Here is a 57,671-nt window from a genome sequence, read left to right on the forward strand (position 1 = left end):
TAGCTCACGGCTTCGGCGTGCGGGGTCCGGGCGGCCTGCGCCTCGAAGAGGTCCACCAGGGTCCGGTCCGGCCGGCCCCGCGCGGCGCCGTTCCAGTCGACCAGCATCCGCCGCCGCTCCTCGGCGGTGGTCCAGGCCAGGGCGCGCAGCGGGCGGTCCAGGCCGCCGGCCAGCTCGGTGAGCAGCAGGCAGAGGCGGTCGGCCAGGGTGCGCGCCGTCCCGGCGTCGAACAGCTCCGGGTCGTAGGCGAGGTCGAAACCGAACCGCTCGCCCTGGTAGGCCCGCAGCACCAGCGGGAAGTTGGTGGCGTCCCGGGAGGAGACGTCGGCCAGTCGCACGCCGGAGCCCGCCGAGCGCGCCTCGTCGAAGGGATAGTTCTCGAAGGCGACCATGCTGTCGAAGAGCGGGCTGCCGGAGGGCACCTCACTCATGCCGGTCAGCTCCGCCAGCGAGACCGCGGCGAAGCGCCGGGCCTCGGCCTGCGCCTCCTGGAGGTCCCGGAGCCACGCCGCGGCGGTGCGCCCGCCGTCCACCCGGACCCGGGTGGGCAGGGTGTTGATGAACATCCCGATCATCGACTCGACACCGGGCAGGTCGTCGGGGCGTCCGGAGACGGTGGTCCCGAACAGCACGTCCCGCTCGGCGCTGTAGCGCGACAGCAGCAGCGCCCAGGCACCCTGGACCACGGTGCCCATCGTCAGCCCGGCCTGCCGGGCGGTCCGGGCCAGCCGCTGCGACACCTCCTCGGACAGCCCGGCCGGGTGCACGCCCGCCGACCGGGCCTGGTGGAGCCCGCGCCGGACCCGGTCGACGGGCAGCGGGGTCGGGGTGGCGAACCCCTCCAGGACGCCCCGCCAGTGGGCCCTGGCGGCCTCGGCGTCCTGCCCGGCCAGCCAGCGCACGTAGTCGCCGAAGGGCTGGCGTGCGGCCGGTCGCGGCTCGGCGCCGGTGCTGAGCGCCGCGTACTCCTCGAACACGTCGGTGAGCACCTGGGCCAGGCTCCAGCCGTCCAGGATCAGGTGGTGGGAGGTCCAGAGCAGGTGCAGGCGCGCGTCGGGCAGCCGGATCAGGGTGAGCCGCATCAGCGGCGCCGCGGCGATGTCCACGCCGCGCGCGAGGTCCTCCGCGCGCACGGCGGCCACCCGCTCGGCCCGCTCCTGCGGGCCCGCCGCGCGCAGGTCCAGCTGGGTGACCGGTATCCGGGCGCGGCGGTGCACGACCTGGAGCGGGACGGGGACGCCCTCCCACACCACCGAGGTGCGCAGGGCGGGCGTGCGGTCGGCCACCCGCTGCCAGGCGGCGGCGAAGGTGTCGGGGTCGCTCACGCCGTCCAGGAGCAGCGCGGCCTGGTCGACGTACACGTCGTCGGGCCCGCCGACCAGGCGGTGGAAGAGCATGCCCTCCTGGAGCGGGGTGAGGGGCAGCAGGTCCTCCACCGCCCGGCCGTCGCCGACCAGCCGGTCCACGCCGGCCTGGTCCAGCCGGGCGAACGGGAAGTCGGACGGGGTGCGGCCGCCGGCGCCGGGGCGGGCGCAGTGCGCGGCGACGGCGGTCAGCGCGGCGGTCAGCGCCGCCGCCAGGTGCTGGACGGTGGCCGCCTCGTGCACCTGGTCGCTGTAGTGCCAGGTGATCTCCAGCTCGCCGTCGGCCACCACGGCGGAGATGTCGAGGAGGTGGTCCAGCGGCGCGTCGGGGGCGATGTCCCGGCCGGGAGCCTCGCCGGCCGGGGCGAAGTCGCCGCCCTCGGCGGCCGCCCACTGGCCGTGGTAGTTGAAGGACACCTGGGGCAGCGGCACCGCCCGCAGGGCGGCCGCGGCCGGGTCGGGCGAGCCGAGGCGGGCCAGCGCCTCGTAGCTCAGGCCCCGCCGGGGGACGGCCCGCAGCCGCTCCTTGACCGCCTTCAGCGTGGCGGCCCAGTCCGGGGCGCCGGCCGTTCCGACCGGGGTGAGGGTGACGGGGTACTGGGTGGTGAACCAGCCGACCGTGCGGGAGAGGTCGGGCTCGTGGCCGGCCGGCCCGCCGAGTTCCTCGCGGCCGTGCCCCTCCAGGGCGACGGCCACCCGCCCGGCGCCCGTCCAGTCGGCGAGCACCCGGCCCAGCGCGCTGAGCAGCACGTCGTTGACCTGGGTGCGGTAGACCGCGGGGACCTGGCGCAGCAGCGCCTCGGTGGTGGCCCGGTCCACCCTGGTCCGAACACTGCGGACCGAGCCGGCCAGCGGGCTGCCGGGAAGGTCGACGGGCAGCGGGGCCGGCGCGGCCGAGACCTCGTCCAGCCAGTACGGCAGGTCACCGTCGAGGTCCCCGGCCCGAACGCGCTCGGCGACGTGGTGCGCCCAGTCGGTGAACGGGGTCTGCTCGGGGTCCAGCCGAACCGGCTCGCCGGCGGCCGCCTGCCGGTAGGCCAGAGCGAGGTCGGCCAGCAGCACCCGCCAGGAGACGCTGTCCACGGCCAGGTGGTGGGCCGTCACGAACAGCTGGGGCCGGGCGCCGTCGGCGGCCCGCAGCAGGGCCGCGCGCAGCAGCGCGCCGCTGGCCGGGTCGAGGGCCGCGCGGGCCGCGTCGGCCGCGCGGCGCCGGGCGGCGTCCTCGGCCTCGGCGTCGGCGGCGACGGCGGCCGGGTCGTGGCAGGTCAGCAACCCGCCGACCGGACCGGCTCCGGGGCTCTGGTGCCAGCCGTCGCCGGTGCGGGTGAACCGGGTGCGCAGCGCCGGGTGCGCGGCCGCCACCGCTTCGAGCGCCAGCTCCAGTGCCCGTTCGTCCAGGTCGCGCGGCAGGTCGAGCAGCATCGACATGCTGAAGTGGCGCAGCGGGCCGTGGGTGGCGAAGAACCACTCCTGCACCGGGGTCAGCGGCGCGGGTCCGTCGTCCCGCGCTCGCCGCGCCGTCGCCGCCGGGGCGAGCCGGCGGCGGGCCGCCGCGGCGGCGAGGTCGGCGACGCTCTGGTGGCGGAAGACGTCGCTCGAACCGAGCCGCAGGCCCGCGGCTCGGGCCCGGGAGACGGCCTGGATGCTGAGGATCGAATCGCCGCCCAGCTCGAAGAAGTTGTCCGTGACGCCCACCCTGGCGACGCCGAGCACCTCGGCCCAGATGCCGGCCAGCACCTCCTCGTCCGGGGTCCGCGGGGCGACGAACTCCTTCTGCTGCCGGTCCACTTCGAGGTCGGGGGCGGGCAGGGCCCCGCGGTCGAGCTTGCCGCTGGTGGTGAGCGGCAGCGCGTCGAGCGCGGTGAAGGAGGACGGCACCAGGTGGTCGGGCAGCACCTGCCGCAGCGCCGCCCGCAGGTCAGCGGCGGGCGGCACGGCGTATCCGGTGGCGGGCACCAGATAGGCCGCCAGCCGGGCGCGGCCGTGTGCGTCGGGCGCGGCCACTACCGCGGCCGCGCCGACGGCGGCCAGCTCCAGCAGCGCCGCCTCGACCTCGCCCGGTTCGACGCGGTGGCCGCGCACCTTGACCTGGTCGTCGGCCCGCCCGAGGTAGTCCAGGCACCCGTCGGCGGTCCAGCGGGCCAGGTCTCCGGTGCGGTACATCCGGGCACCGGGCGGCCCGAACGGGTCGGCCGTGAACCGCGCCGCGGTCAGCCCGGGGCGGTCGGCGTAGCCTCGGGCGAGCTGCTCGCCCGCCAGGTACAGCTCGCCGCCGACGCCGGGCGGCACCGGCCGGCGCCGGTCGTCCAGCACGTACGCCCGCACGTTCGGCAGCGGGCGGCCCACCAGCGCCCGGTCGCCGTCCGCGATCCGGCAGGCCAGTGCGTCGACCGTGCACTCCGTCGGGCCGTAGAAGTTGTAGGCGGCCACCCCGGGGTGCGCGGCCAGCTCGCGCCAGAGGGCGGCGCCGACCGCCTCGCCGCCGAGCATCAGCACCCGAGGGCGGTGCCGCGGATCGGTGAGCAGCCCGGCGGGCAGCAGCTGACCGAGGTAGGAGGGGGTCACGTCGAGGAAGTCGACGCGGTGCCGGACCACGTACTCGACCAGCGCCGCCGGATCCATCCGGGTCACCTCGTCGACCACGTGCAGCGGGTGGCCGTCGGCCATCAGCAGCACGCCCTCCAAGGAGGTGTCGAAGGAGAACGAGGCGGTGAGCGCCACCCGCAGCGGGCCGCCGCCCGCGTCGGCGACGAAGCCCGCCCGGTGGGCGGCCAGCAGGTGCGTCACCGCGCGGTGCGCCACCACGACGCCCTTGGGGCGGCCGGTGGAGCCCGAGGTGTAGATGACGTAGGCGGTGTTCGCCGGGCGCAGCGGGGCGAGCCGGTCGGCGTCGACGGGGTCGGTGTCCCGGCCGGTGGCCGGGGCGGCCCGCAACGCGTCCTCGTCCAGGACCAATGCCGGCCGGGCGTCCTCCAGCAGGTAGCGCACGCGCTCGGCGGGCAGGGCGGGGTCGATCGGCAGGTAGCCGGCGCCGGCCTTCCAGACGGCGAGGATCGCCACGATCATGTCGGCGGTGCGCGGCAGCGTCAGCGCGACCAGCCGTTCGGGGCCCGCTCCGAGGGATATCAGGTGGTGCGCGAGCCGGTTGGCCCGGCGGTTGAGCGTCGCGTAGTCCAGCCGCTCGCCCCCGGCGACCAGGGCGAGGGCCGCCGGGGTCAGGGCGGCCCGGCGCTCCAGGAGTTCGGGGTAGCAGGCGTCGTCGACGGGCAGCCGGGCGCCGTTCCACTCCCGGGTCACCCGGCGGACCTCCTCGGCGGAGAGCAGCGGCAGGGTGCCCAGCGGCCGGTCCGGTTCGGCGGCGACGCCCTCCAGGAGCCGCAGCAGCTGGTCGGCCATCCGCCGCGCGGTGGACTCGTCGAACAGGTCGCTGCGGTACTCCAGCAGGCCGGTCAGCCCCTCCCCGTCCGGGACGAACTCCACGCTGAGGTCGAAGGTGGCCGCCTGCCGGGGCACGTCGACCAGGGAGACGTCCAGCCCGTGCGCGGCGGCGGGCGCGGGCGGGGCGGGGTGCAGCAGGACCATCACGTCGAAGAGCGGGTTGCGGCCCGCCTCGCGGGGGGCGCCGACCGTCTCCACCAGGCGCTCGAAGGGCGTGTCACCGTGCACGAAGGAGTCGTTGACGGTGGTGGTGGCGGCCGACAGCAGGTCGCGGAAGGACCAGGACCGCTCCACCGGGGTGCGCAGCACCACCGTGTTGACGAAGCAGCCGACGGCCCGCTCCAGGTCGGTGCGGGAGCGCCCGGAGGTCAGGGAGCCCACGGTGATGTCGTCCTGCCCGGACCAGCGGGCCAGCAGCGCCTGGGTGGCGGCGACCAGGGCGGTGTAGAGCGTGCTGTGCTGCTCGGTCACCAGGTCGCGCAGCCGGGCCGTCAGCCGCGCGGAGACGGGGAAGGTGTGGATCGCGCCCGCGCCGGCCTCCTCGCCGCGCCGGGGCCGGTCCAGCGGCAGCTCGGGGGCCACCGCGCCGGCCAGCTGCCCCTTCCAGTAGGCGAGGTGCTTCTCGAGTCGGGTGCCGGAGAGCTGCTCGCGCTGCCACACCGCGAAGTCGGGGTACTGCGTGGCCACCGGGGGCAGCTGGGGGGCCGCGCCCCGGACCAGGGCGGCGTAGGCGGTGCACAGCTCGTCCAGGACCACGCCCATGGACCAGCCGTCGGTGACGATGTGGTGCGCGGTCAGCAGCAGGACGTGCGCGGCATCCGACTCGCGCACCAGCAGGGCCCGCAGCGGTGGGCCCTGGCGCAGGTCGAACGGGCGGGAGTACTCCGCCAGCAGGATCGCGTCGAGGGTCTCCGTCGGGGTCGGCTCGCGAACCGGCAGCGGCACCGGCTCGGCCGGCCGCACGGTCTGCGCCAGGTGGCCGTCGGTCTCCTCGAAGGTGGTCCGCAGTCCCTCGTGGCGTGCCACCACGGCGGCCAGCGCCCGGGCCAGCGCCTCGCGCTCCAGCGGCCCGGTGAAGCGCACGGCGAGGGCGCTGTTGTAGCGGTGGTCGCCGGGCCGCAGCCGGTCCAGGAACCACAGTCGCTGCTGGACGAAGGAGAGGGGCAGCGGGCGGCCGCGGTCGGCGCGCGGGACGGTCCGCCCGGCGCCGGGCCCCTCGCCGCCGGCCTGTCCGGCCAGCCTGCGGCGCAGCGCTTCCCGCAGGTCTGCGGGCAGGGCGGCGGCGCGGTCTCGCTTCGAAGGCGTCATGGTCGTCGGGTCCTCACCGTTCGTCGTCGTCGGGGCCGCCGTACGCGGCGTCTTCGAGCTCGCTCAGCACCTGCTCCTCCACCAGCTCCGCCAGGGCGGCCACGGTGCGGGAGACCAGGACGTCGCGGGGGGTGAGCGTGACGCCGAAGGCGTCGTTGGCGCGGGAGGCGATCAGCAGGGCGCGCATCGAGTCGCCGCCCAGCAGGAAGAAGTCGTCCTCCACGCCCACGGCCGTCCGCAGGCTCTCCTCCCAGATGGCCGCCACCGCCTCCTCGGTGGGCGTGCGGGGCGCCACGTGGCCGGCCTGCCCCCACTCGACGGGGGCGGGCACGGGCAGGGCCGTCCGGTCGGTCTTGCCGCTCTCGGTGAGTGGGAAGGCGTCCAGGACGGCGAACGCCGAGGGGACCATGTGGCCCGGCAGGGAGCGGGCGGCCAGCGCGCGCAGCTCGGCGCCGGACGGCGCGTCGCCGCCGGGGCCCGCGAGCAGGTGGGCGACCAGGCGAGGCTGCCCCGGCTCGTCCTCCCGCACGCTCACCACGGCGTCCAGGACGGACGGGTGGCGCACCAGGACCGCCTCGACCTCACCCGCCTCGATCCGGTGTCCGCGCAGCTTGAGCTGGTGGTCCGTGCGGCCCAGGTAGTGCAGCTCGCCTCGGGAGTCGCGGCGCACCCGGTCGCCGGTGCGGTACATCCGGGTGCCGGGCGGACCGAACGGGTCGGCCGTGAACCGCGCCGCGGTCAGCCCCGGCCGGCCCAGGTAGCCGCGGGCCAGGGCCGGTCCGCTCAGCCACAGTTCGCCCGGCACGCCGTCGGCCACCGGCCGCAGCCGCGCGTCCAGGACGTAGGCCCCGGTGGCGGGCAGCGGGCGGCCGATGGGCGGCGCGGCGCCGTCCGGCTCCAGCGGCGCGGACCAGGTGGCGACGACGGTGGCCTCGGTGGGCCCGTAGGAGTTGACCATGCGGTGCCGCGGGGCCCACCGGGCCACCAGGTCGGCGCTGCACGCGTCGGCGCCGACCACCAGCGTCTTGAGGTCCGGCAGCGTGCCGGGGGTGCCGGGCGGCAGGGTGGCCAGGGCGGCCGGGGGCAGCAGGGTATGGGTGATCCGCTCCTCCCGGAGCACCTGGGCCAGCGCGGCGCCGAGCAGCGGACCGGGAGCGGGGACCACCAGCCGGGCTCCGTGCGGGAGGGACATGCACAGTTCGAGCACGGAGGCGTCGAAGCTGGGGGTGGCGAAGGCCAGCACCCGGTCACCCGGGGCCACTTGGTAGTGCTCGGCCTCGGCCGCGGCGAACACCGCGAGCCCGCGGTGGGTGAGGACGACGCCCTTGGGGGTACCGGTGGAGCCGGAGGTGTAGATCACGTAGGCCGGGTCGTCCAGGTCCAGCGGGCGGCTGCGGTCGGCGTCGGTGGGCCGGCGGTCGGGCGTGCCGTCCGCCGGCGCGGCCAGCAGGCCGGCCACCTCCTTGGCATCGAGGGTGAGCGCAGGAGCCGCGTCGCGCAGCATCAGCTCGACCCGTTCGTCCGGATAGGTGGGGTCGACCGGCAGGAACGCGGCGCCGGTCTTCGCCACCGCCAGCTGGGCCAGCACCATGTCCGCCGAGCGCGGCAGCAGCAGCGCCACCAGCTCGCCGGGACCGGCGCCGCGCGCGATGAGCCGGTGCGCCAGCCGGTTGGCCTGCGCCTCGACCTCGGCGAAGGACAGCTCCAGGCCCGGGGCGGCCAGCGCCGGTGCGTCCGGCCGGCGGTCCACGGCGGCCTCCACCAGGGCGGGCAGCGTGGCCCGGGGCGCCGGGTCGAGCGGCGGTCGCACCGGCCCGTGCAGCAGCCGGGTCCGCTCCCCGGGCGGCAGCACGTCGATGTCGTCCAGCCGGCCGGCGCCGTCCGAGGCGGCCAGCGCGGACAGCGTGTGCAGCAGCTGGGCGGCCAGCGAGCCGGCCGTGCCGGGATCGAAGTACCGCGGGTCGTAGCCGAGTTCCACACTGAGCCGGTCACCGGGTGAAACCACCACGGTGAGCGGGTAGTTGGTGGCCTCCCGGGCCTCCAGGTCGCGGATCAGCAGTCCGTGCGCGCCGGCCGTCGCCTCGCCCACCGGGTAGTTCTCGAAGACGATCAGACTGTCGAACATCGCTGTGCCGGGCGGCAGTTCGCTCAGGGCCTGGATCTCGCTCAGCGGCAGGTGGTCGAACCGGCGGTCCTCGGCCCGGGCCTCCTGCACCGCGCGCAGCCACCCGTCGCAGCTCGCGCCGCCGTCGACGGTGACGCGGGCGGGCAGCGTGGTGATGAAGAGGCCGATGATGGTGTCCGCGCCGACCAGGTCGGCCGGCCGCCCGGAGACGGTGGTGCCGAAGCACACCTGCGACTGGCCGCTCCAGCGCGAGAGCAGCAACGCCCAGGCCCCCTGGACCAGGGTGTTCAGGGTGAGGCGGTGGCGACGGGCGAACTCCTGGAGGCGGTGGGTCTCGGCCGCGCCGAGCCGCTGCGACAGCCAGACCCCGGAGCAGGCCGTCGCGTCCTGACCGGGCCTGCGGTCGTAGGGCAGTGCGGTGGGCGTGGCGAGGTCCGCCAGGGCGCCCCGCCAGTGGTCCGCCGCCCGGCCGGTGTCGCGGCCGGCCAGCCAGCCCGCGTAGTCCGCGAAGGGCCGGCGCTCGGGCAGGCTAGGCCGCTCGCCGCGGGCGAGCGCCGCGTGGGCGGCCAGCACGTCCGACAGGACCTGGAAGACGCTCCACCCGTCCAGCAGGACGTGGTGGAAGGTCCACACCACGCGCACCGCGTCCGGGCCGAGCCGGACCAGGTCGAGCCGCAGCAGCGGGGCCCGGTCCAGGCCCAGGGGGCGGCCCCGCCGCTCGGCGAGGAACAGTTCCAGCTCCGTCCCGAGCCGCTCGGGCGCCACGGCGCTCCAGTCGTGCTCGGTGACGGGCAGGGTCGCCTGCCGGTGCACCACCTGAAGGGGTACGGGCACGTCGTGCAGCACCACGGAGGTGCGCAGCACCGGTGTGCGGTCGACCACGTGCTGCCAGGCGGCGGCCAGCAGTCGCGGGTCGCGGGCGCCGTCCAGCACGAAGGTGAGCTGCTCGACGTAGAGGCCGTTCCCCGCCTCGTCGAGGCCGTGCACGACCATGCCGGTCTGGGTCGGCGTGAGCGGGTAGATCTCCACCACCTCCCGCCCGGTGCCCGCCAGCCGGTCGACGGCCGGCTGGTCCAGCGGAGCGAGCGGGAAGTCGGAGGGCGTGCGGCCCCCGGCGCCGGGCTCGGCGCAGTGGCGGATGATCGCCCGCAGCTCGTCGGCCAGTTCGGCCGCCAGCCGGGCGACGGTCTCCCGCCGGTGCACCTCCCGGGAGTACGACCAGGTGAACTCCAGCCGTCCCTCGCTCACCTGCCCGAGGACGTCGAGGAGGTGCGGCCGCTCGGCCGAGGGGTCCATACCGCCGCCGAGCGGGCCGGACGGCGCGTGCAGCAGGCCGCCCGGTGGGTGGTTCCGGTCCTGGCGCCCCAGGTAGTTGAAGCCGATCCGCGGCAGCTCCGGCAGCGGCGGTCCCCCGGCGGGTCGCAGGTGGCGGAGCGCGCCGTAGCCGAGTCCGCCGCGCGGCACCGCGCGCAGGCTCTCCTTGACCGCCTTCAGCGCGCCACCGGTGTCCGCGTCCCGGGGCACCTCCAGGGCGACGGGGTACATCGTGGTGAACCAGCCGACGGTCCGGGCGAGGTCGACGTCGTCGAACAGCTCCTCCCGGCCGTGGCCCTCCAGGGTCACCACCACCCGGTCCCGGCCGGTCCAGCGGGACAGCACGCGGCCCAGGGCGCAGAGCAGGACGTCGTTGACCCGGGTCCGGTAGACCTCCGGCACGTCCTGGAGCAGCCGGCGGGTCTCCTCGGCGTCCAGGCCGACGGTCAGCGCCTCCTCGACGGCCGCCGTGTTGGCGCCGTCGAGGTCCCTCGGCAGCACGATCGCGCCGTCCCCGTCGTCGAGGCCCTGCCAGTGGACGAGTTCGTCGTCGAAGCCGCCGGCCGCGGTGTGCGCGGCGAGCCGGCGGGCCCAGGCCTGGAACGAGGTGCTCTTGGCCCCGAGGTCGGGCGTGCGACCTTCGCCCAGGGCGCGATAGGCGCGCTCCAGGTCCTCCAGGATCAGCCGCCAGGAGACGGCGTCCACCACCAGGTGGTGCGCGGCCAGCAGCAGGACCGGGTGCGCCGCGCCGTCGAAGCGGCACAGCGCGGCGCGCAGCAGTGGCCCGCTGCCCAGGTCGAAGCCGTCCGCCAGGTCGGCGGCGGCCTCGCGCAGCGCCGCCGCGAGGACCCGCGGCTCACCGCCGGGCAGGTCGTGCACCCGCAGGCTGACCGGCGCGCCGCCGGGGGCGGCTCCGTACTGGCGCCACTGACCGGGGCCGGTCGGCTCGAACCGGAGGCTCAGCGCGTCGTGGTGGGCCAGCACGGCGGTCAGGGCCGCGCGCAGCAGGGTCTCGTCGGCGTCCGCCGCGAGCTGGTAGGAGACCCCCTGGGTGAAGCGGGCGTCACCGCCCAGGGTGTCGAACAGCCAGTGCTGGACGGGGGTGAGCGGAACCTCGCCCACCACCGCGCCCTGCTCGGCGACGACCGCCGCGACCGGCGCCTCCTCGGCGGCCAGGGCGAGTTCGGCCAGTGTCTGGTGCGAGAACAGGTGCCGGGGGGTCAGCGCGAGCCCGGCCCGGCGGGCGGCCGAGACGATCTGGATCCCCAGGATCGAGTCGCCGCCGAGCGCGAAGTAGTTGTCGTCCGGGCCCACGTCGGGCACTCCGAGGACCTCGGACCAGATCGCGGCGAGCAGCCGCTCGGTGCCGGTGCGCGAGGGCCGGTCGCCGGCCGCGGCCGGGGTGGCCCGCGGCGGCTCGGACAGGGTGCCCCCCGGCGCCGGGGCCACCGCCGCCGCGAGCCGTTCGAGGGCCGCGCGTCCGCGCGGCGGGTCCGGCAACGGCACGTCGGCCGGCGACTGTTCGAGGTCCGCCGCGATCGCCGCGAGCAGCGTCGCCAGGCCCGCCCCGAGCGCCTCGACGGTCGCCGCGTCGAAGGCGGCCGGGTCGTACTCGAGGCTGACCGACAGCGCCTCGCCGGGCACCACCACCACGCACAGCGGGTAGTTGGTGGGCTCCACGTCGCGTTCGGCCTCGACGGCCAGGCCGTAACGGTTCACCGCGTCCTCGTCGAACGGGTAGTTCTCGAAGACCACGATGCTGTCGAACAGGCTGGTCCCGCCGGGCACCTCGCTCCAGGTCTGCAGCTGCGCCAGCGAGACGAAGCCGTGGCGCCGGTCCTCCGACTGGGCGGCCTGCAGAGCACGCAGCCACTCCCGCAGCGGGCGCTGTCCCTCGATCCGCACCCGGGTGGGCAGCGTGTTGATGAACAGCCCCACCATCGAGGTCACGCCGGGGAGTTCGGCAGGCCGACCGGAGACGATGGTGCCGAACACCACGTCGTCGCCGCCGCCGCAGCGCGCGAGCAGCAGCGCCCAGGCACCCTGCAGCACCGTGTTGACGGTCAGCCCCGCCTGTTGCGCCGTCTCGCGCAGCCGCGGCGACAGGTCGTCGTCGAGCGCCACGCGCACCGACGCGCCGGAGGAGGCGCGGTGGGCCTCGACGGGCCACCGGTCCCGGGGCAGCGGGGTGGCGGCCGGGAATCCGGCGAGCGCCTCGCGCCAGTGCCGCTCGGCCCGGGCGGGGTCCTGCCCGGCCAGCCAGCCCAGGTAGTGGCCGAAGGGAGCCCGCTCGGGCGCCGCCGGCGGGCGCCCGGTGGTGAGGGCGTCGTACCGCTCGCACACCTCGTCGAAGACCTGGGCCGCGCTCCACCCGTCCAGCAGGACGTGGTGGAAGGTCCACACCATCCGCACCCGGGTCGGTGACAGCCGGATCAGGGCGAGCCGCATCAGCGGCGCCGTGCGCAGGTCGAGGCCGGCCTGCCGGTCCTCGGCGACCAGACGGGCCGTCTCGCGCTCGATCCGGTCGGCCGGCCACTGCGACCAGTCGTGGTGGGCCACCGGCACGGCCGCCCGCTGCTGGACGACCTGGTGCGGCTCGGCGCTCTCCTCCCAGGTCAGCCGGGTGCGCAGGACCGGGTTGGCGTCCGCGGTCCGCTGCCACGCCTCGGCCAGGGCGTGCGGGTCGGTGACCCCGGACAGCACCAGCTGCACCTGGTTGAGGTAGGTGCGGCCGTCCGGTTCGAGCAGGCTGTGGAAGAGCATGCCGGCCTGCATCGGCGTCAGCGGGTAGACGTCCGCCACGTCGCGCCCGTCCCCCACGATCCGGTCGACGGCCGCCTGGTCCAGGCGGGCCAGCGGGAAGTCCGCGGGGGTGCGGCCGCCGGCGACCGGGTCGGCGCAGTGGGCGACGATGCCTTCCAGCGCGCTCACCATGCCGTCCGCCAGCGAGGCCACGGTCCGCTCGTGGTGGCGGCCGGCGCTGTAGTACCAGCTGATCTCCAGGTGGTCGTCCTGGACGCGGGCCACTACCTCGAGCAGGTGCGGGCGCGCCGCGCCGGGCGCCTGCGCGCCGTCGAGCCCGCCGGGGACCGCGCGCACCAGGGCGGCGCCCTCGTCCGACCAGTCGAACCGGCCCAGGTAGTTGAAGCTGATGCCGGGAGTCGCCGCACCGACCAGCCGGGCGTCCTGGGCGAGGTGGCGCAGCGCGCCGTAGCCCAGGCCCCGGTCGGGCACCGCGCGCAGCTGCTCCTTCACGGACTTGAGCGCGGTGCCCCAGTCCCCCTCGGGCACCCGGAGGGCGACGGGGAAGAGCGTGGTGAACCAGCCGACCGTGCGGGACAGATCGATGTCCTCGAAGAACTGGTCCTCGCGCCCGTGCCCCTCCAGCCCGACGGCGACGGTGTCCCGCCCGGTCCACCGGGCGACGACCCGGCCGAGCGCGGTGAGCAGGACGTCGTCGATCCGGGTCCGGTAGACCCCGGGGACCTTGCGCAGCAGTTCGTCGGTGCGTTCCCGTTCCAGCCGGACCGTCACCGCGCGCACGTCGGCCGCGGTGTTGCCGCCCTCGCTGTCCACCGGCAGCGGCGCCGCGCTGTGCCGGGCGACCGCCGTCCAGTGGGCACGCCGGCCGGCGAACCCGCCGCTCGCCGTGTGCTCGCGCAACCGGCGCGTCCATTCCTGGAACGAGCTCGTCCGGGCGGGCAGGCGCAGCGGCCGACCGGCCGCGGCCTGCCGGTAGGCGGTCTCCAGGTCCTCCAGCAGCACCCGCCAGGAGACCCCGTCGACCACCAGGTGGTGCACGGCCAGCAGCAGCCGGGCGGGCCCGGTGCCGCCGGTGGTGAACAGGCGGGCGGTGAGCAGCGGGCCGGTCTCCAGCCGGAACCCTTCGTGCGCCGCCGCGGTGGCCAGGGCCTCGGCCCGCTCGGCCGCGCCCGGTTCCAGGCCGGCCAGGTCGCAGACTTCGAGCAGCTCGGGCGCGGGGGCGTCCGCCGGGGCGCAGTGCTGGCGGACGCCGCCGTCCGGCTCGGCGGTGAAGCGTGACCGCAGCGCGTCGTGGTGCGCCCACAGGGCCGTCAGGGCGCGGCGCAGCACGTCCGGGTCGACCTGGCCGGGGGTCTCCACGACCACGCTCTGGTTGAAGAAGCCGGCCTGCGGCGGGCGGGGGTCGAGGTACCAGTGCTGGATCGGCGCGAGGGCGACCTCGCCGCTCACCGGCTCGGTGCCGGCGACGGAGCCCGCCGTGCCGGTGATGACGGCCAGTGCGGCGATGGTGGGGTACCGGAACAGGTCGCGGGGGGTCAGCGCGAGCCCCGCTGCCCGGGCCCGCGAGACGACCTGGATGCTCAGGATCGAGTCGCCGCCCAGCATGAAGAAGTCGTCGTCGGCGCCGACCCGGTCCACGCCGAGCAGCTCCGCCCAGATCGCGGCGAGCACCTGTTCGGTCCCGGTGGCCGGTGCCCGGTAGGCGCTGTCTCCGGACGCCGCCCAGTCCGGGGCGGGCAGCCGGCGCCGGTCGACCTTGCCGTTGGCCGTCAGGGGCAGCTCGGGCACCGTGACGAACGCGGCGGGCAGCATGTAGTCGGGCAGGTCGGCCGCCAGGTGGCTGCGCAGGGCGGTCGCGGACGGCGCCGCGGCGCCTTCGGCCGGCACCAGGTGGGCGACCAGCCGCTTGCGGCCGGCGTCCTGGTGGAGCGAGACGACCGCCTCGGCGACGTCCGGGTGGTCGGTGAGTCGCGCCTCGATCTCGGCGGGTTCGATGCGGAACCCGCGGACCTTGATCTGGTCGTCCGCCCGCCCCACGAAGTGCAGTTCGCCGTCGTCGCTCCAGCGCGCGGTGTCACCGGTGCGGTACATCCGCTCCCCCGGCGGCCCGAACGGGTCGGCCACGTAACGGGTGGCGGTCTCGCCGGGCCGGCCGGCGTAGCCCCGGGCGAGCCCGGCGCCGGCGATGTACAGCTCTCCCACGATGCCGGGCGGTTGCGGCTGGAGCGCGTCGTCGAGCAGGTAGACGCGGGTGTTGTCCAGCGGGCGTCCGATGGGCAGCACCGCGGACAGCGGCTCGCCGGCGCGGAAGACCCGGCGGGTGGCGAAGGTGGTCGTCTCGGTCGGACCGTAGCCGTCGACCACGGTGAGGTCGGGGCACGCCTCCAGGACCCGGCGGACCACCGCGCCCGGCACGGCCTCGCCACCGGTCCACACTTCCCGGGCGCCGCGCAGGCAGCCGGGGTCCTCCTGGGCGAGGAGGCGGAAGAGGCCGGCGGTCAGCCAGAGGTGGCGCACGCCCTGCTCGGTGACGGCGCGCCGGACCACGGCCGCGTCCAGTTCCACCGGAGGGGCCAGCACGGCCGTGCCGCCGCGCAGCAGGGGCACCCACACCTCGTAGGTGGAGGCGTCGAACGCGTGCGGGGAGTGCACGAGCACCCGGTCGTGGCCGGTGAAGGCACGGCCCAGGGCGAGCGCGGCGACATCGCGCTGGCGCACCGCGACGCCCTTGGGCGTGCCCGTCGAGCCGGAGGTGAACATCAGGTACTGGAGGTTGTCGGGGTGGACCGCCGGACCGTCCTGATCGGGCCGGCCCTCGGCGGCCGCGTCGTGCGTCGGCTCGTCCGGGCGCAGGACGCCGTCGCCGGGGCACAGGTCGCGCGCCGTCGGCTCCCAGTCGGCGTCGGTGAGCACCAGCCCGGCGCCGGCCTCGGCCAGCGTCCGGCGCAGCCGCTCGCGCGGCGCCCGCCCGTCCAGCGGCACGTACACCCCGCCGGTGCGGACCAGTGCCAGTTGGGCGACGATCAGCCACACCGAACGGTTCATCAGCACGCCGACCGGGCGTTCGACCCGGACGCCGAGCGCGGTCAGCCGGCGCGCCAGGGCGGCGGCGCGGGCGTCGAGCTCCCGGTAGCTGAGTCGCTCGTCGCCGGCTTCCAGCGCGACGGCGTCGGGCGTGCGGCGCACCTGTTCGGCGAACAGCTCGGCGACGCTGCGCTCGGGCAGGTCGGTGGCGGTGTCGTTCCAGGCGTGGAGCACCTGGGCGCGGCGCTCCGCGCTCAGCAGCGGCAGCCGGGCGGGCGGGCGCTGGGCGCCGTCGGGCATACCCGCCAGCAGGACGGTGAGGTACTCGGCCATCCGCCGAGCCGTGGCGGCGTCGAACAGCTCCGGGTCGTAGCAGAGCCGCAGCGCCAGCTCAGGGCCCGGGTAGGCCACCAGGCTCAAGGGGTAGTTGGTGGTCTCGACACCCTCCAGGCCGCTCAGGCGCAGGCCGTGGGAGGCGGCGAGTTCGTCGTCCACCGGGTAGTTCTCGAAGACGACGATGCTGTCGAACAGGGCGGTCCGCTCGGGAAGGCCGGTGAACGTCCGCATCCGGGTCAGTGGCACGAAGTCGAAGCGCCGGTCCTCGTTCTGCTCCCACTGGAGCCGGCGCAGCCAGTCGACCAGCGTGCCGACGGCCGGCACCGCCGCGCGGGTGGGCAGCGTCGCGATGAAGAGGCCGGTCATCGCCTCGGCGCCGGGCAGCTCGGCCGGCCGGCCGGACACCGTGGTGCCGAACACCACCTCGTCACGGCCTGACTGACGCCCCAGCAGCAGCGCCCAGGCGCCCTGGACCAGGGTGTTCAGGGTGAGGCCGGTGGTCTTCGCGAAGCCTTCCAGGGCCCGGGTGGCGGACGCGGGCACGCTCACCCGCACGGCCTGGCCGGACTCCGCGTGGTGGCTCTCGCGCGGCTCGCGGTCCCAGGGCAGCGGCGTCGCCTCGGTCAGGCCGCCGAGGCGCTCCCGCCAGTGCTGCTCGGCCTGGTCCCAGTCGCGCTCGCGCAGCCAGGCCAGGTAGTCGCGGTAGGGAGGGCGCTGCGCCGTCCCGTCCGGGACATCCGGAGCGTCCGGCCCCGCCGCGCAGAGCGCCGCGTGGCAGGCGAAGACGTCCGACAGCACCTGGAACAGGCTCCAGCCGTCCAGGATCAGGTGGTGAAAGGACCAGACCACGCGCACCCCGGTCTCCGAGACCCGTGCGAGCACCAGACGCTGGAGCGGCGCCTGGGCAAGGTCGATGCCGGTCGCGCGGTCGCGGTCCAGCAGGTCGGCCAGCCGCTCGCGGCGCTCCTCCTCCGTCAGCTCGCGCCAGTCCAGGCCGGTGACCGGGACGGGGGCGCGGCGTTCCACCACCAGCAACGGCTCGGGCACGCCCTCCCACCGGACGCGGCCGCGCAGCACCGCGCTCCGCCCGGTCACCCGCTGCCAGGCCGCGGCCAGCCGGTCCGGGTCGGGTACGCCCTCCAGGACGAAGGTCAGCTGCTGGAAGTAGACGGCGCTGTCGGCCTGGGAGAGGGCGTGGAAGAGCATGCCGGTCTGGGTCGGCGTCAGCGGCAGGACGTCCTCCACGGCGCCCGGCTCGGCTCCCACGACGCGGTCCACGGCGGCCTGGTCGAGCCGGACGAGCGGGAAGTCGGACGGCGTGCGGCCGCCAGCGCCCGGCCGGGCCGCGTGCCGGGCGAGGTCGGCCAGCGTGTCGGCGAACCGTCCGGCCAGCGCCTCGACGGTGGAGGGCAGGTACCGCTGGTCGGAGTAGAACCAGCTGAACTCCAGCGCGTCCCCGTCGAGGCGTCCGACGACCTCCAGGGCGTGCGGGCGCTCGACCAGGGGGTCGGCGTCCAGCTCCAGCGGGCGGAAGGTGCCCCGGTACAGGCCGTCCGGGCCGTCCGGGAACGCGATGCGCCCCAGGTAGTTGAAGCTGACCTGCGCCGTCCTGACCTGCGCCGTCCTGCCCTGCGCCGCCGCGCCCCGCGCCGCCCCGATCCGGCCCAGCCGGTCAAGCACGTCGTGGCCCAGGCCGTGCCGGGGAACGGCCCGCAGCTGCTCCTTGACCTGCTTGAGGACCGCGTCCCAGTCCGCCTGCGCCGGAACGGCGAGGGCGACGGGGTGCCGGGTGGTGAACCAGCCGACGGTACGGCTGATGTCGAGGTCGGAGAAGAGTTCCTCCCGCCCGTGCCCCTCGACGTCGACCACCACCCGGTCCTGCCCGCTCCACCCGCACAGGACCCGGCCGAGAGCGCTCAGCAGCACGTCGTTGACCTGGGTGCGGTAGGTCTCGGGCAGGGTGCGCAGCAGGACGGCGGTGTCGGCGGCGCTCAGGCGCACGGTCACCGAGCGGGCCGAGGCGTAGGTGTCGGCGCCCGCCAGGTCGGCCGGGCGCGGGTCCGCGCGGTCCGGGAGGGCCCGCGCCCAGTAGCCCCGCTCGTCGTCGAAGCCGCCGTCGGCGGCGTGCGCGTGCAGCCGCTGGGCCCACTGCCGCAGCGGCGAGGACTTGGCGGGCAGCGCCGCCGCTCCGTCGCCGCCGTCGCGGCGGGCCCGGTAGGCCAGGTCGAGGTCCTCCAGCAGCACCCGCCAGGAGACGCCGTCCACCACCAGGTGGTGCACGGCCAGGTGCAGGACGGGCGGGCGGCCGGCCCCGCGCTCGTGCAGCACGGCGCGCAGCTGCGGCCCGTGGCGCAGCTCGAAGGGGCCGAAGTGCGGGGTGTCGGTGTCCGGGCCGCTGTGGCGGGCCAGGGCGACCCGGCGGGTCTGCTCCTCGATCCGCCAGCGCGGGTCCGCGCCGTCGGCGGCCCCGAACGATGAGCGCAGGGCGTCGTGGTGAGCGACCAGGTCGTTCAGCGCGTCCTCCAGCGCCGCCGGGTCCAGGTCCTCGGGCAGCCGGACGGACAGCGCCTGGGCGAAGTGGCCGACGCGTTCGGCGCCCGCGTGGAACCACCAGTGCTGGATGGGCGTCAGGGGGCTCTCGCCGGTGGCGGCGACCACGGCGGCGTCGGTCGGCCGTGACCGGTCGGCGGCGTCCGCGCAGCGGGCGAGCGCGGCGACCGTCTGGTGCTGGTAGACGTCCCGGGAGGTCACCGGCAGGCCGGACTGCCGGGCGCGGGCGACCACCTGGATGCTCAGGATGGAGTCGCCGCCGAGCTGGAAGAAGTTGTCCTCCGCGCCGACCCGCTCCACCTGGAGGACGTCCGCCCAGATGGCGGCGAAGGCCCGCTCACTGGGAGAGCGGGGCTCGACGTGGCCCACGGCGCGCGGGGCCGGTCCCGGAGCGGGCAGCCGGCCGCGGTCGAGCTTGCCGTTGGGGTTGAGCGGGAGGGTCGCCAGCACCAGGACCGCCGAGGGGACGAGGTAGTCGGGCAGCGTGAGAGCGAGCTCCCGGCGTACGGCTTCGGGCTCCGTGCGGCCTCCCGGGACGGGGACGACGTAGCCGACCAGGCGCCGGGTGCCCTCGCTCTCGCGGACGGTGGCGGCTGCCTGCGCCACGCCCTCGCAGCCGCGCAGCGCCTCCTCCACCTCCCCCAGTTCGATCCGGAAGCCGCGGACCTTGACCTGCTGGTCGATCCGGCCGACGTACTCCAGCTCACCCTCGGGGCTCCAGCGGGCCAGGTCCCCGGTGCGGTACATCCGCTGCCCCGGCGCGCCGTACGGGTCGGCCACGAACCGGGCGGCGGTCAGGCCCGGGCGGCCGAGGTAGCCGCGCGCCAGGCCGCCGCCACCGAGGTACAACTCGCCGACCACGCCCGGAGGCTGCGGGCGCAGCGCGCCGTCGAGGACGTAGCCGCGGGTCAGCGCGAGCGGCCTGCCGATCGGCGGTGCCTGCTCCGGCAGCCCGTCGCCCGCGAACCAGGCGGTGGCGTACACGGTGGCCTCGGTGGGGCCGTAGAGATTGGCGATCTCGCACCCGGGCATGACCTCCCGCAGGTCGCGCACCACCTGGGCCGGGAGGGCCTCACCGGCCAGCACGACGGTCCGCGCCTCCACCGGGGCCCCGCCGCCGGCGAGCAGGCGGGAGATCACCGAGGGCACGCCGCTGACCAGCCCGACCTGCCGCCGGCCGGGCGTGTCGGCGAGGGCGGGCAGGTCGGCGACCACCTCGACGCTCCCGCCCGCCAGCAGGGGGCAGAGCAGTTCGAAGACCGACACGTCGAAGTTGAGCGAGGTGGCGGCGATCACGTGGTCCAACCCGCCCGGACCGAACCGCTCCCCCGCCCAGCCGGCGAGCGCGACGACCGTGCGGTGGGTGACCACCACACCCTTGGGGCGGCCGGTGGACCCCGAGGTGTAGATGACGTAGGCCGGGTGGTCCGGCGCCAGCGGCCCGATCCGGTCGGCATCCGTCAGATCGGCTTCGTCCGTGCCCGGGGCGTCGGCGAACTCGTCGAGGATCAGGGGCTCGCAGCCCTCCGGCAGCGCGGCGGCCGTCTGCCGGGTGGCGACGACGAGCACCGGCTCGGCGTCGTCGAGCATCAGCCGGATGCGCTCGGCCGGATAGCCCGGGTCCAGCGGAAGGTACCCCGCGCCCGACTTCAGCACCGCCCAGAGCGCCGAGGGCAGCTCGGCGGAGCGGGGCAGGCAGAGCGCGACCAGCTTCTCCGGGCCCGCGCCCCGGGAGACCAGCAGCCGGGCGAGGCGGTTGGCACGCCGGTTCACCTGGGCGTAGTCCAGTCGCACCGCGTCGCAGACCACGGCGGTCCGCTCGGGGGTGCGGGCCGCCTGCGCCTCGAACAGCTCGGGCAGGGCGACCTCCGCGGCGGTGGACCCGGTGCGCGCGGGCGGGTTCCACGAGTCGATCAGGGTGCGCCGCTCCTGCTCCGAGAGCATCGGCAGTTCGGCCAGCCGCAGCTGCGGGCCGTCCGCCATCGCCGCCAGCAGTCGGTGCAGGTGGCGGGACATCCGGGCCACGGTCGGGGCCTCGAAGAGGTCCGTGTTGTACTCGACGGTCAGGACGCAGCCGCCCCCGGCGTCCGGGGAGAACTCCAGGACCAGGTCGAAGCGCGCGGCGGGCCGCGGCAGCGGGTGTTCTTCGAGGCGCAGGCCGCCGGCGCCCGGCAGGTCGAGGGGGGCCTGCTGGACGACGAGCACCTGCACCAGCGGGGTGCGGCTGGGGTCCCGGGGCGGGGCCAGCTCCTCGACCACCCGGTCGAAGGGCACCCCGGCGTGGACGAAGGCGTCCAGCACGGTCGTGCGCATGTTCTCGACGAACCGGTCGACGGTGACCGTCTCGTCCACGTCACCGCGCAGCACGACCGTGTTCGCGAAGAAGCCCGTCACATCCTCCAGCTCACGGCGCTCCCGCCCGTTGGTGACGGTGCCGAAGGCCACGTCCCGCTGTCCCGAGTAGCGGGAGAACAGCAGCGCGGACGCCCCCGCGAACAGGGTGAACACCGTCGTGCCGCGTCCGGTGGCGAGGTGCCGAAGCCGGGCCACCAGGTCCGCGGGCAGGTGGTGGCGGTGTGCGGCGCCGGAGGTGGTGCGCACCGCGGGCCGCGGCCGGTCGGTGGGCAGGTGCAGGTGCTGCAGCCCGGACAGGTGGCGCTTCCAGTACCCGAGGCTCCCGGCGTCCTCCGCGACCTGCGCGTTCGAGGCTTGACGCCGCTGCTCCCAGACGGCGAAGTCGGGGTACTGGAGGGCCGGCACGGGCAGCGCGTCCGGTTCGCCGGAGACCTCCGCGTGGTAGAGCGCGGCCAGCTCGCGGACCAGGACGCCCACCGACCACCCGTCGGTGATGACGTGGTGCTGCCCCAGCAGCAGCAGGTGCTCGTCGGGGGCCAGGCGCACCAGCAGCGCCCGGGCCAGCGGGCCGCCCGTCAGGTCGTAGGGGCGGCTCAGCTCGTCGGTCAGCAACCGCTCGGCGGCCTCGGCGCGCCGCACCGCGGGCAGCTCGCCGAGGTCAGCCGTGCGCAGCGGCAGGGCGGCCTGCTCCGCGATCCGCTGCACGCCCTGCCCGTCGACCGTGTCGAACGTGGTGCGCAGCGAGGCGTGCCGGGCGACCAGGCGCCGCAGGGCCCGGCTCAGCGCCTCGGGGTCCGGTGCGCCGTGCAGCCGCAGGGCCACGCCGGTGTTGTACTCCGTCCCGCCGGCCGTGAGGTCGTCGAGGAACCAGAGCCGTCGCTGGGCGTTGGACAGCGGCAGCGGCACCCCGCGCGGGGCGGCCGGGATCGGCTCGGGCGGCGCGGTGGCGCGGTGCCCGCCCAGCAGCGGGGCCAGGGCCGCGACGGAGCGTGCGGTGAAGACGTCCCGCAGGGTGAGCCGGACGCCCAGTTCGTCCCTGATCCGGGCCAGGGTGCGGGCGGCGAGGATCGAGTCGCCGCCCAGTTCGAAGAAGTCGTCCGTCGCCCCGACCGTGTCGGCGCCCAGCACGTCCGCCCAGATGGCGGCCAGGGTGCGCTCCGGCGCGGTGAGCGGTGCCGCCCGGTCGGCGGACGCCGGGCGGACGGGCGCGGGCAGCGCTCGCCGGTCGATCTTGTTCTGCGAGGTGAGCGGCATCGCCGCCAGCACGACGACGACGGACGGCACCAGCTGGGCCGGCAGCGCGGCGGCCAGGTTCGTGCGCAGCTCCGCCGGGTCGGGCGTCCGCTCCGGGTCGGCCGGGGTGACGTAGCCGACCAGGCGTTCGCGGCCCGGCTCGTCCTCGCGGACCATGACGACGGCCTCGCCGACGGCGGTGTCCCGCCGCAGGGCGGCCTCGATCTCGCCCGGTTCGATCCGGAAGCCTCGGAGCTTCACCTGCCGGTCGAGCCGGCCGAGGAACTCCAGTTCTCCGTCGGCGTTCCAGCGCGCCCGGTCGCCGGTGCGGTAGAGCCGGGCGCCCGGTTCGCCGAACGGGTCGGCGACGAAGCGGGCTGCGGTCAGCCCGGCGCGGTTCAGGTAGCCGCGCGCCACCGCTTCGCCACCGATGTACAACTCGCCTTCCGAGGAAACCGGTTGCGGACGCATCGCCGCGTCCAGCACGTACACCCGGGTGTGCGGCAGGGCCCCGCCGATCGTCGGTGTACCGGCACCGGCCGAGAGCGGCCCGGTCCAGGTGGCGACGATGGTGGCCTCGGTCGGACCATAGGAGTTGATCATGCGTCGGCCCGGCGCCCAGCGGTCGACGAGCGCGGGCGGGCAGGCCTCGGCCCCGACGATCAGCGTGCGCAGCCGGTGGGCGGTGCCCGCAGCGGGGGCGGGCAGCGTCGCCAGCGCGGCCGGCGGGATCAGGGCGTGCGTGATGCCGTGCTCGTCCAGCACGGCGGCGAGTTCGTCGCCCAGCCAGGGGCCGCCCGGGGGCACCACGAGCGTGGCCCCGGACAGCACCGAGATGAAGAGCTCCAGGACGGAGGCGTCGAAGCTGGGCGAGGAGAACTGCAGCACCCGGTCACCGGCCCGCACCGCGTACCGCTCGATGGCGGCCGAGGTGAACCCGCCGATGCCGCGATGGGTGACCGCCACGCCCTTCGGTGTCCCGGTGGAGCCCGAGGTGTAGATCACGTACGCGACGTGGTCGGCGCCGACCGCCGGACGGGGAAGGCCGCCCCCTCCCCCGTCCGCCGCGTCCAGCACGGCGCGCACGAAGCCCGGGTCGTCCAGGGTCACCGCGGGCGCCGCGTCGGCGAGCATGAGAGCGCGCCGCTCGGCGGGGTAGTCGGGATCGACGGGCAGGAAGGCGGCGCCCGCCCTCGCGGTGGCCAGCTCCGCCGCGATCAGCTCCATCGAGCGCGGCAGGACCAGTGCCACCGTCCGCTCCGGCCCGGCCCCGCGCCGCACGAGGTACCCGGCCAGCAGGTCGACCCGTGCCGCCAGCTCCCGGTAGCTCCAGGTGCGCCGGCCGTCGGTCACCGCGGGCGCGTCGGGCGTGCGGGCCACCCAGGCGGCGAACAGCTCGCCGAGCGTCGCGCCCCCGTCCACCGGGGACGCCTCGTGCTCGGGCACCCCGAAGGCTTCACCGGCCTGCTGCGAGGTGGGCGCGGGGACGAGGCGGTCGGGCTGGTCGGCCATGGAGATGAGGTCCTTCCGGGCGGGGAGGAGGCGGCGCGAGCGGTTTGCGGGCAGCGGAGTGCGGCCGGGCACGCCCGACGCGTACTCCGGCACCAAGGGCTGAACGGACTGACGAGCTGACAGGCGGACGAGCTGAGGAGCTGCGGGCTCAGGCGTGGCCGGTGCGACGCGCGGTGCGCCCCGCTATCTGCACGCGGTCGATCGCACCGGTGCACGGGTCGCGGTGGAACCGCCCCCCGGCCTCCCGACGGCCGGACCCCGGGTCGACCAGGTCGAACGACAGGTCGGGGTAGCAACGCAGCGGTATCGGCACGTCGCCGTCCACCGACAGCACCGGCGAGCCACCGGGCCCCGGCGCGACGCGGTACCGGGTGCCGCCGTTGGCGTAGGCGCCCGCGCACTCGGGCAGCGCCACCGGCTCGCCCGCTGCGACGGGCTCGACCACGGTGGGCACCCGCACGCCCGCGATTCGCTCCAGGTCCTCGGCGAGGTCCCGCCAGAGCGCCGTCGCCGCACCGGCGTTGCCCGTGAAGGCGACCACCGTGCCGGTGTCCGGTTCGACCCGCAGGTGGCACGAGGTGCCCTGGGCGTTGCCGTCGTGGCCGCACCACAGCTTCTCGCCCTGCCGGAACAGGGCCAGTCCCAGCCCCCAGCCGTCGGCGAGCGCCCCCGGGTCGGCGGCGAGTTCCGCGTGGCGCAACTCCTTGGCGACCACCGGCGGCAGCGCCGCGGTCCGGCCGACCAGGGCGCCGCCGAGCGCGGCGAGGTCTTCGGCGCTCGCCAGCAGGGCGCCGGCCGGCGCCTCCAGCGGAGCCAGGTTCTGCCGGACGGGGCGGACCTGGCCCGTCGCGGTGTTGAGGGCGTGACCGGCAGCGACGGGGCGGGCGGGGGCGGACGGACCCAGGAACGCGGGCACGGTGCCCAGGGGTTCGAGGAGCAGGGCGTCCATCGCCTCGTTCCACGGCATGCCGGTCACCGTCTCCACCAGCCGCCCGGCGGCGACGTACCCGGCGTTGGAGTAGGAGAAGTCGGTCCCGGGCGCGAACAGCGCGCCCTGGGCGGTGCACACCGACGACAGGTAGTGCGCCGCGGTGGTCCGCGCCGCCGCGTCGGAGTCGGGACCGGTGGGCAGACCGCCGGTGTGGCTGAGCAAGTGACGGACCGTCACTTGCGGCAGCTCGCGGAGTTCGGGGAGGTACTCGGCGACCGGGTCGTCCGGGTCGAGGTCGCCGTCCTCGGCGAGGAGCAGCACGAGCGCGGCCGTGTAGGGCTTGGTGAGAGACCCCAGCGGGACGGCGGTGTCCTCGGCGAAGGGGGCGCCGGTGCCGGCGTCGGCCGTACCGGTGTGCACGGAGACGACCTCCGAGCCGTTGTCCAGCACCAGTTGGGCACCGGGCACCCGGTGCAGGCGGGCGAGGGTGTCGAGTCGGTGCTGCAGCTCCCGTCGCTCGGGGAACGGCGCGCGTCTGCGGGTCGGGGCAGTGTTGTACACCATGAGAAGGGACTCCCGTTGATGGCTCTCATGTGCAGGTCCGAACAGTCGGCCGCGGGTGAGCGCGGGCCGACCGGGGTACGGGCGAGGGTGCGGGCGGGTCCGGCCTACGGCCTGACGACCTCGACGGGCAGGTGCCGCACGCCGAGGATCACGGCCGGGTTCTGGTACACGATGTCCTCGCAGGAGGGGACCGCCACGGAGCGGAATCGTTCCTGCAGCAGGCGCAGAGCGATCACCGCCTCCAACCGGGCCAGCGGCGCACCGAAACAGAAGTGGATGCCGTGGCCGAAGGTCAGGTGAGGATTGGGGTGGCGGGTCACATCGAAGACGTCGGGGACGTGGAAGCGGGCCGGGTCGCGGTTGGCGGCACCCAGATGGGCGATCAGCATGGACCCGGCCGGAAGTTCGTGACCGCCGAGCACCACGGGCCGGGCCACGCGGCGACCCAACTCGGCGAACGGGGGCAGCCAGCGCAGCACCTCCTCGATGGCCGACTGGAGCAGTCCGGGGTCGGCGCGCAGCGCGGCGTCCGTGCCGGGGTGCCGGTCGAAGGTCAGCACGGCGTTGCCCAGCAGCGCGGTCGTGGTGACATGCCCGGCGACCAGCAGCAGGGCGACGAACCCGACCATCTGCTGGTCCTCCAGGCGGACGCCGTCCACCTCGGCGGCGATCAGCCTGCTGGTGAGGTCGTCCCCCGGGTGCGCACGGCGGGCACGGATGTGCTCCAGCATGTACCCGTTCATCTCACGGACGGTGGGGGCGATGGCCTCCAACGCCCGTGACAGGTCCGCCATGTCGGGTGCTTCGCCGAGCTGGTCTCCGCTGAACAGGACGCTCGCCCAGTCCTGGAAGAGCCGGTGCTCGTCGGCCGGCACACCGAGCAGTTCCGCGATGACGATGATGGGCAGCGGATACGCCAACGCGTCGACCAGGTCGAACCGGTCCTGGTCCGCGACGGCGTCCAGCAGTCGCGCGCACAGCGCCTCGATCCGCGGCGCCAGCCCCTGGACGACCCGCGGGGTGAACGCCTGGCTCACCAGCGCGCGCAGTCTTCGGTGGTGCGGCGGGTCCATGCCGACGAAGTTGCCCTGCCGGAAGACCTCGAAGTCCTCCTGAGTGGGGGCGAGGGAGGAGAGATCCGAGGAGTAGGTCAGCGGATCGGCGAGCACAGCGGCCACCGTCGCGTAGTCCAGGACCTGCCACAGGCCCTGACTCTCCTCGTACCGAACCGCTCCGGCCTCGCGATCGTCCGACCAGCGGTTGGATATCTCCTCCAACAGTAATTCCGGGCTGCCTAACTGACGAGCGGTCACCAGTTCTCCTTGGGTCGGGACTCGCGAGCATCACGGGGTCTGGAACGGGATACGCCGGGTCGGGCCCAGCGGACATGCGCCATCGGGCCGCACCGCGGCGCCCGGCGGGGCACAGCTCTCCCCGGGCACGCCGCTGGGAACGGCCCGGACGGCGGGATCTGGCTGACCCCCTACCGGGGCCCCGGCCTCCGGGCGTAGCGGGGCGACCGAGACGCCCGTCGCAGCCCGGCGCGCCTCAGCGGTCGGCTGTCATCGCGCGCCCCGACCCGCACGGCGAACCAGCCTGACATCGCATTCCCCTCACCCTTCTCCTCTGTGCAACGGCTGCACAGCACCAGCACGCCCTGAGCCGATCGGCCCCCCACGGCGAACCCGCCATAGTCTTCACGGTGAGTCACACCATGGCAACCCCCCGAGGTCGAACCGGAAGGAATTCTCAGGTGCGTCTCGGGCAGGACACCGATCCGCCGTTCGTCACCCCCGTCTGCCCCGTCAGCGCGCCCTCAACCAGGTCTGCACCGTCTTCGGCTCTGCCTCCCGCGCGGACGGCTCGACCGGCGGTGCGGGTAGTCGGTCTGGCGCGAGCACCGCGACGCGGCCAACGCCACCATGGTCGACAGCGACGACGTCCTGCTGCTGCGCGGTCCGGGGTTCGCACCTGAGCCGTCCACCCGCGAGGTGGTCGCGACGCTCTGCCGGCCGTCGGACGCGGCGGCCTTCGACGCGTACGCCGCCCGGCACCTGGACCCGCGCCATGCGCTGCACCGCACCGAGCACGCCGAGAACGACTTCCCCCTCCTGCCTGTCCGCACCGGGGTGGACGTGCGGGTCTGGTTCGGCCCGGCCGAGCCACCACCTTGGCCGATCCGGCGGCTGCGGCTGGAGCCCGTGACGAGTTGACCTCGTGCTGCCACGAGGCGGGGAGCCGCCCGGCCAGGACTACCGCGGTGACCTGAGCACCGGCCGCAGGGTCGGGGTCACGCCCATCGGCTGTGCCGGAGCGGCAGCCGCCCGCACCGGCCAAACGGCGTCGGGGGCCGGCACCACCGTCAGGCAGCGGCCGCCCCGTCGTGCAGTGCCGCTCGGTCACTTCGGTCGCCGCGCCGGGCGGCCTGTCGGGTGGACCGGCCCGGGAGGGGCCTGCCCGACCGATCACCCGACTCCAGCGCATGCGAGTGCCCCGCCGACCAACAGGGCGACGGGGCACCGTGAGCGGCGGGCGCCGGTCAGGCGTGTCGGCGGCCCCACAGGGGTGTGACGACCATGATGAGGACGGCGGCGGCCGCGATCTGGAAGATGTGACGGATCCAGTCGATGCCGCCGGTGTCCGCGACACCGAAGGCGCCGGCGAGCGCGTTGCCGATGAGACCGCCCACCACACCCAGGATGACGGTGAGCCACAGGGGAATCGGCTGGCGGCCGGGGATGACCAGCTTGGCCAGTACGCCGATGATGAGACCCGCGACAACGGCCCAGATGAACGACATGATCTTCTCCTTGTGCGCGTACGGCATGACCGTCCGGTGATGCGCCCCGCCTTCCCCGTCAGGGCCGCCGCATACCCGTTCCTGACGGGTCTCCCACCCCGTCCACCCGGCCCGGGCGGCCGAGGTGTCCCGCCGCGCGGGGTCGCCGGCCGACCCGCCAGCGGTCGGCACCGGCCTTCCCTTCCTCCATCGCGGCCCTCTCTGCCCGGTCCGTGACGGACGCGGGGCCCCGTCCAGGCGGTGTGGACCGGGCAGGAGGCTCGTTTCTCGCGGGGATGCGCCGGCAGCGGCGGGGAAGGAGGCTCCCGGTGCGGCGCGTCCCGGCCTGCCCCCCCGTTCGGGACGGTTGCCGGGTAGCGCATACTCACCTGGCCACGGCGACTGCCGCGGTGTGCTGAGCGTCGAAGGGTGATGGGGGAATGAAGGAGGGTCCGGCCGATCTGGCCGTTCCGGAAGTGGTGGAGAGCGCTGCTCCGCGGGCGCAGCCGACCGGAGGCGTCGGGCGGTGGCTGCTGCGCCACCGGGTGCAGCCGGTGGGTCCGGCGGCCGTCGAGGGGCACACCGAGCCGCAGGCGTGGTGGAAGGTGATGTGCCTGACCGGGGTGGACTACTTCTCCAGCCTCGCCTACGTGCCGGCCATCGCCGCGCTGGCCGCTGGAGCGGTCTCGCCGCTGGCGACGTTGCTGATCGTGCTGCTGACGCTGGTGGGGATGCTACCGATGTACCGGCGGGTCGCGCGGGAGAGCCCCAACGGAGCGGGGTCGGTGGCGATGCTGGAGGACCTGCTGCCGTTCTGGCGGGGCAAACTGTTCGTTCTGGTGCTGCTCGGTTTCGTCGCCACGTCGTGGATCATCACCATCACGCTGTCGTCGGCGGATGCCTCCGTGCACCTGGTGGAGAACCCCTACCTGTCCGGTGCCCTGCACGGCCACGAGGTCGCCCTCACCATCGGGTTGCTGCTCCTGCTGGGCGGGGTCTTCCTGCTCGGGTTCAGTGAGGCGGTCACCGTCGCCATCCCCCTCGTCGCGGTCTTCCTCGTCCTCAACGCGGTGACCGTCACCGTCGGCCTGGTGGACGTGTTCACCACGCCGGGGGCCTGGTCGGCGTGGACGGACGCGCTGGCCGAAGGCGGCGGCGGTTTCAGCGGCCTGGCCGAACCGGCGCTGCTGGCGTTCCCGCTGCTGGTGCTGGGCCTGTCCGGTTTCGAGACGGGCGTGAGCATGATGCCCCTGGTGGCCGCCGAGGGCGCGAACGCGGCCGAGCGGCTTGAAGCGCGCATCCACAACGCCCGCAAGTTGCTGACCACCGCCGCGGTCGTCATGAGCGTCTACCTGCTGGCCGCGAGTTTCGTCACCACGGTCCTCATCCCCCACAAGGAGTTCGAGGCCGGCGGCGCGGCCGGCGGACGCGCGCTGGCGTGGCTGGCCCACGAGAAGGTCGGCGAGGCGTTCGGCACCGTCTACGACGTCAGCACCATCCTGATCCTGTGGTTCGCCGGTGCCTCCGCCATGGCGGGCCTGGTCAACATCGTCCCCCGTTACCTGCCCGACTACGGGATGGCTCCCGAGTGGGGACGCGCGGTACGCCCGGTCGTCCTCGTCTACACGGCGCTGTGCATCCTCATCACGATCGCCTTCGACGCGGACGTCAACGCGCAGGCCGGCGCCTACGCCACCGGCATCCTCGCCATGATGGTCTCCGGCGCGTTCGCCGTCACCGTCTCCGCCCTGCGCCGGCGCCGCCGTGCCGCCACCGCGGGCTTCGCCCTCCTCACCGCGGTGCTGTTCTACGCCCTGGTGTCCAACATCGTCGACAAGCCCGACGGCATCGCCATCTCCGGCCTGTTCATCCTCGGCATCATCACCGTGTCGCTGATCTCGCGCGTCTCGCGCACCACCGAGCTGCGCGCGGACCGCATCGTCCTCGACCCGGCGGCCCGCCGGTTCGTCACCGACACCCTCGCCCACGACCAGGCCATCAACATCATCGCCAACCGCCGCCAGGCCGGCGACCGCGCGGAGTACGAGGACAAGGAACGCGAGCAGCGCGGCATCAACCCGGTGCCCGGCCCCGCCGACGTGCTGTTCCTGGAGATCGACGTCGTCGACCCCTCCGACTTCAGCGAAACCCTCACCGTCCACGGCGTCGAGGTCGACGGCTACCGCGTCCTGCGCACCGAAGCCCCCGCCGCGCCCAACGCCATCGCCGCGATCCTGCTCGCTCTGCGCGATTCCACCGGCGTCCAACCGCACTGTTACTTCGCCTGGGCCGAAGGCAGCCCCCTCAAGCACATGTTCCGCTACTTCCTCCTCGGCCGCGGCGACACGGCCCCCGTCACCCGGGAGATCATCCGCAAGCACGAGCCCGACCCCGCGCGGCGACCCGGCATCCACGTCGGCGGCTGACCCCGAAGCCCGGTCACCCGCCCCGAGCCGACACCTCCCAGGCGCTCCCCGGCTGCTCCGGCGGCGGCGGCCACCGGCCCAGCCGGAGTGCCGAGTCCGCACGGGTTCTCCATTCGCCCGGACAAGCCCTCACCGTCACACCCGCGCAGGGCCGCCACCGAATCGGTGGCGGCCCTGCGTTGTCCGCTCTACCGACGGAGAGGGGTGTTCCCGACGTGTCGTATTCCGCGCAAGCGCGGGCGCAGACACCAGCAGGTGCGCTCCGCCTCGACCGCTGCCGTGGGGCTGCTCCCAGGGCACCACCGGTCAGGCGTCCCGGAGCGGTGGTTCGCTTGCCCGCAGGCTCACGCAGCACCTCTAAGCGCGGGCACACCGCCTGGACAACCCGCCGGACCGTGTGGCCAGATCCGCTCCGGATCGAGGAGAAGGGCCACGGTCAGGGCCGGGTCGGTGTCGTTCCGGGGCGCGGTCGACCCAGTGGGCCGCACGGTCAGCGGCGGCGGCCACCGACGTGGCGGTCGTCGGCCAGTGCGGTCAGTGGGCCGTACTCACAGGAGAGCTCGCTCCACGTCAGGACCTCGCCACAGCGGGCCGGGAACGTCTTCGGGTCGAATTCGGGCATGGTCCAGGTGCCAGCTCCCCGGTCCCTCAGCCACAAGTCCCCGTCGCCGTCGACCACAGTCGGCGGGGCCGGTACGGGCTCGGCCTGATCGGTGGGATCCCAGGTGACCCGGCCGGGGTGGGAGGCGCGGCGCAGCTCGGTGGTGGCCAGCCGTGCGGCCAGGTCGCGGGTGGACTCTTCAGCGTCCTTGACCGACGCGAGCCGGTAGGCGTCGTCGAGGACGGGCAGGGCTGGATTCTGGCTGCGCTTGGAGCTCATACGCTGGCTACCTCCGTAGGGGGCGCCACATCCGTTATGGCACCCCGTGTAGGAGAACGGTATCCGAGGCGGGAGCCGGGCCGGGCACGATCACCGTCCAGGTGGAGGGTGGAGGACACCGGGTCGGTGGGGCCGGTGGTGAGCTGGTCCCGGGCATGGCGCAGCCGCGGTGGGTCGAGGAGAGCGGTGTCGTGACGGCCGAACTCTTCGAGGGCCCTTCGGGATCCGACCAGACACGCGAGTGCCACCTTGGGCGGATGTTCGAACAGCCCGTGAGGTTCGCTGCTGTCCCCGGCCCCCTGCAGGGTTGCCCGGGTGCAGAGCGGGCAGGCGCGTCATGAAGGCGATCATCCGTACGGCGGTCGCCGTTCCCACATGTGAGCGAGGTCACCCCTTGGCACCTTCCGTCGAAACGAACTCCGGCGTCGCAGCCGCCATCACGCTCGTCGAAGGCCAGCTCTCCCGGCTCGAGGAGCAGAAAGCCGCGCTCGAAAGCGAGTTGGGGCGAGTCGCCGCGTACGTCACCTCGCTGCGGGTCGCCCTCGACGGCCTGCTCGCAGCCGACGCGGCCCTGCGGCCCTCCGTCGGCACGACAGCCGAGCCCGCCACTCCCCCACCCGTGTCCGCCGAAGAAGCTCCGGCGGCAGCGGAGCCGGAGCCGGCCGGGGCCGCCGCGGGGCCGCTCCCCGCAGCCGACGAACCGGAACCGAAGAAGGCGATCCGACGCCGGGCGCCCGCCACCAAGGCAGCGCCCGCCAAGCGAACCGCACGCAAGCCCCGCGGGACCACCCCTGCGGCCGCCGAAGCCGGCGCCGGCCCGGCCGAGAGCAAGCCCAAGGCACGGATCGCGAAGAAGACCCCGGCGAAGAAGTCGGCCTCGCCGGCTCCGGCAGCCCCGACGGCGCCGAAGCGATCCCGTGGGATCGCCGACGATGTCCTGAACGCCCTCGCCGCGGCCGGCAAGCCGGTGCGGGCGGGCGAGGTCTCCGCGACCCTCAGCCCCGGCAGCACGGACGACAACGTCCGCACGACCCTGGAACGGCTCGTCAAGGCCGGCCGGGCACAGCGTGCGGGCCGCGGCCTGTTCGAGGCACTACCGACGAGCTGACCCCGCGCACCTGCCGGGTGGCGAACGCCGCCGGGGTAGTGGACCTTCCGGGGCCGGTCGGATTCGTTCCGACCGGCCCCGGGACGCGCCCCGCGCGTGCGGCCGCAGTGGTGCGAAGGTCACCTACTTCCCCGGCCTTCGTACTGCCGCGCGGAGCGAGCGGACGTCTGTGGGAGCGGCCCACCGGCCTCGTCGTGCCGAGTCGCGGCCGGCCCGGTTGTGCGTGCGGGTGCGTGCGCGGGGTCCGTCTGTCCCGGGAGCCGGCCACGGCGCGCCGAACGCCGCGTCTCACGACCGGGATTGGGCGACCTCTCAGCGGGCAAGTGATCTCCACACCACTCTCGTGCACAGACCCGGATACGTGCTCGACCACTTGTGTGAGGAGTCCGATGATGCCCGTCCTCGTCCTTCTGTCAGCGCCTCTGCTTCTCGCCGCGATCTTCGTCATCGCCGGATTGCGGCCCGCGCGCGGCAGGAGCGGTCTGTCGCAAGCGGCCACCGCCCGACGTCGGCTCACCCGGCGCCATACTCAGCATCTCCGCCGTGCAAGCCAGGCGCTGTGAAATGAGTGCCGATCACCCGCCGACGATGCGCCGGGCCGCACCATCCAGCCCCCGTAGGCCCTGCCCAGGTGCCCAGGACCCGGTGACTCCTGGGAGCCGCTGAGCGGCACGGGGCCGTCAGAATGATCACGCCGCCGAGCGCGCGCGGGTCCGTGAGATCGATGGCGACGACGGCAGGCGACGACGGCGGACCGTCCGCCGGAGCGCGGAGTCGGCGGTGACGTGGCGGCGGGGCCTCCTCGGACGATCGCGGAGAGCGGGTCCACCCGCGCCGGTGTCCTGTGCTCCTCGTGAAGGCGGCCGTGAGCGGCGGCACCTCGCGGACCCGGCCCGCTCGCCCGTCCCGCTCCCGGCTACCTGGGGCGACCTGCGCGACGGCCCAGGGCCCCGACACGGCCCGAATGGCCCAATCCGTCCTTCCCGGCCCGCGCACCGGTCACCGCCCCGGCGCGGCGATACCTGCGGAGGATCCGACGGTGAGCGAGGCGGTGCGGTGTGACGAGGCCGCGCGTGCCGCTGTCAGGTGAGAGCGGTGCCGCGCAGCAGGAGCAGGGCGATGTCCAGGGCGGCCAGCCCGAGGCTGGCGAGGAAGGGCAGGCGGCTGCGCGGGTCGCGGGTGGGGAGGGCGACCGTGAGTGCGAGCGTGCCGGTGGCGGCGAGGCAGGCCCGGTCGGTGGTGGTGAGGGGCCCGGGCGGTCCCAGGACGAGGGCGGCCGCCCCGGCCAGCAGCAGGGTCGCGGCCAGGGCGCGGGTGAGGTGCGGGCCGAGGCGGTGGGGCAGACCACGCACCCCGGTGGCCAGGTCGCCGGGGATGTCGGGAAGCGCGTTGGTGAGGTGAGCACCCGTACCGAGCAGGGCGCCGGCCGCCGTCACCCACGCCGGGGGCCACGGGTGGCCGGGCAGCGCGAGGGTGACGAAGGCGGGCAGCAGCGCGAAGGCCCCGGCGTAGGGCAGCCAGGACAGCGCCGTGCGCTTGACGCCCAGGTTGTAGGACCAGGCCGCCGCGACCCCGACGAGGTGGGCGGCGCCCGCCGCCAGTCCGCCCGCCAGCGAGAGCGGGACGCACAGCGCGAGTGCGCCCCCGGCGGCGGCGGCCACGCTCCGCGGGCGAACGACGCCGGCCACCAGCGGCTTGTCGGTGCGGCCGGTGGCGCGATCGCGGTGAAGATCGATCCGGTCGTTGCACCAGCCCACCGACAGCTGCCCGGTCAGGACCGCCGAGGCGACCAGCGCGCTTCCCGCCGTGCCCCGCCCCCAGGCCACGGCGAGAGCGGTGACGACGGCGGTGACTGCCAGCGCGGGCGCGGCGTGGGAGGCGGCCAGCAGCCCCCGTGCCGCTGCGCCCCTCCTGGACTGCGGTTGAACGGTCGGGGTTGTCGCGGGCCGGACTCCGGTGGTGTGCACGTCCTCATGCTAGATCGGGCAAATCGCCGACTGGCGGTCATTTCATGATGAAGTATCAGATCACGTCTAGGGTGAGCCGGTGACCACAATCGCGGCTGTCCACGGCGTGCTCGCGCCGCACCGGTACGAGCAGGGCGAGATCACCGAGGCCCTGACGGCGATGTGCGCGGCGTCCGACGCCCAGCGCGGCGTCCTCCAACGGCTGCACGCCACCGCCGCGGTCGGCACCCGCCACCTGGCTCTGCCGCTGGAGCGCTACCGCGAGTCGGGCGGGTTCGGTCGGGCCAACGACCTGTTCATCGACGTGGGGCTGCGGCTGGCGGAGGAAGCCCTGAGCGGCGCCCTGGCGGCGGCCGGTCTGGCGCCCGAGGAGGTGGACCTGGTGGTCTCCACCTCGGTGACGGGTATCGCCGCGCCCTCGTTGGAGGCCCGGCTGGCCGGGCGGGTGGGCCTGCGGCCGGACGTGAAGCGGGTGCCGATCTTCGGCCTGGGCTGCGTGGGCGGCGCCGCGGGCCTGGCCCGGTTGCACGACTACCTCCAGGGCCATCCCGGGCACGTCGCGGTCCTGCTCTCGGTCGAGCTGTGCTCCCTCACCTTGCAGCGCGCCGACACCTCCGTGCCGAACATGGTGGCCGGTGCCCTGTTCGGTGACGGCGCCGCCGCCCTGGTGGCCGTCGGACGCCACCACCCGCGGTCCGGGGACTTCGCGGGGCCGCGGGTGGCGGCGACCCGCAGCCGCCTGTACCCGGGCACCGAGCGCGCGCTGGGCTGGGACATCGGAGACAGCGGCTTCACCATCGTCCTCGGCGCCGAACTGCCCGAACTGGTGCGCCTGCACGTCGGCGAGGACGTCCGGTCCTTCCTCGCCGAACACGACCTGAAGCCGCCGGACGTCACCGGCTGGGTCGCCCACCCGGGCGGACCCAAGGTCCTGGACGCCTTGCAGGAGAGCCTCGGGCTCGACGCCCGCGCGCTGGAACTGACGCGGCGTTCACTGGCCGAGGTCGGCAACCTCTCCTCCGCCTCCGTCCTGCACATCCTGCGCGACACCCTCGCCCACGACCCGCCACCACCCCCCGGCGGCCCCGGTCTGCTCCTCGCCATGGGACCGGGCTTCTGCTCCGAACTCGTCCTCCTGCGCTGGTAGGCCCGGATGCCCCTGTACACGCTGCTGGTCCTCCTGGTCGCCGTCGAGCGCCTGGCCGAACTCGCCGTCGCGCGCCGCAACGCCGCCTGGAGCCGGGCACGCGGCGGTGTCGAACACGGCTCCGGCCACTACCCCGTCATGGTCCTGCTCCACACCGCACTGCTGGCCGGCTGTCTGGCCGAGGTCCACCTCGCGCACCGTCCCTTCCTGCCGGCCCTGGGCCTGCCCATGCTGATCCTCGTACTCGCCGCCCAGGCGCAGCGCTGGTGGTGCATCCACTCCCTGGGGCCGCGCTGGAACACCCGGGTCATCGTGGTGCCCCACCTGCCGCTGGTCAGCACCGGCCCCTACCGGCTGTTCAGCCACCCGAACTACCTCGCCGTCGTCGCCGAGGGCGCCGCCCTGCCCCTCGTCCACGGCGCCTGGCTCACCGCGACCGCCTTCACCCTGCTCAACCTCCCCCTGCTCGCCACCCGGCTGCGCTGCGAGAACGCCGCCCTGGCCGACTGCGCCACGGCGTCGACGTGATCGACCTCCTCGTCGCCGGCGGCGGCCCCGCCGGCCTCGCCACCGCGATCCACGCCGCCCTGGCCGGGCTCGACACGGTGGTCCTCGAACCACGTCCCGCCCCGATCGACAAGGCGTGCGGCGAGGGACTGATGCCCGGGGCCGTCCGCGCCCTGGCCGCCCTGGACGTGCCGGTGGTCGGCCACCCGATCCGCGGCATCCGCTACCTGGACGACCGCCACCGCGCCGAGGGCAGGTTCCGCCACGAGGCGGGGATGGGCGTGCGGCGCACCGTCCTGCACGCCGCGCTGTCCCGCCGGGCGGCCGAACTCGGCGTGCGGGTGCTGGCGGGGAAGGTCACCTCCGTCCACCAGGACCGCGACAGCATCACCGCCGCCGGACTCACCGCCCGCTACCTGGCCGCCGCGGACGGCCTGCACTCGCCCCTGCGCCGGCAGTTGGGCCTGGAGCGCCCCGACCCGCGACCCGCGCGCTACGGACTGCGACGGCACTTCGCGGTGGCGCCCTGGACCGACTGCGTGGAGGTCCACTGGTCCGCACTCGGCGAGGCCTACGTCACCCCGCTCGGCCCGGACCGGATCGGCGTCGCCGTCCTGACCGGCGAGCGACTGCCGTTCGACGCACTGCTGCCCGCGTTCCCCGCACTCCTTCACCGCCTCACCGCCCACAGTGGCTCGGCCGTACGCGGCGCCGGACCGATGCGCCGGCGGGTACGGGCCAGGGTGGCGGGACGCGTCCTGCTGGTCGGGGACGCCGCCGGCTACATCGACGCGCTCACCGGCGAGGGCATCTCGCTCGCCCTCACCGGCGCGGCCCACCTGGTGCGCTGCGTACGCGCCGGCCGGCCGCTGGACTACGAGCGGGCCTGGCGCCGCGCCACCCGCGACCACCGCCTGCTCACCGGAGCACTGGTACGAGCCCGCGTCAACCCGCTCCTGGCCCCACGGATCGTCCCCCTGGCCACCCGCGCGCCCGCGCTCTTCACCGCCCTGGTCAACCGCCTCACCTGACGGTGATGACGTCCGTGGTGGTGGTGCCGGCGAATCGGTTCCATGAACCTCGTGCCCTGAACGCGCCGCGCACGGGCACCATCCCGGGCCAGGCCGTTTCCTTTCGGATCTCGACACGCTGGACCGGACGGCCACCAACACCCCGCCGGGGTGGTTCTGAGCCGCCGCCCGTCGATCCGCACGGGATTTCCGTCCCCGACAAACCGCCGTTCCCAGGTCAGCGGGCATTTCGCGGGCGCATCCCATGATCCGTCCGGCTAAGCGGAAGTGGGACTCTGGACAGCCCGCACCGGCCCGATTACAGTCAGTGCGGGGCCTGCGTCAGCAGGAAGCTAGATCGGGGGCGGCACATTCATCGTCGGCAGCGGGAAAGCCGTCCCGTTCGGCGATTCACCATGCTGTCCGGGTCGGCGTCGATCGACGTTCCGATTCCGGAATTCGGCGCACCGAAATATCGGTTCTGCCCGGCTCGGCACGCGCCGGTGCCCCTCGGGTCGGTGCCCCTCGGGTCGGTGCCCCTCGAAGCCCCTGTCCGCAACTCGTCCGCAACTCGCCCGGATCAAGGAGACACCCTCATGCCTCTGTCAGCGGCTGACCTCGCGAAGCTCGGCGACACCCCGGTCACGATCCAGTCGGACCACTACCCGAACATCTACCTGCGCCTGGACGGCACCGGCGTGACCGAGTTCGCCGGCAGCGGCGCAGGAAAGGTCAGCTGCCAGTTCGGCACCGGCCCCTGGACGGCATTCCGAGTCCGCCCGCAGAGTGACGGTTCCTTCGCGTTCGAGTCAGTGGCCTTTCCGGGCGTCTTCCTGCGCATGGACGGCTCCGGAGTTCCGGACACCATGGCCGGAGGGGGGACCGTCAACTGTCAGTTCGGTGCTTTCCCGTACGAAATGTACAAGCTCCGCGCGCAAGCCAACGGCTCATTCTCGTTCGAGTCGGCGACGGCATTTCCTAACCATTTCCTGCGCCTGGTGGTCGGCACCGGCGTGACCGCCGCGACCGGCCCCGGCGGCACGGTGAACTGCCAGGTCAACGCCAACGGCGGCGGTGACGAGAAGTTCTACATCGACGTCGCCTGAGCACCTCCGCGGGCCGCTCCCGGCTCGCCCGAGCGATTCCGCGGGCCACACCTGCCGATCGGCGGCGAGTTCGGCCACGGCGACGAGTTCGGCGACGGCCGGCACGGTGTGTGCCGGCATCGTCCGTCGAACCACCGGGAGGGGCACGGTCACCGCCCCGTTCGTACTCCCGCCTGTACTTGCCGGGGCGTCGAGACGGACCCGCACCGTGGACAGCGGCGGCCCGGACCCCCGGGGCCGGGGGTCCGGGCCGGATGCCGGTGCGGTTCTCAGAGGCGGGGGTCCGCCGTGGGGTCGCCGTAGTAGCCGCCGACCTGTGTGTGGTAGCCGGCGTCGTCGCTGTGCTTGTCGGGGTCGAACTCCGGCGCGTTCTTGATCTCGTCCTTGGTGCGGTTGATCCACACCGTCTTCTCGTCGGAGTCCACCCGCACGACGGTGCCCGCGGGCAGCAGGACGTGCTTGCCGAAGATCCACGGGCCGGTGTCGACGACGACGTGCGCCGAGTCGACGTCCTCCGTGTGCTTGTCGATCTTGCCGATGTGGCCGTCCGCGGCCTCCACCCGGAAACCGGTCAGGTCGGTGCCCGGGGTGTAACCGGTCGCCTTCCGGTAGTCCCACATGCCGCTCACAACTGCCTCCTCGGTGTCGGTGTGTGAACCGCCGCCTGCCCGCGCCGAGCACCCCGCACACGTCGTCATCCACGATCCGTCGAGTTCATCTCGCAGGGCCCGCATCCGCTCCCCGCCCGCCGGTCCGGGTCCCGTTCAGCGCGAGGATCCCCTCGGGGCCTTGAAGTGGGTAGCGGTCACCGGGGGCGACGGGACGGGCATCCGCTTCTCCCGGGACGAGAACGACGACGCCGTCGAGGAGGTCCCCGACGGAGCCAGCATCTTCTCGGACTGGCTGCCCACGCTGATGGACTACCTGTACGTGTCGGTGACCACCTCCACGGCCTTCAGCCCCACCCACACCATGCCCGCACGCCTGAGAGACCCCGGCCACCGGCGCGACCCGAACCCTGGCCGGCGGCCAGGTGCAGCCCCGCAGTGAGCAGGGCAGCCAGGGTCGGTGACGGCAGAGCCGATGCCGGGCGGCAGACCGAGCAGACCGGGCACGGTCAGCCCGACCTCGGCGCCCGCGCAGATCCAGCGCCGCCAGTGCACCCGGACCGAGTGCGGGCCGTTCAGGAGTTATCGCTCGGGAGTGGTTCACGTGATCCCGTCCGACCACTTCGATCGGGCGGGATCACGTCGTTCCCGGGTCCGTCAGGAGGTCCCGCTGCCGGAACTGGGCGGAGGTCGGCAGGGAGAGGGAGAACCACACGGCCTTGCCCTCCTGGGTGGGCAGTGTGCCCCAGGCGGCGGCGAGTTGGTCGAGCAGGGCCAGTCCGCGGCCCGACTCCTCGTCGGGAGCCGCGGTCCTGGCGTGCGGCAGTACGGGACTGCCGTCGCAGACCTCGACGTGAAGTTCGTCCCTGGTACGGCGCAGTCGCAGTCGCAGCGGGTCGCAGGCGTGGCGTACCGAGTTGGTCAGCAGTTCGGATGCAAGCAGGCAGGCGGTGTCGGTGAGCTCGTCGCAGGCCCAGTCCTGGAGGGTCCTGCGCACGAAGCGGCGCCCGTCGCCCACGCTGACGGGCTGGGCGGGCAGGAGTGCGGAGACGGCAGTCACGGGGGCCGGCGGGATGCGGGCGAGCAGGAGAGTCACGTCGTCCGCGTAGTCCTGAGGCACGGGCAACAGAGCGGCGAGGATGGAGTCGGCGGCCGTCTCCAGACAGGGAGTCTCGGTGGCCTTCTCCAACGCGATGGCGAGGGCGTCGATCTGTTCTTCGATGTCACTGGTGGGGGTCTCCACCAGGCCGTCGGTGTAGAGAGCCAGGACCGAGGACGGGGGAACGGTGAGCCGGCTCTCGTGATGGGGCACCTCGCCCACGCCCAGTGGCACGCTGACGGGCACCTGGAGTCTGCTTACCTGGCCTGCTGGGTCCGCCAGCAGAACCGGCAGGTGTCCGGCGGAGCATACGGTCAGGGCGCTGTCGTCGGGATCCAGGATGAGATAGCAGCAGGTGACGAGCTGGTCGGGGAGTTCGCTGACGACCGCGTCCAGGGCCCGCATCAACTGCGACGGCGGCATGCCGGTCTTGGCAAGGGCGTGCGAGGCCGAACGCAGCTGCCCCATCACGGCGGCTGCCTCCAGTCCACGGCCCATGACGTCGCCCATCAGTACGCCCACCCGGCCGCCACCCAGGGCGATCAGGTCGAACCAGTCCCCGCCCACTCCCGGTCCCTGCCGGGCGGGGAAGTAGCGGCTGGAGGTGTCCATTCCGGGCAGCGGCGCGGGCGAGCCCATCAGGCTGCGCTGCAGGGTGAGGGCGACGTGGCGTTGCTGATCGTAGAGTTCGGCGAGCTGGGCCTCGGCGGCCTTGCGCTCGCTGACGTCACGGATGGCGGCGGACACGAGGGTGCCGTCCGGGGTCTCCAGGGGGCTGAGGCTGATCTCGACCGGGAACTCGACCCCGTCCTTGCGCAGTCCGTACAGGTCCAGGCCGGCGCCCATGGGGCGTACGCGGCGGTTGTCGACGTAGCCGCTGCGGTGGGAGGGGTGGTGATGGTGGAAGCGCTGCGGAACGAGGACTTCGACCCGGTGCCCGAGCAGTTCTTCGCGTTGGTAGCCGAACAGGGCTTCGGTCTGGGCGTTGACGAGCTGGATGGTCCCGCAGTCGTCCACGATGACGATGGCGTCCGGGGCGGCTTCCAGCAGGGCCCGGAAGCGGGCCTCGGCGGCCTTGCGTTCGGAGACATCGCGCACTGCGGCGGAGATCAGGAGTCCGTCGGGCGTCTGCAGGGGACTGAGACTGATCTCGACGGGGAACTCGGCCCCGTCGCGGCGCAGTCCGTACAGTTCCAGATTGGCGCCCATCGGACGGACCTGCTGGTTGGCGGAGTAGCCCACTCGGTGGCCGGGGTGCTGCTCTCGGAACCGCTGTGGCACCAGGACCTCCACGGGGCGGCCGAGGAGTTCATCCCGCGGGTAGCCGAACAGCGTTTCCGTCTGGGCGTTGACCAGGCGGATCACACCGTCGTCGTCCACGATCACCATCGCGTCGGGCGCAGCCTCCAGCAGCGCGCGAAACGGTTCCTCGGTCACGGAATTCACGCCCGGATGCGTCCTGTGCTCAGCCTGTTCCATGGGATATGTCAACATTATCGGAGCCCGGCGGGGGCGACTTGTCGTGAAGCGCTCGTTTATGACGGCTCTTGGCCGGATTGATGTCATGTCGCCTCGGACGGATCACCGTACTCGTGCCGACCTGCTCGCCGAGGGCCTCGGTCAGGCCCTGTTCGAGGCGGCGGACCTGGGCTGCGAGGCGGGGCGGTTGGGTTCTTCGGCGGCTGGGCGTGGACCTGGCCGGACAGGTGGCGGTAGAGGTAGTGGGACGGGTGCCGATACGCGGACGGCGTGTCCGGGGTCAGTCCGGCCGATACCCGGCGGTAGTAGGCCTGGCGGGGTGCCACGGGCTTGGGTAGCCGAGCACGATCTCCTTGGCGCGGCCCACCGCCACCGGCGCCCGCCGGGCACAGAGCGGCCTGCGGGCCGACGGCCCTGTGACGCCGGGCGCGGTCATCGTTCACACGGCATGACGATTCCCCGGATTCTCGCGACCCTCGAAGCCGGAGGCCGACCGGCGGTACGGGCCTGTGCGGGCGTCCCCGGTCGCGAAGAGGACGGACCCGGACGGCAATGGCCTCCGTCCTGGGGTCCGGGGCGGAGGTGGGCCCTATCGGCGATACCTCTCCAGGTCGTCGACGGTCAGGCCGTGGGTGCTGTGGAGGGCGATCGAGCTGTAGGAGGTGCGGGCGGCCTGCACCCGGGCCTTCCTCTCCTGCTCGGCCAGCAGCCCTTCGACGGTCTCGGTCCGGCTGCCGGGCCGCCGGTGCAGGTAGGCCGCGAGGCCGGTGACGATCACGGCGAGGCACGCGAACAGGGCGATCAGAGTGGCCATGGCTGCCCCCTCGGGTCGGGGTCCGACATTCGGTACGTACCCGCACCGTCGGAAGGCCGAACCTCCTCACCGACCTCGGCATTCACGGTGGTCGTCCTGTTTGCGTAGCCGGCTGCCGGCCGTTTGCGCGCTGTGCCGCAGCTATGCGCCATGCGGACGGGGGCGGGCTGACGGCCAAGGGCCCCGGGCAGCGGCCGACCGCGCGCGGCCGGGACGAGGACCAGGAGTGGACCGGCGCGCGGCTGGCGACGCTGATCGGCCGCCCGTTCCACGTGTGCCACAGCGTCTCGGGAGCCACCCGCCTGATACATGGAATCGGCTTCACCCCACGGGTCCCCGCCGCGGCCGGCGCGGAACGCGACGAGCAGGCGGTGGCCGCGTGGACGGAGGTGCCCGGGCGGAGGCAGAGCGCCCGGGCGGCCTGCGACGGCTGGTTCTGCTCCGAGGACGAGACCGGGCTCACCAGCCGGTCGCCCGGGGCTCCGGACGTCCCGGTCACTGGACTGGTCGCCATGCGGCCGGGCTCGCGACCCGGCTGTGTCACCGGCCGCGGCCCGACACCGCAGCTGGAGCTGGAGCTGAGTGTGCAGCTCTCCGAACGGATTACGCCCCCAGCCGCCACACCCCCACTCCTCGCGGTGATCGCTGAGCGGCCGCCGCAACCGGCCTTCCGCTACGGGCCCTGATACGGCCGGCCCCAGGGTCCGCGCCGACGTCCTGCTCTCGCGGTGAGGGCAAGAGATGCACCGGTTCCGCTGCCCGACGGGCAGCGGAACCGGCCGTGAAGGGTCAGGCGAACGGGAGCAGCACCACCGGCGCTCCTGTGGGCTGCGCCGAGCCGCCGGCCGGCTCGACGGTCACCCCGATGCCGGTCGCGCCGTTCACGGGCCCGGTCAACAGCGTTGCCCCACTGGCGGACTGCATCAGGCCGGCGGGGCGCATCGTGCCGCCGTCGTTGAACCACAACTCGTAGGTGGTGCCGGTCTTGAGCTCGGGCAACCCGGAGACGAGCAGCCCGGCGGTGTCCTGGTTCCTGGACCACACCACGGTCGCCACGCCGCTGCCGCCGGTGACCGGGCCGCTGGCGGTGCGGGCGTCCGGTGCCGTGAGCAGGCCGCCGATCCGGTCCTGCTGCTGCTGGAGCGCCGCCGCCCGGGCCCGGGCCTGGTCGGCCTGATGGTACTGCTGCACCGCGATTCCGCCCGCACCGAGCGCCGCCGCCAGGCACGCCGCCAGCGCGAGCCGGTAGACGGCCCGGCGTCGCTGTCCGCCGCGCCTGCCCACGGGCTGCTGCCTCGATCGCGGAGGTTCCTGACGGGTCGTGTCCAGGGACGCCATGACCCGCTGCTTGAAGTCGCGCGGCACCGACATGGCCTGGGCAGAGCCCAGACGCGCGAGCGTGGCCGAGAACTCGGCGACCTCCAGAGCGCACGCCGGGCAATGGGCCAGGTGGCGTTCGAACTCCTCGCGCTCGTCGAGGTCGAGGGCGTGCGCGGCGTACGCGCCGGTGAGGGTGTGCAGGTCTGCGGTACTCATACGGTCACCCCCAGGCAGTCGCGGAGCCGGATCAGGCCGTCGCGCATCCGTGTCTTGATGGTTCCCAGCGGAGCCCCGAGCAATTCCGCCACCTGCGGATAGGTGAAACCGCTGAAGTAGGCCAGGGTCAGCGCCTCGCGCTGCAGCTCGGTGAGGCCCTTGAGGCAGCGCCGGACCTGCTCCCGCTCCAGCCGGCCCTCGACCTGCTCGGCGACCTCGTCGAAGGGCGGGGTGTGCGAGGCGGCGGCGATCCGGTGCTCACGGTCGGCGGTCGCCTGCGCGGCGCGCACCCGGTCCACCGCGCGCCGGTGCGCGATGGTCAGGACCCATGCCATCACCTCGCCCCGATCGGGCCGGTACTGGGCGGCCTTGCGCCACACCTCCAGCAGCACCTCCTGCGCGACCTCCTCCGACTGCGCCGGATCGCGCACCACCCGGCGCACCAGCCCGAGCACTGGCCCGGCCACGGCGTCGTAGAGGCTGCTGAAGGCATCCTGATCGCCCAGGGCGACCTTCCCGACGAGTTCCTTCAGGTCTGGACCCGGTCGGCCGGGACCGGACAGGCGCAGCACCGCGCTCACTGCGGGACCTGCACGAACAAGGGCCCGGCCGAAAGGGCCGAAAGGGCCGAAGGCGGGACGAAGGGGATCAAGGGAACCTCCATGACCCGGCGGGAGCGGTCCCGCCAGAGCCGACGAACGAGAAGTGACACCGGTTCTTCGATGCCGCGGCCTCCGCGGATTGCCGAGCCGGCGATTGAACCTGCGTTCTTCGAACCGCGCCTCTTTATCACGCCTCACGCGCGGGCGGCGGGCATTCGCCTTCCGTTCACTTGCGCGGGTGGCCCCGAGAAGCGGCACCCATCCGCCGACCTGGATGCGCCGAATGGCCGACGTGAGCATCAAGACCCCCTCCCGAGACGTGCGCGACCGGATCCTGCGGTCCGCCGCGGCGGCCGCCACCGGTCTGGCCGCCGCCGCCGCGGCCGTCGGCGCGGGCGAGCTGGTCGCCGCGTTCACCGGACCCGACACCGCACCCGTATACGCGGTGGGGTCGGCGGCGATCGACCTCACGCCGACTCCGCTCAAGGAATACGCCGTCCGCACCTTCGGCACCAACGACAAGCCCGTCCTGCTCACCGGCATCTACCTCACCATGGCCCTGCTCGCCGCCCTCGCCGGAACCCTCGCCCGACGACGGCCGCTCGCCGGCGCCACGGTGTTCGCGCTCTTCGGCGGCGTCGGCATCTGGGCCGCCCTCTCACGACCGGGCGCCACCACCACCGACGCACTGCCCGCCGTCACCGCAGGCATCGTCGGATTCGCCGCGATGCTCCTCCTCGCCCGACTTCTGCGCGGGGCCGCTGCCACCGCATCCCCCGACGGGACAGGCGCACGGCTCCCCGAACCCCTCGCCGTCACCGAGCGGCCGGCTGTCGACGTGCCTCCGCACGGCCCCAGCCGCCGCACCGTCCTGGCCGTCACGGGCGGCACCGTAGCGTTCGGCGCCCTCACCGGCTTCGGCGGACGAGCGCTCTCTGACAACCGCTACGACATCGCCGCCGCCCGGGCCGCGGTCCGTCTCCCCGCACCCGCCGAACGCCTGCCGCCGCTACCCGGCTCCCTCCACCCCGCGGTGCCCGGCCTGTCCCCGTTCACCACCCCCAACGCGGACTTCTACCGCGTCGACACCGCCCTCACCCTGCCCCGGATCGACCCCCGGCACTGGTCACTGCGCATCCACGGCATGGTCGACCACCCGATCCTGCTCACGTTCGACGACCTGCTGCGCCTGCCGCTCCAGGAGCTGGACCACACCCTGTCCTGCGTCTCCAACGAGGTCGGCGGCCCGTACGTCGGCACCACCCGCTGGCTCGGCGCCTCACTGCCCGCCCTGCTGCGCCGGGCAGGGGTACGACCGGGCGCGGACCAGCTGGTGGGCCGCTCCCAGGACGGCATGACCATCGGCACGCCGCTGGAGTCCGTGCTCGACGGCCGCCCGGCGCTGCTCGCGGTCGCGATGAACGGCGAGGCCCTTCCGGTGGCCCGCGGCTTCCCCTGCCGCAGCGTCGTACCGGGCTTCTACGGCTACACCTCCGCCACCAAGTGGCTGGTCGACCTGGACGTCACCACCTTCGCCGCGTACGACCCGTACTGGGTCCGACGCGGCTGGGACCGCCGGGGCGAGGTGCGCACCGCCTCCCGCATCGAGGTCCCCGCCCCCTTCGCCCGCGTCCCCGCCGGGGACGTCACGCTCGCGGGAACCGCCTGGGCCACCCACCGGGGCATCGCCGCCGTGGAGGTGCGCATCGACGGCGGACCCTGGCAGACCGCCCAGCTCGCCGCCGACGGCGGACCGGACCTGTGGCGGCAGTGGACCCACACCTGGTCCGCGGCGCGGCCCGGCACCCATCGCATCGAGGTGCGGGCCACGGACGCCTCGGGGGCCGTCCAGACCGAGCAGCGCGCCGCGCCGTTCCCGGCCGGCGCGACCGGCTGGCACAGCACCGTCGTCACCGTCACCTGACCCGCCCGACCGCCCGGGCCCGGCCCGTGGCCGAGTCAGCAGCAACCACCAAGGCTTCGGGCCGACCTTCCGCCAGCCCGAATCAGTACGCCACTACCTCATGAACCCATCCAGATCAGGAGAAACCTCATGTCGCTGTCCCCCATCCGCCGCTCCTCCCTGGCCACCGTCCTGGCGGCCGGCGCGCTCGCCCTCACCTTGAGTGCCTGCAGCAGCAGTGGCAGCGGAACCGCCACGGACACCCCGTCCGCGTCCGCAGCCGCCTCCTCCGCCGTGCCGGCCACGGCCACGCCCGTGCAGGCGATGGACCAGCCCTTCGGCGCCGCCTGTGCCGCCGTGCCGAAGGACGGCGCCGGATCGTTCACCGGCATGGCCAAGGACCCCGTCGCCACCGCGGCCTCGAATAACCCGCTGCTGTCCACGCTGGTCACCGCGGTCAAGCAGGCCGGCCTGGTCGACACCCTCAACTCCGCCCAGAACATCACCGTGTTCGCCCCGACCAACGACGCGTTCGCCAAGATCCCCAAGGCGCAGCTGGACGCGGTCCTCGCCGACAAGGACAAGCTCACCAAGATCCTCACCTACCACGTCACCCCGAACCGCCTCGCCCCCGCCGAGCTGCCCGGCACCCACAAGACGCTCGAGGGCAGCGAGCTGACCGTCACCGGCTCGGGCCAGGAGTTCACCGTCAACAAGGACTCCAAGGTGCTGTGCGGCAACGTCCAGACCGCCAACGCCACCGTCTACATCGTCGACACCGTCCTGATGCCCACGTCCTGAGCCTTGCACGGCCGCCGACCACGCCGGGGGTCGGCGGCCGGCCGCGTTCCAGCCGTCGGCACCGATCGGCCACCAAGTTACTTCGCCCGCCCACCAAGCCGTCGCCCCGGTGCCCGCGAACCCTCAGTAGGAAGCGCGCAGTTCAGCCGGCAGCAGTCCCGCCCATCCGCGAAGCGGGCGCCGCGGACCGCGCGGACCCCCTCACCGGAGAGCATCCGCCATGAACCTACGACACCTCGCAGCACCCCTCCTGGCCGCCGTCCTGCTCGGCGCGGCCGGCGCACCCGCCTTCGCCCACGAGGGCACCGGCATCGACGAAAGCCGCACCACGACCCCCTTCCGCACCTCGGCTTTCCTCGCCCCCCACCAGTCGTCCTTCACCCTGGCCATCCTGCTGCCCGTCCCCACCAACCACGTCCACAGCGTCGGCACCGCCACCGTGCAGCTCAACAGCGACAACACCGCCCGCATCGCCGTCAACGCCACCGGGCTCCTCAACGGCGCCCCGCACGCCATGCACATCCACGAAAAGGGCAGCGGCGAATGCCCCACCGCCGACGCCGCCGGCGACCACAACGGACACCAGGCCATCAGCACCACCGACGGCCTGCCGGCCTACGGCCCGATCGGCACCTCCCTGACCACCACCGGCGACACCAGCCCCGGCAGCGCCCTGGCCGTCGACCGCTTCCCGTCCTCCGGGACCTTCCACTACAGCCGCACCATCCAGCTGACCTCCGACGTAGCGCAGCAGGTCCGGGACGACAACGCCGTCGTCGTCGTCCACGGCATCGACTACAACGGCAACGGCCGCTACGACAACGTCCTGGGCGCCAGCGAACTCAACTCCGCCCTGCCCCAGGAGGCCACCGCCCCGGCCCTGTGCGGCCCACTGCACTGACACGCTCAGGGTGAAGTCGGCCAGGTCGACGGCCACCAGGCCCTCGGCCTCGCCGACGGCCTGGTCGTGGGCGTGCTGCAACCGGTCCGTGTTGTCCACGGTGAGGTCGCCCGTCAGGGTGCGCACCACCGCCTCGCCGACGACGGCGAGGGCGGCCGGGTCGTCCGGCGCGGTCGGCGTCGGTCGGCGTCGGTCGGCTCCCACGTCCTGTCATGCTGCTGCCGCTCGGCTTCCTTCCTCGGCCGGACTCTCGATGATCGTCCGCATGTCCACGGCTCGCCGTAGCGCCGCTCCGGGGTGACCCGCCGCGGGGGCCGGGCCCGCAGGCATCGCTACACGCGGCTGGTGCCGGGGCTGTCCGGTGCGGCCGGGCGGGGGAGGCGGGCGGCGGCGGTGCCGAGGCCGGTGGGGCCGGAGAGGGTGCGGCCGTAGTGGTGACGCAGGTCGGCCTCGCGGTAGCGGCCGCTGACGGCGTGCCAGTGCAGGTTGCCGGTCATGACGGTCCTGAGCCGCTCGACGTGGTCGGCGACGGTCTGCCGTTCTGTGCCGTCGAGGTCCAAGTCGTCGCAGAGGACGCGCAGTTCGGCGGTGGCCAGATGCCCGAACTCGTCGAGGCGTGCGGTGGCGAGGTCGGCGACGACCCGGGCCGCTTCCGGGTAGCCGCAGTCGAAGATGTGCCGCACCACGAGCGGGGCGTTGTGGAAGCCCCCCTCGAACTCGACCTCCCGCTGGAACGAGAAGAGGTCGTTGACCAGGCCGGCGTGGTCGGCCGCCGTCCGCTCCAGGGACCGCACGGTGCCGCTGTTCCGGACGGCGTCGGACAGCGGCCGCTGCACCCCGCCGCGCGGGCTTCCTGCGGCAGTGAATACGACCCCGCTTCTCCGCGCGCTCGCGGGCCCCGGGGATCAGCCGCTCCAGGGTGGACACCCCAATCATCAGCCCCAGACGGCGCCGCTGACCTACCTTGCTGTTCCTGGCCGACAGCCGCCGACTCCACCCGGAACAGCCTCGCCACCGAGCCCAAGGACCGTACGGCCGCCCCGCACCACCCGGAGCCCGCCCGCCTGCGCCACGACACCGTCCGGCTCGCCCGCCTTCCTCGTGGCTTCGAGATCACAGCAGCGGTCGGCGTGGTCGATCGGTCAGGCAGGCGACAGTACGTGTGCTGATCGGACAGGTAGCGCGGATTTCGGCTTGCTCAGCTTGTCGTTCACTGGCCGGGCACCTTGCCGGGGCCGGTCGGGTCAGCGCCAGGGTCGGTGTCTGATGTCGATGACGCGCATGCCGGCGGCCGTGGCGGCGGTGACGCCTTCGTCGGTGTCCTCGTGGGCGAGGCAGCGGGCGGGGTCGGCGCCGAGGAGGCGGGCGGCGTGCAGATAGGCGTCGGGTGCGGGTTTGGGACGGGCGACGTGATCGCGGCCGACGACGGTCCAGGGGAGGTCGTCGAGCCCGACGACCTCCAGGCCGTGTCGGACGATGTCGCTGTAGTTGGCGGAGACTACGGCGATGGCGGCGTGCTCGGCGGCGGCGCGTGCGATGGTGGTGGCCGCGGTGATCGGTCTGATCCGGTCGGTGTTGGCGAACCAGTAGGCACGGGCGGCCGCGGCGAAGGTCTCCTCGGGCAGCGCGGCCGGGGGGAGGGCGAGGCGTCGGCGTAACTGGCGGGCGGTGAAGACGGGTTCGGCGGCCACCCAGTCGAGGGTGACGGTGATGCCGTGGGCGGCGAGCGAGGCCTGCACGGAGCCGTGGTTGATGTCGGTGGTGTCGGCGAGGGTGCCGTCGAAGTCGAAGGCGTAGGCGGCGTAGACGGTGCGGCCCGCCGGCGCCTCCGTCGCCGTCGCCGGGGAGCTGGTGCGCTGATGGCTCGTCATGGGGTGAAGTCCACGGGGAGGCGGGCCGGGCCGTGGACGACCCGGTGCTGGTGGGTGGGGATCTCGTCCGGGTCGGCGGCCAGGCGCAGGTCCGGGAAGCGGCGCAGCATCGTGGTGAGCAGGGTGCGCAGTTCGATGCGGGCGAGTCGGTCGCCGATGCAGTGGTGGGGGCCGTGGCCGAAGCTGAGGTGTTTGGCGGCGTCGGGGCGGTGGGGGTCGAAGTGGTCGGGGTCGGTGAAGCGGGCGGGGTCGCGGTTGGCGGCGGGCAGGTGGAGGACGACCCGCTCCCCCGCCTGGATGGGCTGTCCGGCGACGGCGAGGGGTTCCCGGGCGACGCGGAGCAGGCCGAACTGCAGGACGGTGGCGAAGCGCAGGGTTTCATCGATGACGCCGTCCACGAGGTCGGGCCGGTGGCGCACGGTGTCCCACAGGCGGGGCGGGCGCAGCAGGAGGAGGGTGGCGAGGCCGATGACGTTGGCGGTGGTCTCGTGGCCGGCGATGAGGACGAGTTGGGCGAGGGCGGCGATCTCGTCGTCGGTCAGCGTGGTGTCGGTGGCCTGGGCCTGGAGCAGGCCGGAGAGCAGGTCGTCGGCGGGTTCGGCGCGTCTGAGACCGATCAGGTGGAGCAGGTAGGACTTCATCTCGGCCTTGCTGGCCAGGAGTTGGTCGCGGGTGCGGTCGAGGGAGAGCAGTTCGGCGGTGAGGCGCTGGTACCGGTCGCGGTCGGCGAAGGGGACGCCGAGGAGTTCGCTGATCACCAGGGACGGGACGGGCAGGGCGACGGTGGCCATCAGGTCCGCCGGGCGGGGCGCGGTGGCCAGGGCGTCCAGGTGCTGGTCGACGATCGCCTCGATCCGGGCGGCGAGTTGGTTGATCCGCCGGGCGGTGAACTGGCCGTTGACGAGCCGGCGCAGCCGGGTGTGTTCGGGCGGGTCGCTGGTGAGCAGGTCGCTCGGGCGCAGTGCGGCCATTTCCTCGGGGGTGATGAGGCTGGCCCGGATGTGGGAGTTGAGGTGGGGGCGCCGCGAGCTGAGCCGGGGGTCGGCGAGGGCGGCGCGGACGTCGTCGTAGCGGGTGACCAGCCAGCCCGGTGGGCCGTCGGGGAAGGCCAGCGGTGCCACGGGCAGGTCGGTGCGCAGGCGCTGGAGTTCGGCGGGTGGGTCCAGTGGTCCGGGACGGTCGACGGGCAGGGGCCGCGGCGCGTCGGTGGTGCTCGCCCGTGCGGGGTGCCCGGTCATCGGGTGTCGTCGCGGTCGAAGCCGGTCAGGGCGAGCAGGACCCAGGTGTCCGTGAAGACGGGCGCGTCGAACAGCAGGGGCCGGGGGGCGACCTGGTCGGGCAGCGCGACGAAGGAGCCGTCGGACTCCTGTCGGGACAGCAGATGGGCCACGCCCGCCCGCACGACGGCGTCGTCCTGGGGGCGTCGGCCCATGGCGGCCAGGGCCATCAGCGAGTAGCAGGTGCTGGTGGTGTCGCTGGCATCGCCCGGCCGGTAGCCCCAGCCGCCGTCCGCGTTCTGCGCCTCGGCGAGGAAGCGGTGGGAGGCGGCGTCGGAGTCGGCGATACGCGCCTTGAGGGTGGTGCGGGTCGCCTCGGGCACGGAGTGCAGAGCCCGCGTCGCCCGCCAGATCGTGTTCGCCTCGCTCAGGCTCCAGCTGCGCTCGAAGGTGCCGTCCTGGTGCTGGGCGTCCAGCAGCCACCGGGCCGCGGCGTCCAGCAGGTCGCCGTGGTCGGTTCCGTTCCACGCCATCGCGCTGACCGCGCCGGCGGTCATGCCGACCTCGGACGGGTCGCCCTTCATGTAGGTCGGGAAGCCGCCGTCCCTCCCGGCGATGCCCCGGAAGTACCCGCCTGCCCGCTGCAGGGCCTCGCGGTGGCGCACCGGGTCGACGGCGGCCAGGCACGCGGCGGCGTAGGAGCTGGCGTCGACGTCGGTGTGCCGCATGCGCTCGGCGAACGTCCACCCGCCGTCCGGCATCTGTTGGTCGATCAGGTAGTCGCACATACGGTGGAGGAGCGCACGGTCCGCTCCCGCCCGGGCCAGCGCGAGCCCCGCGGGGCCGGTGTTGAACACGTCCAGGTTCGACATGCTCGGCACCCCGCCGTCCGGGTTGCGGCACGCCAGCACCGCGGCCACGCCGGTTTCGACCAGCGGGTGGCCGGGGGCGAACTCCTGGACGGCCAGCAGTGCCAGGAGGTGGGCGGCGGTGTAGTTCTCCCACACCGGAGCGCGACTGGAGCCCAGCAGCTCCAGCAGCCGTTCGCGCTCACCGTCGTCGACCTGGTTGCCCGCGCCGAGACCGTGGGCGACCAGGACCCGCACGCTCAGCATGATCATCTCGATCCAGGTGACCGTGTTGTCCGAGCCCGCGGCCGCCGCACGGTACGGACGCAGCATCGACGCCTCGAACGGGACCGCGCCCGCCACGGCCAGGTAGGCGTCGAACAGCAGCCGCTTGCGCGCCAGCGTGAAGTGGTCGAACCCGGCCAGCAGCTCACCGCCCACCACATCGGTGCCAACCGTCCGGCCGTGCAGGACCGCCTGCGCCAGCGCCGCGTCGAACCCGCCGACCTGTGCCTGCGGGGCGGCCAGGAACTCCGCGAGCCCCTGCTCCTGTCGGGGGTGGCCGCCGCGCCGGCGCAGCAGTGCGAGTAGCAGCGCGGACTCCAGCGTCCGGCTGGAACACGGCCTGCGCACCGCGCCGTCCGCGCCGACCGCCGCACTCAGGCTCGCCCGCACCCGCTCCCGGGCCGCCGCGAGCCCGCCGGGCATCGGCTCCGGTTCGCGGGCCGTGCCCGGTCCGGTCGTCTCGATCTCGCTTGTCGTCACGGTCGACTCCTCGTTCTCCCCGGTTCGCACGGCGCGGCCGGTGCCGCTGCCTACAGCCACGGACCGGCGACTGTCAGGACCCCGCCATTGAGGACGAACGAATCCCACATCGACGCCGGATACCTGTTGATCTTCGAAACTGGTCCGCAGAAGACCGACATTCGCTACTCGTTGCGCGACCATGACCACCCGCTGCCGATTGTCGCCCCCCGGCGCCGGCCGGCGCCCGACTGGTGGTCCTCGTTCTGGACCATCAGCGGAAGTCTCTGCGGAGCACGCCAAATGCCGCGGGTTCAACCAGTGGTTCTGTTCACGAGCAGCCGCAGGGCGAGGGCCGATTCCCCGGGGACTCTGCTGCACACGACGTCCCGAGGGCCCACCACGGCTACGGGATGGTGGGCCCGCAGTCGGGATGTCAGCTCCCCGGTCGCACGCAAGTCGGTCGTAGCCGTCCTCGGTCTTACGCTGTCACCCCCGTCTCACGAGCGAGCAGCAGTACTTCCTCGACCCACAGCCGACCGAGCCGTTCGGCGCCTGGAAGGGCCCGGTCCGCGACGAAGGCGATCTGGGCGGTGTCCCGATAGGTGCAGAGGCACACGGACAGGGGGTGGCGGTCGGGCAGGTGCATGTGCGGGATCACCGCGACGGCTTCGCTGTCCCCCAGGACCAGTTGGTGGGGAAAGGGCACGTGGGAGGCGATCAGCGGTGCGTACCCCGGGTTGCTGAGTAGCTTCATCATCCCGAGCATGGCACCGGGGCCCAGCCGGTCGAACAGTGCACGGCTCGTGCGGCGCCCGCGGACTGTGAGCACTTCACTGTCGTGGTCCGCGATCTGCCGAAGACGTCGTAGCGGTGACGCCTCGTGCCAGGGCAGGGGAATGCGCGCCAGGCCGAACTGATTGCGCGCTGCGCCGGGTTCGCCGAGCGCACGGGTGCTGACCGGGACCATGGCGTGCAACGCGCGACGCGGCGGAGCCGAGGCGATGTCGATGGGTACCCAGCGACGCAAGGTGGCAGCCAGAGCAGCCAGGTACACATCGTTGACACCGCCTCCGACCGCCGATCCGACGTCTGCCATGAGCCGACGCGGCACGTGGCCGGTCGACAGGAGTTGCTGTCCGCTGCGTGGATGGCGTGCCGCCCACCACGGCGAGGTGGGAAGCAGATCGGCTCCTACGGCGGCTGCCAGTCTCAGCACGTCGCGCGGCCCTGCCCGTCTCCCTCCCCTCGCAGGCCTGCTCGCCGGGGAAGCAGTCGCCAGTGGTCGGGGACTGAACAGAGCGGCGATGGTGCGGATGGCGGCGAGGCCGTCCTGTGCGGCGTGGTGGACGCGGTAGCACAGCAGGTACTCCTCCTCGGCATAACCGTGGACGAGCCAGAGGTCCCACGGCGGGGCGCCGACCGGTAGCGGCAACGTACGCAGGAGGTCGACAGCCTCACTCGCTGCGCGCGGGCCCGGGACGACTCTCAACTGCCTGACATGGCGGGTGAGATCGAAGCCGGGGTCGGCCTCCCAGGTCGCGCCCGGACCGCTCCCGGTGATTCGTTGGCCCAGGACGGGAAGCTGTTCGAGGCGGCCGCTCACGTGGTCACGCAGAAAGTCCAGCCCGGGCGACGGGCCGGACATGTGCGCGGCACCGCCGATCTGCAAGTAAGCCGCAGGCCGCTCGAGTTCGTAGGCGAGGAAGCATCGGTCGATCGTCGCAAGCGGGTGGCTGCGGGCGGCAACGGTCATGGGCACCTCGATCGGTCGGGTGACTCTGCGGCATGTCGGTGGTCACCGTGATGTGGTTGGCCATGCTCGCATTTCGTTGACGTGCGCAGGAGCGAGAGGCCTTCGGCGTGGACGGACTGTCACCCGTGCGGGGCATTCGAGGAGTTGCGCTGCGATGCGGGCGGCCGTGGCGTTCCGCCGACCGCGTTCCGTAGGCGTTGTGGGAGCGCGCCCGGTGCGGGGCTCGCTCCGGTGCACCCGATCGGGTGACGGCGACGGGACATCCGGGCTGAACGGAGTGCGCCGCACGGCTGAGGTGCGGTAATCCCGTATCCCGTACAGGTGGGTTCTCGAAGCCGAACCAGGAGAAGTGTGATGCCGGCCGGATTCAGCGATCTCATCGTTCGTCACCGCCGCGCCGCGCTGGCGGCGGCCCTGATGCTGATGTGCCTGCTGGGATGGTTCGATCTGGGAGTGTTCGGACACCTCTCCAACGGCGGGGACACCCCGCGGGGGGCCGAATCCGCGGCGGCGACAACGGCGATCCGGGAGAACTTCGGCCACGGCGGCACCGACGCCGTCGCCGTCTACCACAGCCACCGGTGGACGGCCGACGATCCGGCCTTCCGAGAGGAAGTCCAGGCCTCGCTCAGCTCCCTGCCACCGGGCGTCGTGACCAGCACCCAGGACTACTGGAACACCGGGAGCCGGGCCTTCCTCTCCGAGGACCGGCACTCTGCGGCCGTCGTCCTGAGCCTGGGTGGCCCTGACGACACCGCGAAGACGGCCTCGTACCGCACGGTGCGCAACACCGTGCATCCCGACGGCATCGATGTCGCCTACGGCGGGCAGACGCCGTTCTACGCGGACACCACCGACCTCGCCCGCAGCGACCTGGCCCGAGCGGAACTCTTCTGCGCGCCGGTCCTTCTCCTACTGTTGTGGCTCGTCTTCGGCAGCCTGACGGCCGCCGTGCTCCCGATGGCCGTCGCAGCGGCCAGCATTGTGGCCGCCACGGCGGCCCTGAGGCTGCTCACCCTGGTCATGCCGGTTTCCGTCCTCACCCTCAACCTGGTGACGATGGTGGCGATGGCGCTGGCCGTGGACTACGCCCTGTTCGTCGTCGCGCGCTTTCGTGAGGAACTCGACCGTGGCAGCGAGCCGGCTCGGGCGCTGGCGGCGACGATGGCGTCGGCCGGGCACACGGTGCTCTTCTCCGGCCTGACCATCGCCGCGGCCATGCTCGCGCTGGTGGCCCTGCCCTTCGACTACACCCGCTCCGTCGGGGTTGCCGGAGCGGTGACCGCCTCCCTGGCGGCACTGACCTCGCTGACGCTGCTTCCCGCGGCGCTCGCCGTTCTGGGCCACCGGGTGAACGCGCTACGGCTGCCCGTGCCCCGATGGTTGCGCAACCCCGTGGCGGCCATGCAGTCCACGGCGGACCAGAGCGCTTGGGCGCGACTCGGCCGCACGGTGATCCGGCGGCCCGTACGCTACCTGGCGGGCGCTCTGGTCGCGCTGGCGGTACTGACCCTGCCGATGACCCACGCCCGCTTCGGTGCCACCGACCACCGCACGCTTCCGAAGAGCTCACCCGTCCGGCAGGCCACCGAGGCACTCTCGCGCGACTTCCCCGCACTGGGGCTGGACCGGATCCAGGTCGTCACCCAGTTCTCCCACTCCCTGAGCTCCCCGGAGGGAAGCGCAGCCCTCGAAACCTGGAAGCAGCAGCTCACCGCGCTGCCGGGAGCCGGCTCCGTGCACGTGACGGCCGTATCGGGCCGGTCGGCAGTGGTGACCGTCTCGGGGCCGAGATCCCCGCACAGCGGCCCGGAGAGCGGCCCGGCAGCCGACCTCGTCGAGTCCGTCCGGGCGCTGCCCGCACCCGACGGAGGAGCCTTCGATGTCGGCGGCCCGGCGGCCGCCACCGTCGACCTGCGGCACGCCCTCCGGGGCCGACTGCCACTGACCGGACTCTGCATCGCCCTGACCAGCTTCGCGCTGCTGCTCCTGACGTTCCGCTCGGTCGTGGTGCCACTCAAAGCACTGCTGACCACCGGACTCTCCCTGGGCGTCGCGTTCGGCGTCGTCACCTGGATCTTCCAGGACGGCCACCTCTCCCGCCGGCTGGACTTCCAGCCCAACGGATACATCGGCGCCCTGGAGCCCGTCGTCATGCTGGCCCTGCTGTTCGGCCTCTCCATCGACTACGAACTCTTCCTGCTCTCACGGATCCGCGAGCACTACCACCGCACGGGCGACAACGAGGCGGCCGTCGTCACCGGGCTGCGTCAGAGCGGAGGGATCATCACTTCCGCTGCGGTGCTGATGCTCACCGTCGTCGCGGCCTTCGCCACCAGTGGCGTCCTGATGGTCAAGGAGATCGCGATCGGTGTCTTCGTCGCGGTGGCCGTGGACGCGACCCTCGTACGGGCCCTGCTGGTCCCGGCGACCCTTCGCCTGCTCGGCGACGCCAACTGGTGGGCACCCGGCCGACTGCCCAGCAGGCCGATACGTGACCCGAACGCGGCTGACGCGGGCGCGACCACCCCGGCCCCGATGGGACGGGGGTAGGCCTTCGAGCGGCCGCCCCGGCCCCGGACGCGCCGGCCCCACCTCACTAGCCAGACGCTCGGGGGCGTGCAGGCGACCGTCACCACCACCGCCACCTCCGTCGTCGGCAACGTGACCACGGCGGCGACCAGCCTGATCGCCATGCTCTCCCTGAATCCGACCCTCACCGTCCTCTCCCTGGCGATGCTGCCGGTGTTCGCCTGGATCACCCGCCGGGTCGGCGACGGCCGACGTGACGTCACGCGGCAGTACCAGCGGAAACTGGCAGTGATGTCCGCGCTGGTCGAGGAGTCGTTGTCGGTGAACGGGTTCCTGCTCGGAAGAACCATGGGGCGCACCGGCACGCTGAACCGGGAGTTCGCCGGCCACTCCAGGGACCTCACCGACCTCGCCGTCCGGTCGACGATGACGGGCCGCTGGCACCAGTCCACGGTCTCGGTGGTCCTGGGCATGATGCCGGTCGCCGTCTACTGGGCGGCCGGCACGTGGGGATCGACGGACAGGGCCGGACGTCGATCGGCACCGTCGTCGCCTTCGCGGTGCTTCAACAGGCGCTGCTCGGACCGTCCGTGTCGATCCTGCAGAAGGGCGCACCACGATCACCATCACCCACCGCCTCGCCACGATCGGGGACGCGGACCGGATCATCGTCATGGACGGGGGAAGGATCGTCGAACAAGGCTCGCACCCCGAGCTCATGGCACTCTCGGGCCGCTATGCCGCGATGGTCGGTTCGAGCCGGCCCGGGAGAGGTCGGGGGAGTCGCTCCGGTCCCGCCCCGGGGAGCGGGACCGGCCTCGGATGAGGCCGCCCACGGTCCGCTTTCGAGGTCGAGCGCATGTCGAGCGCGTCGCACAGCCGGACACCGCACTGGTCCCGGGCGGGCCGCCCGACACCGGACCGGTGCCCGTCTCCCTTCCGTCGACGTTCCCACCGACCGAGTTCCCAGGCCTGCTGCCGCTCGCCGACCTGGTGGTCGTCCCGTTCGACGGCGAGGTCCCGCAGCCGGCCCGGACGACCTTCCCCCTGGACTCGCCGCTGGTGCCGTCGGAGCGGACGGGCGTCGCGCCGACGCCCGTCCTCCGGGACACGGCGGAGTCCTTCCGGGGCGTCGAGGTCTTCAGCGAGCGGTCGGGCGCCCGGGTGGACTGGACGCTGACGGACACCCAGAAGACGTCCGGCGGTGTCCGGG

The 57,671-nt window shown here is 73.9% G+C and carries 30 protein-coding genes and 2 pseudogenes (2 of these 32 cut by a window edge); 15 read left to right on the forward strand and 17 right to left on the reverse strand.

Annotated elements, in window-relative coordinates; all coding sequences use genetic code 11:
- The 4 genes from ACZ34W_RS24275 to ACZ34W_RS24290 all read right to left on the reverse strand — a co-directional run.
- Nucleotides 1–6,110 carry the beginning of a non-ribosomal peptide synthase/polyketide synthase gene (locus ACZ34W_RS24275; protein WP_465606997.1) on the reverse strand. It extends 13,909 nt beyond the left edge of the window, so 6,110 of the gene's 20,019 nt are visible here — the first part of the coding sequence; the start codon lies at nt 6,108–6,110; the stop codon falls past the left edge of the window.
- A gap of 13 nt (nt 6,111–6,123) precedes the next feature.
- Nucleotides 6,124–23,322 carry a non-ribosomal peptide synthetase gene (locus tag ACZ34W_RS24280; RefSeq protein WP_465606999.1) on the reverse strand — a complete coding sequence of 5,733 codons (17,199 nt, stop codon included), beginning with the start codon at nt 23,320–23,322 and terminating at the stop codon, nt 6,124–6,126.
- A gap of 148 nt (nt 23,323–23,470) precedes the next feature.
- The gene (locus ACZ34W_RS24285; RefSeq protein ID WP_465607001.1) at nt 23,471–24,817 is read right to left on the reverse strand and encodes a serine hydrolase domain-containing protein; all 1,347 of its coding nucleotides are present in this window, start codon (nt 24,815–24,817) and stop codon (nt 23,471–23,473) included.
- Between the two features lie 104 nt (nt 24,818–24,921).
- Nucleotides 24,922–26,130 (reverse strand): cytochrome P450, encoded by a 1,209-nt coding sequence (locus ACZ34W_RS24290; RefSeq protein WP_465607003.1) that lies wholly within the window; start codon nt 26,128–26,130, stop codon nt 24,922–24,924.
- A 609-nt stretch (nt 26,131–26,739) separates the two neighbouring features.
- On the opposite strand from ACZ34W_RS24290, the gene ACZ34W_RS24295 reads away from it, so the two are divergent.
- The gene (locus ACZ34W_RS24295; protein WP_465607005.1) at nt 26,740–27,030 is read left to right on the forward strand and encodes a hypothetical protein; all 291 of its coding nucleotides are present in this window, start codon (nt 26,740–26,742) and stop codon (nt 27,028–27,030) included.
- A 326-nt stretch (nt 27,031–27,356) separates the two neighbouring features.
- On the opposite strand, the gene ACZ34W_RS24300 is transcribed toward ACZ34W_RS24295, so the two are convergent.
- On the reverse strand, nt 27,357–27,617 hold the full coding sequence (locus ACZ34W_RS24300) for a GlsB/YeaQ/YmgE family stress response membrane protein (RefSeq protein ID WP_329491812.1): 261 nt from the start codon (nt 27,615–27,617) through the stop codon (nt 27,357–27,359).
- 419 nt (nt 27,618–28,036) lie between these two features.
- Here ACZ34W_RS24300 and ACZ34W_RS24305 point away from each other — a divergent pair, with 419 nt between their 5' ends.
- Nucleotides 28,037–30,022, forward strand: a complete 1,986-nt coding sequence (locus tag ACZ34W_RS24305; RefSeq protein WP_465607007.1) for an APC family permease — start codon at nt 28,037–28,039, stop codon at nt 30,020–30,022.
- Nucleotides 30,023–30,512: 490 nt separating this feature from the next.
- Here ACZ34W_RS24305 and ACZ34W_RS24310 read toward each other — a convergent pair whose 3' ends face one another.
- Nucleotides 30,513–30,902, reverse strand: coding sequence for a hypothetical protein (locus ACZ34W_RS24310; RefSeq protein WP_465607009.1), 390 nt, complete (start codon nt 30,900–30,902; stop codon nt 30,513–30,515).
- A gap of 337 nt (nt 30,903–31,239) precedes the next feature.
- Between ACZ34W_RS24310 and ACZ34W_RS24315 the strand changes: the two genes are divergently transcribed.
- A complete protein-coding gene (locus ACZ34W_RS24315) occupies nt 31,240–32,010 on the forward strand; it encodes a hypothetical protein (protein WP_465607011.1) in 771 nt (256 codons plus the stop codon).
- 1,082 nt (nt 32,011–33,092) lie between these two features.
- Here ACZ34W_RS24315 and ACZ34W_RS24320 read toward each other — a convergent pair.
- Nucleotides 33,093–33,977 (reverse strand): UbiA family prenyltransferase, encoded by an 885-nt coding sequence (locus ACZ34W_RS24320; RefSeq protein WP_465607013.1) that lies wholly within the window; start codon nt 33,975–33,977, stop codon nt 33,093–33,095.
- Between the two features lie 79 nt (nt 33,978–34,056).
- Between ACZ34W_RS24320 and ACZ34W_RS24325 the strand changes: the two genes are divergently transcribed.
- The 4 genes from ACZ34W_RS24325 to ACZ34W_RS24340 all read left to right on the forward strand — a co-directional run bounded on the left by ACZ34W_RS24325 (nt 34,057) and on the right by ACZ34W_RS24340 (nt 37,747).
- Nucleotides 34,057–35,124: a type III polyketide synthase gene (locus ACZ34W_RS24325; RefSeq protein ID WP_465607015.1), complete on the forward strand. Its 1,068-nt coding sequence runs from the start codon at nt 34,057–34,059 to the stop codon at nt 35,122–35,124.
- A 6-nt stretch (nt 35,125–35,130) separates the two neighbouring features.
- The gene (locus ACZ34W_RS24330) at nt 35,131–35,652 is read left to right on the forward strand and encodes an isoprenylcysteine carboxyl methyltransferase family protein (protein WP_465607017.1); all 522 of its coding nucleotides are present in this window, start codon (nt 35,131–35,133) and stop codon (nt 35,650–35,652) included.
- Nucleotides 35,649–36,662, forward strand: a complete 1,014-nt coding sequence (locus ACZ34W_RS24335; protein WP_465607019.1) for an NAD(P)/FAD-dependent oxidoreductase — start codon at nt 35,649–35,651, stop codon at nt 36,660–36,662. The genes ACZ34W_RS24330 and ACZ34W_RS24335 overlap by 4 nt, the downstream gene beginning before the upstream one ends.
- A gap of 575 nt (nt 36,663–37,237) precedes the next feature.
- Nucleotides 37,238–37,747: a fibroblast growth factor gene (locus tag ACZ34W_RS24340; protein ID WP_465607021.1), complete on the forward strand. Its 510-nt coding sequence runs from the start codon at nt 37,238–37,240 to the stop codon at nt 37,745–37,747.
- Nucleotides 37,748–38,016: 269 nt separating this feature from the next.
- On the opposite strand, the gene ACZ34W_RS24345 is transcribed toward ACZ34W_RS24340, so the two are convergent.
- The gene (locus tag ACZ34W_RS24345) at nt 38,017–38,367 is read right to left on the reverse strand and encodes a PRC-barrel domain containing protein (RefSeq protein ID WP_465607119.1); all 351 of its coding nucleotides are present in this window, start codon (nt 38,365–38,367) and stop codon (nt 38,017–38,019) included.
- A 169-nt stretch (nt 38,368–38,536) separates the two neighbouring features.
- Between ACZ34W_RS24345 and ACZ34W_RS24350 the strand changes: the two genes are divergently transcribed.
- A complete protein-coding gene (locus ACZ34W_RS24350) occupies nt 38,537–38,797 on the forward strand; it encodes a hypothetical protein (RefSeq protein WP_465607023.1) in 261 nt (86 codons plus the stop codon).
- 195 nt (nt 38,798–38,992) lie between these two features.
- On the opposite strand, the gene ACZ34W_RS24355 is transcribed toward ACZ34W_RS24350, so the two are convergent.
- On the reverse strand, nt 38,993–40,933 hold the full coding sequence (locus ACZ34W_RS24355) for a PAS domain S-box protein (protein WP_465607025.1): 1,941 nt from the start codon (nt 40,931–40,933) through the stop codon (nt 38,993–38,995).
- 589 nt (nt 40,934–41,522) lie between these two features.
- Nucleotides 41,523–41,747: a hypothetical protein gene (locus ACZ34W_RS24360; protein WP_465607027.1), complete on the reverse strand. Its 225-nt coding sequence runs from the start codon at nt 41,745–41,747 to the stop codon at nt 41,523–41,525.
- A 188-nt stretch (nt 41,748–41,935) separates the two neighbouring features.
- Between ACZ34W_RS24360 and ACZ34W_RS24365 the strand changes: the two are divergent.
- Nucleotides 41,936–42,312 (forward strand): annotated as a pseudogene (locus tag ACZ34W_RS24365) (helix-turn-helix domain-containing protein); the annotation flags it as partial.
- A 224-nt stretch (nt 42,313–42,536) separates the two neighbouring features.
- Here the strand turns inward: ACZ34W_RS24365 and ACZ34W_RS24370 are convergent.
- Nucleotides 42,537–43,283, reverse strand: coding sequence for an anti-sigma factor (locus tag ACZ34W_RS24370; protein ID WP_465607029.1), 747 nt, complete (start codon nt 43,281–43,283; stop codon nt 42,537–42,539).
- The gene (locus tag ACZ34W_RS24375; RefSeq protein ID WP_329491802.1) at nt 43,280–43,864 is read right to left on the reverse strand and encodes a sigma-70 family RNA polymerase sigma factor; all 585 of its coding nucleotides are present in this window, start codon (nt 43,862–43,864) and stop codon (nt 43,280–43,282) included. Before ACZ34W_RS24375 ends, ACZ34W_RS24370 begins: the two co-directional genes overlap by 4 nt.
- Nucleotides 43,865–44,177: 313 nt before the next feature.
- Between ACZ34W_RS24375 and ACZ34W_RS24380 the strand changes: the two genes are divergently transcribed.
- The 3 genes from ACZ34W_RS24380 (at nt 44,178) to ACZ34W_RS24390 (ending at nt 47,490) form a co-directional block, all read left to right on the forward strand.
- Nucleotides 44,178–45,809: a molybdopterin-dependent oxidoreductase gene (locus tag ACZ34W_RS24380; RefSeq protein WP_465607032.1), complete on the forward strand. Its 1,632-nt coding sequence runs from the start codon at nt 44,178–44,180 to the stop codon at nt 45,807–45,809.
- Between the two features lie 129 nt (nt 45,810–45,938).
- A complete protein-coding gene (locus ACZ34W_RS24385) occupies nt 45,939–46,589 on the forward strand; it encodes a fasciclin domain-containing protein (protein ID WP_465607034.1) in 651 nt (216 codons plus the stop codon).
- A gap of 220 nt (nt 46,590–46,809) precedes the next feature.
- Complete coding sequence (locus tag ACZ34W_RS24390; protein ID WP_465607036.1) at nt 46,810–47,490, forward strand: hypothetical protein; 681 nt, start codon at nt 46,810–46,812, stop codon at nt 47,488–47,490.
- Nucleotides 47,491–47,822: 332 nt separating this feature from the next.
- Here the strand turns inward: ACZ34W_RS24390 and ACZ34W_RS24395 are convergent, their stop codons facing one another.
- The 5 genes from ACZ34W_RS24395 to ACZ34W_RS24415 form a co-directional block, all read right to left on the reverse strand.
- Nucleotides 47,823–48,326 carry a terpene synthase family protein gene (locus tag ACZ34W_RS24395; RefSeq protein WP_465607038.1) on the reverse strand — a complete coding sequence of 168 codons (504 nt, stop codon included), beginning with the start codon at nt 48,324–48,326 and terminating at the stop codon, nt 47,823–47,825.
- A gap of 408 nt (nt 48,327–48,734) precedes the next feature.
- The gene (locus ACZ34W_RS24400; RefSeq protein WP_465607040.1) at nt 48,735–49,361 is read right to left on the reverse strand and encodes an HAD family hydrolase; all 627 of its coding nucleotides are present in this window, start codon (nt 49,359–49,361) and stop codon (nt 48,735–48,737) included.
- Nucleotides 49,358–50,599, reverse strand: coding sequence for a cytochrome P450 (locus ACZ34W_RS24405; protein WP_465607042.1), 1,242 nt, complete (start codon nt 50,597–50,599; stop codon nt 49,358–49,360). Before ACZ34W_RS24405 ends, ACZ34W_RS24400 begins: the two co-directional genes overlap by 4 nt.
- Nucleotides 50,596–52,191, reverse strand: coding sequence for a prenyltransferase/squalene oxidase repeat-containing protein (locus ACZ34W_RS24410; RefSeq protein WP_465607044.1), 1,596 nt, complete (start codon nt 52,189–52,191; stop codon nt 50,596–50,598). Before ACZ34W_RS24410 ends, ACZ34W_RS24405 begins: the two co-directional genes overlap by 4 nt.
- Nucleotides 52,192–52,651: 460 nt before the next feature.
- Entirely contained in the window at nt 52,652–53,926 is a 1,275-nt protein-coding gene (locus tag ACZ34W_RS24415) for a wax ester/triacylglycerol synthase domain-containing protein (protein ID WP_465607046.1), read from the reverse strand.
- 354 nt (nt 53,927–54,280) lie between these two features.
- Between ACZ34W_RS24415 and ACZ34W_RS24420 the strand changes: the two genes are divergently transcribed.
- From ACZ34W_RS24420 to ACZ34W_RS24430, 3 genes and pseudogenes are all read left to right on the forward strand, one after another.
- On the forward strand, nt 54,281–56,479 hold the full coding sequence (locus ACZ34W_RS24420; RefSeq protein WP_465607048.1) for an MMPL family transporter: 2,199 nt from the start codon (nt 54,281–54,283) through the stop codon (nt 56,477–56,479).
- A 66-nt stretch (nt 56,480–56,545) separates the two neighbouring features.
- A pseudogene (locus ACZ34W_RS24425) lies at nt 56,546–56,950 on the forward strand (ABC transporter transmembrane domain-containing protein); the annotation flags it as partial.
- Nucleotides 56,951–57,382: 432 nt separating this feature from the next.
- Nucleotides 57,383–57,671, forward strand: partial view of a hypothetical protein gene (locus tag ACZ34W_RS24430; RefSeq protein ID WP_465607122.1) — the 5' end (the start) only. 383 nt of this gene lie beyond the right edge of the window; the window shows 289 of its 672 coding nt (coding positions 1–289); the start codon lies at nt 57,383–57,385; its stop codon lies beyond the right edge, outside the window.

The organism is Kitasatospora sp. NPDC022856, from assembly GCF_055561235.1.

What these genes read in the sequence shown, in the direction of transcription:
- ACZ34W_RS24405 (WP_465607042.1), bottom strand. Translation starts at nt 50,599, where the DNA reads ATGACCGGGCACCCCGCACGGGCGAGCACCACCGACGCGCCGCGGCCC.
- ACZ34W_RS24385 (WP_465607034.1), top strand. Translation starts at nt 45,939, where the DNA reads ATGTCGCTGTCCCCCATCCGCCGCTCCTCCCTGGCCACCGTCCTGGCG.
- ACZ34W_RS24360 (WP_465607027.1), bottom strand. Translation starts at nt 41,747, where the DNA reads ATGGCCACTCTGATCGCCCTGTTCGCGTGCCTCGCCGTGATCGTCACC.
- ACZ34W_RS24315 (WP_465607011.1), top strand. Translation starts at nt 31,240, where the DNA reads ATGAAGGCGATCATCCGTACGGCGGTCGCCGTTCCCACATGTGAGCGA.
- ACZ34W_RS24280 (WP_465606999.1), bottom strand. Translation starts at nt 23,322, where the DNA reads ATGGCCGACCAGCCCGACCGCCTCGTCCCCGCGCCCACCTCGCAGCAG.
- ACZ34W_RS24400 (WP_465607040.1), bottom strand. Translation starts at nt 49,361, where the DNA reads ATGACGAGCCATCAGCGCACCAGCTCCCCGGCGACGGCGACGGAGGCG.
- ACZ34W_RS24355 (WP_465607025.1), bottom strand. Translation starts at nt 40,933, where the DNA reads ATGGAACAGGCTGAGCACAGGACGCATCCGGGCGTGAATTCCGTGACC.
- ACZ34W_RS24345 (WP_465607119.1), bottom strand. Translation starts at nt 38,367, where the DNA reads ATGTGGGACTACCGGAAGGCGACCGGTTACACCCCGGGCACCGACCTG.
- ACZ34W_RS24310 (WP_465607009.1), bottom strand. Translation starts at nt 30,902, where the DNA reads ATGAGCTCCAAGCGCAGCCAGAATCCAGCCCTGCCCGTCCTCGACGAC.
- ACZ34W_RS24390 (WP_465607036.1), top strand. Translation starts at nt 46,810, where the DNA reads ATGAACCTACGACACCTCGCAGCACCCCTCCTGGCCGCCGTCCTGCTC.
- ACZ34W_RS24370 (WP_465607029.1), bottom strand. Translation starts at nt 43,283, where the DNA reads ATGAGTACCGCAGACCTGCACACCCTCACCGGCGCGTACGCCGCGCAC.
- ACZ34W_RS24420 (WP_465607048.1), top strand. Translation starts at nt 54,281, where the DNA reads ATGCCGGCCGGATTCAGCGATCTCATCGTTCGTCACCGCCGCGCCGCG.
- ACZ34W_RS24305 (WP_465607007.1), top strand. Translation starts at nt 28,037, where the DNA reads ATGAAGGAGGGTCCGGCCGATCTGGCCGTTCCGGAAGTGGTGGAGAGC.
- ACZ34W_RS24285 (WP_465607001.1), bottom strand. Translation starts at nt 24,817, where the DNA reads ATGGTGTACAACACTGCCCCGACCCGCAGACGCGCGCCGTTCCCCGAG.
- ACZ34W_RS24295 (WP_465607005.1), top strand. Translation starts at nt 26,740, where the DNA reads ATGGTCGACAGCGACGACGTCCTGCTGCTGCGCGGTCCGGGGTTCGCA.
- ACZ34W_RS24330 (WP_465607017.1), top strand. Translation starts at nt 35,131, where the DNA reads ATGCCCCTGTACACGCTGCTGGTCCTCCTGGTCGCCGTCGAGCGCCTG.
- ACZ34W_RS24415 (WP_465607046.1), bottom strand. Translation starts at nt 53,926, where the DNA reads ATGACCGTTGCCGCCCGCAGCCACCCGCTTGCGACGATCGACCGATGC.
- ACZ34W_RS24340 (WP_465607021.1), top strand. Translation starts at nt 37,238, where the DNA reads ATGCCTCTGTCAGCGGCTGACCTCGCGAAGCTCGGCGACACCCCGGTC.
- ACZ34W_RS24300 (WP_329491812.1), bottom strand. Translation starts at nt 27,617, where the DNA reads ATGTCGTTCATCTGGGCCGTTGTCGCGGGTCTCATCATCGGCGTACTG.